This is a genomic window from Candidatus Pseudomonas phytovorans (assembly GCA_029202525.1).
Classification (GTDB): domain Bacteria; phylum Pseudomonadota; class Gammaproteobacteria; order Pseudomonadales; family Pseudomonadaceae; genus Aquipseudomonas; species Aquipseudomonas phytovorans.
This window is the reverse complement of sequence record CP119325.1, coordinates 3,577,153-3,634,823: the sequence shown is the minus strand read 5'-3', so window position 1 is coordinate 3,634,823 and position 57,671 is coordinate 3,577,153. Positions and strand designations below refer to the sequence as shown.

Sequence of the window (57,671 nt, the reverse complement as noted above, 5' to 3'; positions counted from 1 at the left end):
TCCAGGCCACGGGCTTGCAGGCCATGCAACGGCCATTCCGGCCCCAGCGCTTCGGCAAGGCCAATGAAACTGGTGACGCTGTCCCCGGCCCCCGGTACACAGAACAGCGGCGCATGGCCGGGTTGCCCGGTCTGGATGGCAACCTGCCCGGCATAGCCCGGCGTTGCCGCAACCGGGCACCTGGCAAGCGCCTGGGTCAAGGCTTGCGCCACGGTTGCCACGTGAGGCGCCTGCATCAGGCTGCGGTGGTCACCCGGCACCTCCACGATCAGCAGCGGCTGGGTCGGCAGTGCCTCGCGCCAACCTAGCGTCGACAAGTTGTCACTGCCCTGCTCGGCGCGGAACAGGTGCACCGGTATGTTCAAGGGGGCCGGGCGGTAATGCGCCAAGGCATGGCCGTGGGCCAGTTCACGGCTGAAGTAATGCAGCAGTTGCGCATCGCTCATGCTCGCCCACAAGCCATAGAGGAAACCGTGCTCGCGGCAACTGGCCAGCAAACCGGCAAAGTCCGCCTGCGCAGCCTCCAACTGCTGCAAGTGCGCGACTTTGCCGGCAGCCTCCGGCCCCTGCGTGCGCCAGAACGTCGTGCAGTTGAGCAGCAACTGCCGCTCCAGCGCATGGGGCCCCGACCAGCGCGCCTTGCCCTGGTCGGCCAGGCGCGGCACATAGCTGTCGATCAGCCCGAGGAATTCGACCGCCTCATCCGCACCCAACAACTGGTTGGCCATTTCGAACGCCACGACCCCGCCGAATGACCAGCCTGCCAAGCGGTACGGCCCCTGCGGCTGGACCTTGCGCATCTGCTCAACCTGATGGCGTGCCAGGCACTCCAGGGTGTGCGGCTGCGGCTGGCCGGCCGGTACACCGGGCAACCCGTAGATGGCGAAGCCGCCGCCCATTTGTTGGCCCAGTACCGGGAAGTAGAAATCCAGCCCGGTGAACTCGTGCACCAGGAACAGCGGCGTCTGTGCCGTACCCGGGCGTACCGTGACCACCCCCTGCGCATGCTCGGTGTTATCGGCAAGCCGGGCTGCCAGCAGCGCAACGCTGGGCTGTTGGAATACGTCGTTGAGCGCAGCTTGCAAGCCTGCCTTGTTAAGCCGGTCGACCAGGCGAATGGCCGCCAGGGAATGGCCACCGAGCTCGAAGAAGTTGTCATGGCGCCCTACCCGCTCAACGTCCAGCAGTTCTGCCCAGATGGCTGCGAGCAGGCCTTCAGTAGCGCCTTGCGGCGCTTCGAACGGGCGGTCCTGTAGCACACCGGGCTCTGGCAGCGCCTTGCGGTCGAGCTTGCCGTTCGGGCTCAACGGCAGCGTGTCCAGGTGTACGAACAACGCTGGCACCATGAACGCGGGCAAGTGGCTCAGCAACGCTGCGCGCAACGCCTCCAGCGTATGCTGCTGGCCGGTGTAGTAGGCCAGCAATTGCTGTTCGCGGGCGATCACCACCGCCTCGTTGACCCCTGCGATGCCGGTGAGGCACGCCTGGATCTCGCCCAGTTCGATGCGCAGGCCGTGGAGTTTGACCAGGTCGTCATTGCGGCCCAGGTACTCGATGTTGCCGTCGGCCAGGTGGCGGGCCAGGTCGCCGGTGCGGTACAGGCGTGCGCCGGGTACGAACGGGTCGTCGATGAAACGCTCGGCAGTGAGTTCGGCGCGATTCAGGTAGCCGCGGGCGACCTGCACGCCGCCGATGTACAGCTCGCCCGCAACGCCCTGCGGGACCGGTTGTTGCTGGTCGTCGAGGATGTACAGGGTGGTGTTGGCGATGGGTTTGCCGATGGGGGTGTTGTCGGGGGCGCTGGTGCAGTGCCAGGCGCTGACGTCGACGGCGGCTTCGGTTGGGCCGTAGAGGTTGTGCAGTTCGACGGTTGGCAGCTGGTGGTGGAAGCGCCGTACCAGATTGCCCGGCAATGCTTCGCCCGAACAGATCACGCGGACCAATCGTGGGATCGGTGCATTGTTCGAGGCATGCGCCGGCCTTGTGGGAGCGGGCGCGTCGAGGCGTCGAACCGCCGCGAACACCGGCGAAGCCGGTGCCATACACCGTGTTGGATTCTTCGCGGGCGCGCCCGCTCCCACAGGGATCGCGGTAGGGCCAGATGAGAGGAACACATCCAGCATTGACGGCACGAAATGCAGGGTGGTGATGTGCTCGCGGGCAATCACCTCGCGCAGGTACTCGGGGTCGCGGTGCCCGCCCGGCCGCGCCATGACCAGCCTGGCGCCGGTCTGCAATGGCCAGAGGAACTCCCACACCGACACGTCGAAGCTGAACGGGGTCTTTTGCAGTACCACGTCATCGGCATCCAGGCCGTAGGCGTCCTGCATCCACAGCAAGCGGTTGACCACTCCGGCATGCTCGTTCATCACCCCTTTCGGCAGGCCGGTCGAGCCTGAGGTGTAGATCACGTAGGCCAGATGCCGCGGGGTCAACCCCGCCACAAGCGGATTGCTGCCAGGCAGATCACTCCAGGTCGGCTGGTCCAGATCAACCAGCAGGCCGGTTTCCGGCACATGCCGGGTAGCCGCATGTACCAGCACCGCCACTGGCGCGCTGTCGCTCAGCATGTGCCGTACGCGCTCTGCCGGGTAATCCGGGTCGACCGGCACATAAGCGCCTCCGGCCTTGAGGATGGCCAGCAACCCAACCACCATCGACAACCCGCGTTCGACGCAGATCGCTACCCGATCGTCGGGTTTAACCCCCAGACCGATCAAATGATGTGCAAGGCGGTTGGCCTGTTCGTTGAGCTGGCGGTAAGTCAGCTCGCCCTCTTCGGCCCGCACTGCCACGGCATCCGGCGTGCGCACAACCTGCGCTTCGATCATGCCGTGCAGGGTCTGCTCAAGGTCGTAGTCAACCTCGGTATCGTTGAAATCCAGCAGCAAGCGCTTGCGTTCATGCGCATCGGGCAGCGCGGTATGCCCCGGAACAGCCCGGTCGCCGCTCGCAAAAGCCCACAGCACTTGCTCGAAGTAGCCGGCAAAGCGCTCGATGGTCGCCCGGTCGAACAGCGCTGTGGCATAGACGATGCCACCGACAAAACCCTCGTCGCGCTCGCCCAAGCTCAGGCTGAGGTCGAACTTGGCGATGGTGGCCGGGCCGCCCAGTGCAGTCACCGCCAGGTCCGCCAGTTGCAGCGCCTGGTGCCCAGGGTTGCCGTCCCAGTCCAGTGACACCTGGTACAGCGGTGTGTGCGCCAGGCTGCGCCGTGGGCGCAGCAGCTCGACCACCTGCTCGAACGGCAGGTCCTGGTGCGCCTGCCCCGCCAGCACCACCGCCTTGGCCCGGGCCAGCAACGTTGCCACATCCGGCGCACCCGACACATCCAGGCGCAGTGCCAGGGAGTTGACGAACATGCCGATCAGCCCGTCTACCTCCGCCTGCTGGCGGTTGGCGACCGGTGAGCCGATCACCACCTCGTCCTGGCCGGCCAGGCGGGCCAGCAACACCGCCCAGGCAGCCATGAACAGCATGTACGGGGTTGCGCCATGGCGCCGGCACACCGCCTTGAGTTCGCTACTCAAGCGCGGGTCCAGGCACAGTGCGACACTGTCGCCGGCGTACTGCTGGCGCTCCGGCCGCGGCCGGTCCCAAGGCAGGCTCAGCAGTGCCGGTGCATCGCGCAGTTGTGCGGCCCAGTAGTCAGCCTGCTGTTGCAAGGCCGCGCCACTCAACCAGCGCTGTTGCCACAAGGCGTAGTCGAGGTACTGCACCGGCAAGGCGGGCAGCGGGTCAGGCTGGTGGGTGCTGAAGGCCTGGTAGAGTTCACCCAGTTCCCCGACCAGCACGCCCAGCGACCAACCGTCGGCCACCAGGTGGTGCAAGGTCAGCAACAGCACGTGGTGGTCCTGGGCCAGTTGCAGCACCCGCCCGCGTATCGGCAGGTCGCGGGCCAAGGCAAAGGCCCGGCCGGCTTCTTCACGCAGCAATACTTCCAGCGCCGGCGGGTCCAGCCCCGGGCAGCCCTGCCAAACCAGGCTGAAGCTGCGGCTGTCAGGTGCCAGTTGCACATGCGGCTCGCCGTCCTGCTCGACAAAATGGCTGCGCAGGCTTTCGTGCCGTTCGATCAGCCGGTGTAGCGCCTGCTCCAGCGCCGCACGCTGCAGCGGGCCGTGCAGGCGCAAGGTGATGGGGATGTGATAGGCCGCGCTGGCCTCTTGCAACTGGGCCAGGAACCATAAGCGCTGCTGGGCGAACGACAGCGGCAGCCGGCCTTCGCGTGGCATGGGCGTAATGGCTGGCAACGCCTGGCCCTCGCGCACCAGGCAAGCGGCGACGGCGGCCAGCGTGTCGTCGGCGAACAGGTCGGCCAGGGCCAGCTCATGGCCCAGGCGTTGGCGCACCTGGGCCAGCATGCGCATGGCCAGCAGCGAATGGCCACCCAGTTCGAAGAAGCGGTCGTGGCGGCCGATCGGCTGCATGTCGAGCAACTCCCCCCACAGCGCCGCCAAGGCTTGCTCGCGCTCGCCTTCAGGCGCCTCGAACGCGGCCACGGCAAAGCCTTGCGCGCCCGGAGCAGGCAGGGCCTGGCGATCGACCTTGCCGTTGCGGTTCAGCGGCATCCGCGCCAGCGCGACGAAGGCCGATGGCACCATGTACTCCGGCAACCGGCCGCGCAGGTAGCTGCGCAGCTGCAGGGCATCCAGTGTAGCGTCCTTGCGGGTGTACCAAGCCACCAGGCGCAAGGGCCCAGGCTCATCGGCAATGGCCATCACCAGCACATCGCCGATACCCGGGGCCTGGGCCAACTGTTGCTCGATCTCGCCCAGTTCTATGCGGAAGCCGCGGATCTTCACCTGGTCGTCATTGCGCCCCAGGCACTCCAGCTGGCCATCGCCGCGCCAGCGCACCAGGTCGCCCGTGCGGTAAAGCCGGGCGCCGGGCTGAGTGCTGAAGGGGTCGTCGATGAAGCGCTGAGCCGTCAGTTCGGCACGGTTAAGGTAGCCCAAGGCTACGCCGTCGCCGCCAATGTACAGCTCCCCGACCACACCCTGCGGTACCAGCCGTTGCCAGGCATCCAGCACATACACCTGAGTATTGCCGATAGGCCGGCCAATGGGCACCTGGGCGGCATCGTCTGCCAAGTCGCGGACCTCGCAGGTAACCGCGAAGGTGGTGGTTTCGGTTGGCCCGTAGCCATTCAGCAAACGCAACCCCGGCGCCCGTTGCAGCAAGGCCCGGAAGGCTGCCGGTTCGGCTCGCTCGCCACCGCTGATCAGCACGCGCAGCGTGGCCAGTGCATCGGGTACATGTTGCACGTATTGGTTGAAAAGCGCGGTGGTCAGGAACAGCACGCTGACCCCCTGCGCCACCAGCGCCGCGGCAAAACGCGGTGGATCGATCAGCGTGGCGTGGTCGATCACGCGCACCTGGCCACCGTTGAGCAGTGCGCCCCAGACTTCGAAGGTACTGGCGTCAAATGCGGGGTTGGAGACAAAACCGACACGGTCGCTGTCCAACAGTTCGGCATAGCCGTTGTTCAACACCAGGCGCGCGATCCCCCGGTGCGGCACGCACACGCCCTTGGGCTTGCCGGTCGTACCGGAGGTGTACATCACATACGCGGCGCTGGCGGCATCCTGCGCCAATGCCGGGTTATGCACGGGGTGGCAGTCGAGCGCCAGGCCATCGAGCTCGATGCGCTGCGCTGGCAAGTCAGCCACAACCTCGCTGGAGGTCAGCAGCAACGCCGCCTGGCAGTCCTCGAGCATGAACGCCTGGCGCTCAGCGGGGGCATGGATATCCAGCGGTACATAGGCGGCGGCGCACTTCAGCACGGCCAGTTGCGCCACCAGCAGCGTCAGCGAGCGCGGCAGCAGGATGGCCACGTTGGCCCCCGGCAGTACCCCGCTGGCGATCAGGTAGTGAGCCAGGCGGTTGGCGCGCTCGTTCAGCTCGCCATAACAGAGCGCCTGGTCGCCCTGCACCGCAGCCACCGCCAGCGGGTGACGGGCGACGCGCTGCTCGAACAGGCCGTGCACGGCCGCGTCTCGCGGATACGGGTACTGGGTGGCGTTGCAGGTGTGCAGCAAGCCCTGGCGCTCCACTGCATCGACCAGCGCCACCTGCGCCAGCACCTGCTGGTCGTCATCAGTCATGGCCCACAACAGGCACTCGAAATAACCCAGGTAGCGCTGCAGGGTGGCCGCGTCGAACAGCGCAGTGGCGTAATCCAGGCTGCCGGCCAAAGTGTCGCCACGTTCGCCCAGGTTGAGCGTGAGGTCGAACTTGGCCACTGTCGCGGCCTGCGCCACGGCCTCCAGCTGCAAGCCCTGCAAGTGCAACGCCGCGCCCTCGGTGGCCTGCCAGTTCAGGGAGGTCTGGAACAGCGGTGTATGCCCAAGGCTGCGTGTCGGGCGGAGCATTTCCACCACGTGCTCGAACGGCAGGTCCTGGTGGGCCTGGGCTTCCAGCACTCGGCTGCGCACCTGTTGCAGCAGCGCTTGGGCGGTGGGCGCCGCACTGCTGTCGATACGCATGGCCAGGGTGTTGACGAACAGCCCGGCCAAGGGCTCCAGCTCGGCCCGGCCGCGCCCCGCCACCGGGCAACCGACCACCACTTCGGGCTGGCCTGCCAGGCGGCTGAGCAAGGCTGCCCAGGCAGCGAGCACGGTCATGTACAGCGTTACCCCGTGGCGCTGGGCCATGGTCCGCAATGCGGCAGTCAGGCGCGGTTCAAGCTGCAGCGGCAGGCTGGCGCCGGCAAAGTCCTGGCGTACCGGACGTTGACGGTCAACAGGCAGTTTTAGCAGCTCGGGTGCACCTTCCAACATCTGCTGCCAATAGGCAGCCTGGTGTTGTAACTGCTCACCGGCCAGCCAGCGGCGCTGCCAGACGGCGTAGTCGCCGTACTGGATAGCCAGCGCCGGCAACGGGTCATCACTGCCGTTGCACAAGGCTGCGTATTGGGCGCTCAGCTCGTGGGTCAGCACGCCCAGCGACCAGCCGTCGGCGACGATATGATGAACGGTCAGGGCCAGCACATGCTGTTGCGCACCCAGGCGCAGCAGGTTGGCCCGCAGCAGCGGCCCGTGGGCCAGGTCGAACGGTGCCGCAGCCAAATCGCGCAGGCGGCCCGGCACGGCCTCGGCGGTTATGTCCTCACAGTGAAACCAGTCGAGGCCAGGGGTGGCGGCAATCACCACCTCGGCACTGTCATCACGCGGGATGAAGCGGCTGCGCAAGGTCTGGTGGCGCTCGATGATGCGCAGGAGCGCGCCCTCCAGCGCATCGGCATCCAGCGACCCGCGCAGGCCCAGGGCCAACGGCACGTTGTAGGCCTGGTTACCGCCCTCCATCTGCGCCAGGAACCACAGCCGCTGCTGGGCGAACGACATCGGCAATGCCTGCTCGTGCGCTACCGGCAGAATCTCCGGCAGCGCGCTGCGCCCGGCAGTGCCGAGCAGCTCGGCAACGGCAGCGAGCTGCGGGTTGGCAAACAGCTGCGCCAGGCTCAGCTCCACGCCCAGGCGCAGGCGCACCTGCGAAACCATGCGCATGGCCAGCAGTGAGTGGCCGCCCAACGTGAAGAAATCGTCACTGCGCCCTACCCGCTCGACCTGCAGCAGTTCCGCCCAGAGCTGCGCGAGGGCTTGCTCCAACTCGCCTTCCGGCGCCTCAAAGGCCTGCTCGAACAGTGCTGCACGCCCAGGCCTTGGCAGTGCCCGGCGGTCGAGCTTGCCATTGGCCGTGAGTGGCAGTGCCGGCAGCTCGACAAAGGCTACCGGCACCATATACGCCGGCAAATGCGCCTGCATCTGCGTGCGCAGGCCTTCCGGGGTAAGTGGCTGAACGTCGGCCTTGGCCGTGAAGTAGGCCACCAGTTGCGGCTGCCCGGGCTGGTCCTCACGCGCGATCACCACCGCTTCGTCGATACCGGCCAGGGTCGCCAGGCGGTTTTCGATTTCGCCCAGTTCGATACGCACGCCACGGATCTTCACCTGGTCGTCATTACGGCCCAGGTAGTCGAGCGTGCCATCGGCCAGCCAGCGCACCAGGTCACCGCTACGGTACATGCGCCCGGCCGCCACGAACGGGTCATCGAGGAAGCGTTCGGCAGTCAGGTGCGAGCGGTTCAGGTAGCCACGGGCAACCCCGGCACCGCCGATGTAAAGCTCGCCAGGTACGCCCAGCGGTACCGGTTGCAGGTGCGCATCGAGTACATACAGCCGCGCGTTGTCCACCGGCTTGCCGATATGCAGCACACCACCCGCCTGCAACGCCCCGGAGCTGGCCACCACGGTGGTTTCGGTCGGTCCGTAGTTGTTGACCACGGCAAAGCGCTGGGTGCGGTTGAACTGGCGCAGGCGATCGCCACCAATCAGCAGGGTGCGCAAGGTCGGGTGTTCCAGTTGGTGGTTGAAGGCATATTCAGCCACCGGGGTGGGCAGGAAGCTCACGTCCAGCGGCTGTGCCTGCCACCAGGCGAGCATGGCGTCGAGGTCGTCGTGGCCCTCGGTGGCGGGTGCCAGGTGCAGCGTGGCCCCGGCGCACAAGGCCGGCCACACTTCCCAGGCCATTGCGTCGAAGCCGAAGCCGGCCAGGCTCGAGGTGTGCCGGCCCTGGCAAAGGTCGAAGGCACGGCAGTGCCAGTCGACCAGGTTGCTGACGCTGCGGTGCTCGACCATCACGCCTTTGGGCTGGCCGGTCGAACCGGAGGTGTAGATCACATAGGCCAGGTGGTTCGCGGCAAGCCCTTGAACGGTCGGGTTGCCGTCGACGGCAGGCCAGCTCGGCTGATCCAGCAACAGCAGGGGTACATCCACATGCTCAAGGCGATGGCGTAGCGCCTGTTGTGTCAGCACCACCACCGGGCTGCTGTCTTCCAGCAGGTAGCCAACGCGCTCGTCCGGGTGCGCCGGGTCCACCGGTACATAGCCGGCGCCGGCCTTGAGCACGGCCAGCAAGCCCACCAGCGTTTCCAGGCTGCGCCGGGCCACCACGGCAACCCGGTCGTCCGGGCGCACACCAAGGTCTATCAAGTGATGGGCCAAGGCATTGGCCTGGCGGTTGAGGTCGGCATAGCTCAGCTGCGCGCCGTCACTGGTCGCGGCAATGGCTTCTGGGGCGCTGGCGGCTTGCTGCTCGAAACGCTGGTGCAGGGTGAGGTGCTGCTCGTAGGGGGCAGCGCAGGCGTTGAAGCCTTCCAGCAGTTCTTGGCGCTCAGCGGCGGGGAGCATGCCCAGCCGGTTCACGGCCACTTGCGGGGTTTGCAGCAGGCCTTGCAGGGCCTGTTGCAGGTAGGCGCAGACCCGCTCGGCCGGCACTTCGGCGCTGGCCAGCAGGGTCAGGCGGAAGGCCTCGCCCAGGTCGTCCACGCTCAAGGTCAGCGGGTAGTTGGTGGCCTCGGCCGACTCGACAATGTCGATGCCGGCCAATGCGGCCCGACGTGGTTGGGCACTGCCCGGTGCGCTGTGGCGGTAGTTGAGCAAGGCATTGAACAGCGGCGCCGGCGCAGCCACGCCACTGCAGCGCTGGGCCAGGGCCAGAGGCGCATGTTCATGGCGCATCAGAGCGCTCAGGCGCTGATGGGTGGCGCGTACGGCACTGCCCAGGTCGGCGCTGCCCAGGTCCACCCGCAGTGGCAAGGTGTTGATGAAGATGCCCAGCGCCCGGTCAGTGGCTTCTGCGCCCAGCAGGCGGCCCATCAGCACGGTGCCGAATACCACCTGCTCACGCCCGGTCAGGCCGCCCAGCACCCGCCCCCAAGCGAGGTGAAAAAGGCTGGCAACACTCACCCCAAGGCTGCGGGCCTGGCCACGCAGCCCTTGGCACAGGGCCGGTGGCAGCTCGAGTTGGTGCTCGTTGTGTGCCTCACCGGCGCCCTGTACGTCCCGCAGCCCGTAGGCCAGGGTGGCTTCGTCGATATCGCCGAGCATGTCGCGGAAGAACGCTTCGTGCCCGGCCTCGCTGATACCCAGCACCGCTTGTGCCACATAGTTGCGAAACGGCACCGGTGCGCCCAGTTGCGCCTGCTCGCCACTGAGGAACGCAATCAGCTCGTGGCGCACCACATCCAGCGCGCTGTGGTCCATGGCGATATGGTGGAACTGCAAGGTGGCGGCGAGGCTGCCGTCGGCCTGCGGCGCTTCGCGCAGCAGGCGCATCAGCGGTGCCTGGGTCAGGTCGAGCCAGGCGCGCCCCGAGGCATCGGCAGGCAGGGTCAGTACCGCCAGCTCGGCCTGGCGCCATACCACCTGCACCGGCGCTTCCAGCCCCTGCCAGTGCACCGAGGTGCGCAGGATGTCGTGGCGGGCGATTACCCCGCGCAAAGCGTCGGCGAACGCCTGCAGGCGCGCTTTGCTGGCGAACACGAAGCGCGCCTGCATCACATAAGGGTCATGGTCGGTGGCACTGGCGTGGTGGAACAGCATGCCTTGCTGCAAGGGCGCCAGTGGGTAGATGTCCTGCACATTGGCCGCGCCGCCGGGGATTGCGCCGACGATGCTGTCCAGGCTGGCCTGGTCCAGCGTGACCAGGTTGAGCATGTGCGGGGTGATGTGCGTGCAGCCTGGCGGGATCAGGTTGCCCGGCACCTGCACCGCGCCCTGCTTCACCGCCACGTATTCGCCACGCTCGATCATGCCGACCAGGGTGGGTTTATGCGCGCGCAATTGCGCCACCAGGGTGGTGTCGGTCAGTGCCTGGCGGTTGCCCTGGACCACCAGCTGGCCATCCTTGAGTACCAGTTGCACATTGTGGGCGGTCAGTGTTGCCAATAATTGGTTGATGCTCACAGGACGATCTCCATGCTGTCTGTGATGGCTGCGTAGCCGGCCAGGGTCGGTTGGTCGAACAGGGCGCGCACATCGGCCTCCAGGCCTTGCTCGCGCAGCCGCGACGTCAGTGTCACTGCCAGCAGCGAGTGGCCGCCCAGTTCGAAGAAGTTATCGTGGCGCCCTACCCGCTCCACGCCCAGTAGCTCGCACCACAGTGCAGCCAGCAGGGTTTCGGTTTCGCCTTCGGGGGTTGCATAAGGGCGCTCCTCGATGGCACCGGGTTCCGGCAAGGCCTTGCGGTCGAGCTTGCCGTTGGGGCTCAGCGGCAGCGCTTCGAGGTGCATGAACTGCGCCGGGACCATGAATTCCGGCAGATGCGCGAGCAGCGACGTGCGTAGGGTGTCGATGGTTAGCGCTTGGCCGGTGTAATACGCGATCAGCCGCTGGTCGTGGGCGAGCACGACGGCCTCCTTGATACCGTCGATGGCAGTGAGGCCGGCCTGGATCTCGCCCAGTTCGATGCGCAGGCCACGGAGCTTGACCTGGTCGTCGTTGCGACCGAGGTACTCGATGTTGCCGTCGGCCAGGTGGCGGGCCAGATCGCCGGTGCGGTACAGGCGTGCGCCGGGTACGAACGGGTCGTCGATGAAACGCTCGGCAGTGAGCTCGGCGCGGTTCAGGTAGCCGCGGGCGACCTGCACGCCGCCGATGTACAGCTCGCCGGCAACGCCCTGCGGGACCGGTTGTTGCTGGTCGTCGAGGATGTACAGGGTGGTGTTGGCGATGGGTTTGCCGATGGGAGTGTTGTCGGAGGCGCTGGTGCAGTGCCAGGCGCTGACGTCGACGGCGGCTTCGGTTGGGCCGTAGAGGTTGTGCAGTTCGGCGGTTGGCAGTTGGTCGTGGAAGCGCCGTACCAGATTGCCCGGCAATGCTTCGCCCGAACAGATCACGCGGACCATTTTCGCAAACGGTACATTTTCTGAGGTGTATGCCGTCCCTGTGGGGTCAGATGACAGGAACACATCCAGCATCGAGGGCACGAAATGCAGGGTGGTGATGTGCTCGCGGGCAATCACCTCGCGCAGGTACTCGGGGTCGCGGTGCCCGCCTGGGCGCGCCATGACCAGCCGTGCGCCGGTCTGCAATGGCCAGAGGAACTCCCACACCGACACGTCGAAGCTGAACGGGGTCTTTTGCAGCACCACGTCATCGGCATCCAGGCCGTACGCGTCCTGCATCCACAGCAAGCGGTTGACCACCCCGGCATGCTCGTTCATCACGCCTTTCGGCAGGCCGGTCGAGCCTGAGGTGTAGATCACGTAGGCCAGATGCCGCGGGGTTAGCCCCGCCACAAGCGGATTGCTGCCAGGCAGATCGCCCCAGGCCGGCTGGTCCAGATCAATCAGCAGGCCGGCTTCCGGTACATGCCGGGTAGCCGCATGCACCAGCACCGCGACTGGCGCGCTGTCGCTCAGCATGTGCCGTACGCGCTCTGCCGGGTAATCCGGGTCGACCGGCACATAAGCGCCACCGGCCTTGAGAATGGCCAGCAGGCCAACCACCATCGACAGCCCGCGTTCGACGCAGATCGCCACCCGATCATCGGGTTTAACCCCCAGCGCAATCAGATGATGCGCCAGGCGGTTGGCCTGTTCGTTGAGCTGGCGGTAACTCAGCTCGCCCTCTTCGGCCCGCACTGCCACGGCATCCGGCGTGCGCATGACCTGCGCTTCGATCATACCGTGCAGGGTCTGCTCAAGGTTGTAGTCAACCGCCGTGTCGTTGTAATCGTGCAACACGCGCTGGCGCTCCTCGGCCGGCAACACGGGCAGGCGCTGCACCGGTAGCTCCGGCTCGTGCTCCAGGGCCTCGACCATGCCTCGCAACACCTGGTCCATCTGCCCGCAGATGCGCGCCGCCCCCACTTCGAGCGGTGTCATGGCTACCAGCCGGAAGCCCTGCCCGGTGTCGTCCACGTTCAGGCCCAGCGGGTAGTTGCTGCGTTCCTGGCTTTCCAGGCTGTTGATACCCGCAGTCGCCTGTTTCTGGCTGGCGGTGGCCTGGCTGCTGTGGCGGTAGTTGAGCATCGCGCTGAACAATGGCTGCGGCGCCGTCACACCGCTGCAGCGCTGGGCCAGGGCCAGCGAGGCATGCTCGTGGGCCAGCAGCGCACTGAGCGACTGGTGGGTGGCATGGGCACCTTCGCGCAGGCTGACGCCGGCAAGTTCGATGCGCAGTGGCAGGGTGTTGATGAACATGCCCAGCGCGCGCTCGGCACCCTCGCCGCCCTGCAGGCGGCCCAGCAGTACCGTACCGAACACCACCCGCGGCTGGCCGCTCGCGGCGCCCAGCAAGCGCGCCCAGGCCAGGTGGAACAGGCTGGCGACGCTGATGCCCAGGTGACGCGCCTGCGCACGCAGGCGTTGCGCCAGGGCTTCATCCAGCCACAGCTGCGCTTCTTCGATGTCGCGGCCATTGCCTTGCACATCGCTGAGGCCGAACGGCAAGGTCGGCTCGTCGATATCGGCCAGTTGCTCGCGGAAGAACGCCTCGTGCTCGTCCTGGCTGATGCCCAGGCGGGCCTGGGCCACGTAGTTACGGTAAGGCACCGGGGCATGGGCCGGTTCGGTGCTGCCCTGCAGGTAGCCGATCAGTTCCTCGGCGACCACTTCCATGGCGGTGTGGTCGAGGACGATGTGGTGGAACTGCAGGGTGGCTTCGATCGGGCCGTCCGAGTCGGTGTGGAGCAGGCGGATCAGCGGGGCCTGGCTCAGGTTGAATGCGGCGGTGGATTCTTCGCGGGTGAACCCGCTCCCACAGGGGGCCGTGGCAAGCGGAGGGACGTTGCGCAGGACCACCTGCACGGGTTGTGGCAGGCCTTCCCAGAGGATGGCGGTGCGCAGCACGTCGTGGCGGGCGACGACTTTGTCCAGTGCTGCGGCGAAACGGGCCAGGTGCTCGCGGCTGGCGAAGGCGAAGCGCGATTGCAGGACATAGGGATCGTGCCCGGCCGCACTCAGGTGGTGATAGAGAATGCCCTCTTGCAACGGCGCCAGTGGGTAGATGTCCTGCACATTGGCAGCACCACCCGGCACCTGGGCGGCGATGCGCTCGATGGCGGCCTGTTCCAGCGCCACCAGCGGCAGCATGGCGGGGGTGATCTGGTTACAGCCAGCGGGGATCAGGTTGTCGGGTACCTGCACCTCGCGCACCTGGCCCAGGGTGGCGGCCAGCGCGGCGATGCTCGGTTGGCCGAACAGCGTGCGCACATCCACCTGCAAGCCTTGCCGGCGCAGGCGTGCAGTCAGGTTGACCGCCAGCAGCGAGTGGCCGCCCAGTTCGAAGAAGTTGTCGTGACGGCCCACGCGCTCGACCTGCAACATGTCGGCCCACACCAACGCCAGTGCGGTTTCGACTGCGCCTTGTGGTGCCTGGTAAGCCTGCCTGGCCAGCTGGGCCGGGTCTGGGTCTGGCAAGGCCTTGCGGTCAAGCTTGCCGTGGCGGGTCAGCGGCAACCCATCCAGGGGGGTGAACGCCAGCGGTACCAGGTGCACAGGCAAACGTGCCTGCATGGCCTGGCGCAAGGCGTCCGGCGCGACCGGCTCGCGTTCGGTGAACCAAGCCAGCAGGCGCTCGCCACGCACCAGCACCACGGCATCGGCAACGCCTGGCTGGGCAGCCAACACGCTTTCGATCTCGCCCAGCTCTACACGTACGCCGCGGATCTTCACCTGATCGTCGTTGCGGCCCAGGTAGTCCAGGGTGCCATCGGCATTCCAGCGCACCAGGTCGCCGCTGCGGTACATCCGCGCATCGGCCTCGGTGCTGAACGGGTCGGCCAGGAAGCGCTCTGCGCTCAGTGCGTCACGCTTCAGGTAGCCGCGGGCCACGCCGGCACCGCCGATGTACAGTTCGCCTGTCGCGCCCACCGGCACCGGCTGGCGCTGCTCGTCGAGCACGTACACGCGGGTGTTGGCGATCGGCTTGCCGATGTGCAGCAGGCCGCCTGAGGTCAGGCGCCCGGAGCTGGCCACTACGGTTGTTTCGGTGGGCCCATAGTTGTTGACCACGTCAAAGCCTGGGTCGTGCTCGAACTGGCGCAGGCGGTCACCACCGACCAGCAGCGTGCGCAAGGTCGGGTGCTGGCGTTCCCGGCGCAGTGCCTGCTCGGCGACGGGGGTCGGCAGGAAGCTGACCGCCAGCGGTTGCTCCAGCCACCAGTCCAGCAGTTCGTCGACGTGTTCACCGGCAACCTGCAGCGGTGGCAAATGCAGCACCGCCCCGGCACACAGCGCCGGCCAGACTTCCCAGGCCAGCGCGTCGAAGCCGAACCCGGCCACGCTGCTGGTATGGCTGCCTGCGCCGACCGCAAAGGCCTCGCAGTGCCAGTGCACCAGGTTGGCCAGGGTCGCATGCTCGACCATTACCCCTTTGGGCTGGCCGGTCGAGCCGGAGGTGTAGACCACGTAGGCCAGTTGCCGATGGCCCAGCCCAGGTACCTGCGGGTTGCTGTCGGCTGCGCCTTGCCAGGCATCCTGGTCCAGCACCACACGGGCGGTTTCGCCGACCAGCGCCTGCGTTGCAGACTCGACCAGCACTAGCGCGGATGCGCTGTCGTCCAGCAGATAGGCGATGCGCTGCGCCGGGTAGGCCGGGTCGATCGGCACATAGGCCGCACCGGCCTTGAGCACCGCCAGCAGGGCAACCTGGCGTTCCAGGCTGCGCGGCAGGCACAGTGCGACGCGGTCACCCACCTGCACGCCCCGTGCAATCAGATAGTGGGCCAGGCGGTTGGCGCTGCGGTTCAGCTCGCCGTAGCTCAGCACCCGGCCAGCCTGTACCAGGGCAGCGGCCTGCGGCATACGCGCCGCCTGGGTTTCGACCAGAGCGTGCACGGTCTGCCCGGTCGGGTAGCTACGCTGGGTGGCATTGAAGGTTTCCAGCAATTGCTGGCGTGCGGCCTGGCCAAGGATCGGCAGCGTGCTGACCGCCACATCTGCTGCCTGCTCCAGTGCCTGGGCCAACGCCTGGAGCGCCTGGTTCATCCAGCCTGCCACACGTTCGGCGCCCACGCCTTGCTGGGCCAGTACGCTCAAGGCAAAGCCTTCGCCCAGGTCATCGACGCTCAGGGTAAGCGGATAGTTACTGCGTTCCTCCCCGCCCAGCAGGCGTACGCCTTGGGCGCCGACAGCGGTGCCGCCAGCACTGCTGTGGCGGTAGTTGAACAAGGCGCTGAACAGCGGCGAGGACGCCGCCACGCCGCTGCAGCGTTGGGCCAGGGCCAGCGAGGCATGCTCGTGGGCCAGCAGCGCCGACAGCCGTCGGTGGGTCAGGCGCACTGCCTGCTGAACCGGCGTCGACAGGTCGATGCGCAGGGGCAAGGTATTGATGAACACGCCCAGCGCCCGGTCCGCCCCTTCACCGCCTTGCAGGCGGCCCATCAGCACCGTGCCGAATACCACGTCGCTGCGATTGGCCAGCACGCCCAGCACCCGCGCCCAGGCCAGGTGCGCCAGGCTGGCGGCACTGACGCCCAGTTGCCGGGCCTGATCGCGCAGGCTGCGGGCCAGCGTGGCACTCAGGGCCAGGTGTGCCTCTTCGATGGCATGCCCTTCGCCTTGCACATCGGCCAGGCCGAACGGCAGGGTCGGTTCGTCGAGGTCGCCCAGCATCTCGCGGAAGAACGCTTCATGGCCGGCATCGTCAGCCGTCAGGCGCGCCTGGGCCACGTAGGTGCGGTACGGCACCGGCGCGGGCAACTGCTCGCCCTGCCCCGCCATCAGCGCCTGCATTTCGCCGGCGATCACCTCCATGGCGGTATGGTCCAGGGCCAGGTGGTGGAACTGCAGGATCGCCACCACCCGCTGGTTGGCCGGGTCGGCCGCATGCACCAGGCGCAGCAGCGGTGCGCAGGCCAGGTCCAGGCGCTGGTGGCGGGCGTCGAAACGTGCCTGCAACGCATCGATCACAGCCACGTCGCCAAGCCCCTCGACCGCGGTGACGCTCATGCACGCCTTGCGCCACACCACTTGTACCGCTTGCTCGAGGCCTTCGCTGACCACGGCGGTGCGCAGGATGTCATGGCGGTCGATCACCTGCTGCAAGGCACCGGCCCAGCGCTGCAGGTCGGCCAGGCTGTCGAACGCCAGGCGCGACTGCAACAGGTAGGGGTCGCCCTGCTCTGCACTGAGGTGGTGGTAAAGGATGCCTTCCTGCAGCGGTGCCAGCGGGTAGATTTCCTGCACGTTCGCCGCGCCACCCGGCACGCAGGCAACAATACGGTCGATGCTGGCCTGGTCCAGTTCGATCAGGCTGAGCATGTCCGGGGTGATAACCTGGGCATCTACAGGCACCCGGTTGGCCGGGACCTGTACCTCACGGCCAGTACCGACTGCCGCGGCCAGTGCCGCCAACGTCGGTTGGGCGAACAGCACACGCACGTCGGCACCCAGGCCGGCCTTGCGCATGTGCTCGACCAGGGTCACGGCCAGCAGCGAGTGGCCGCCCAGTTCGAAGAAGTGGTCGTGGCGCCCGACCTGCTCAACCTTCAGGACCTCTGCCCAGATAGCGGCCAGGGCAACCTCCACTTCACCTTGCGGCGCCTCGAAGGCACGGCTGACCAGCGCATCGCCGCCCGGTTGCGGCAGTGCGCGGCGGTCGAGCTTGCCGTTGGCGGTCAATGGCAGCTCGGCCAGGCACACATAGGCAGCCGGCAGCATGTAGTCCGGCAGTTGGCCCTGCAGTCGGGCGTGCAGTTCGGCCACTACCGGCGCCGCCGTGTGTGCGCTGAAATAGGCCACCAGGCGTGTGTCGCCCGGGGTGTCTTCACGCAGCACCACGGCGCTGTCGCGAATGCCGTCGCACTGGCCGAGGCACGCCTCGATTTCCCCCAGCTCGATACGGAAGCCGCGCAGCTTGACCTGCTGGTCGGCACGGCCCAGGTAACGCAGCGTGCCGTCGGCCTGCCAACTGACCAGGTCACCGCTGCGGTACATGCGTGCCCCTGGCTGGCGGCTGAACGGGTCGTCGAGGAAGCGTTCGGCGCTGAGTGCGGGCTGGCCAAGGTAACCCAGGGCCACGCCATCGCCACCGATGTACAGCTCACCAACGGCGCCTACCGGCAGCGGTTGCCGGTGGGCATCGAGCACATAGCAACGGCCATTGCCGATCGGTTTGCCAATCGGGATGCTGCCCTGGCCGACGCTGGTTATTGCATGAGTGGTGCTGAAGGTAGTGGCCTCGGTCGGGCCGTAGCCATTAAGCAAGTGCTGGGGCGCGCCGTCGCGCAATACCTGGGCGATCACCGCAGGGTCCAGCACATCACCGCCCACCATCAGGTAGCGCAGTTTGGCGAAGGCTGGCAGCAAGGCTTCGGCAAACTGGTGGAACAGGCCTGCGGTCAGCCACAGCACGCTCACGCCCCGCTCCAGCAACTCGTCACGCAAGGCCTCGCGGGCCAACACCTGCTGCTGGTCGATGACCACCACGCGGGCGCCATTGAGCAGGGGCGCCCATACCTCGAGGGTACTGGCGTCAAATGCCGGGTTGGAGGCGAAGGCCACGCGGTCCTCATGGGTGAACTCGGCGAAACCGTTGTTGATCACCAGGCGCACGATCGCCCGGTGCGGCACCTGCACGCCTTTCGGGGTGCCGGTGGAGCCCGAGGTGTACATGATGTAGGCCGCGCTTTCGGCATTCACCGCAAGGCCCGGCGCGTGGCTTGGGCTGGCGGCCAGGTCGCAGCGGTCCAGCTCTACCCGCAGGGCCTGGCCTGTTTGCGCCTGGTTGGCGTGTGTCAGCAGTACCCGCGCCTGGCTGTCGTTGATCATGAATGCCTGGCGTTCGGCCGGGGCATTGCTATCCAGCGGTACGAACACTGCCGCGCATTTGCTGACGGCCAATTGCGCAGCCAGCAAATCGAAGCTGCGCGGCAACAGCAGCGCAACCCGGTCACCGGGGCACACGCCCAGGCCCAGCAGGTGGTGCGCCAAGCGGTTGGCATGCTGCTCCAGTTGCTGGTAGGTCCACTGGTGCTGGCCATGCACCACGGCAGTCGCCTGCGGCGTAAGGGCAGCATGGGTACCGAACAGCTGGTGCAGTGCATGGTCCCGCGGGTAATCCCGGCGGGTGGCATTGAAGCCTTGCAGCACCCTTTCGCGCTCGGTGGGCGCCAGTTGGCTCAGTGCATGCAACGGCGTGGCCGGTGCCCGTTGCAGCGCATCGGCCAGTTGTTCCAGGGCCGTCGCGAGCAGGCGGCACACCTGGCCGCCGTCCACCTGTGCCAGCGCCTGCACGGTCAGGACAAAACCATCACCCAGGTCGTCGACATTGACCACCAGCGGGTAGTTGCTGCGCTCATGGGCGGCCACCTGTTCGATGCCTTGCCAGGCGTGGCGCAGTTCTACCTTGGCCGGGGCGCTGTGGCGGTAGTTGAGCAGGCTGGTGAACAGCGCCTGGGTAGCCGGTACGCCGCTGCAACGCTGGGCCAGGGCCAGCGATGCCTGTTCGTGGGCCAGCAGCCGCGCCAGGCGCTGGTGGGTCAGGCGTACGCCATCGGCGGCCGCTGCCGCACTGACGCTTACGCGCAATGGCAAGGTGTTGATGAACATCCCCAACGCCCGCTCGGCACCCTCGCCGCCCTGCAGGCGACCCAGCAATACCGTACCGAACACCACCTCTTCGCGCCCGGACAGCTGCGCCAGTACCTGCGCCCAGGCCTGGTGCACCAGGCTGGCAACACTCACGCCCAGATGCCGGGCCTGCTCGCGCAAGCGTACAGACAGTGCGCCATCCAGCGCCCTACGGCTGTCGTACACCTCGCCGGCATCGCCTTGCACATCGTGCAGGCCGAAGACGACAGTGGGTTCGTCAATGTCCCCCAGCAGTTCGCGGAACAGTGCTTCGTCGGCCTGGGTGTCGGCGCCCAGGCGGGCCTGGGCCACGTAGTTGCGGTAAGGCACGCTGGCCTCGACGAGCGGTTGGTCTTGCAGCACGGTGGTGATTTCGGCCACCAGCTGCTCAACCGCGGCGTGGTCAAGGATGATGTGGTGGATCAGCAATGTGGCTTGCAGGCCACTGCCGGTCTGTTCGGGCAGCAGCCGCACTAACGGTGCCTGGTTCAGGTTGATGGCGGTGCGGGTCTGTTCGCAGCCCAAAGCGGTAGCGACCGATGGCGTATTGCGCCAGACCACTTGCACCGGTTCGTCAAGGGTTTGCCAGTGGATGCTGGTGCGCAGGATGTCGTGGCGGGCAATAACCTGGTCGAGCGCGGCGGCAAAGGCGTCCAGCTCGGCCTGGCCAGGGAAGGCAAAGCGCGCCTGCAACACGTATGGGTCGGCGCCCTCGCTGGCCAGGTGGTGGTAAAGAATGCCCTGTTGCAGCGGCGCCAGGCCGTAGATGTCCTGGATGTTCTCGGTACCGCCGGGCACCTGCGCGACCAGGGTGTCGATGGCAGCCTGCGAAAGCTCGGCCAGCGGTAGCATGGCCGGGGTGATGTATGAGGTGCCTGGGACAATGCGGTTGGCCGGCACCGCCACCCGGGTTTCAGCGCCCAGTGCTGCCGCCAGCGCGGCCAGGGTCGGTTGGCCGAACAGCACGCGGATATCGGCATGCAAGCCTTGTTCACGCAGGCGTGCAGTGAGGGTGACGGCCAGCAGTGAATGGCCGCCCAGTTCGAAGAAGTTGTCGTGGCGCCCTATCCGCTCCACGCCCAGCAGTTCCGTCCAGATGGCTGCGAGCAGGCGTTCGGTAGCGCCTTGCGGGGCTTCGAACGGGCGGTCCTGCAGCACACCGGGTTCTGGCAGCGCCTTGCGGTCGAGCTTGCCGTTGGGGCTCAGTGGCAGCGCTTCGAGGTGCATGAACTGCGCCGGGACCATGAATTCCGGCAGATGCGCGAGCAGCGACGTGCGTAGGGTGTCGATGGTTAGCGCTTGGCCGGTGTAATACGCGATCAGCCGCTGGTCGTGGGCGAGCACGACGGCCTCCTTGATACCGTCGATGGCAGTGAGGCCGGCCTGGATCTCGCCCAGTTCGATGCGCAGGCCACGGAGCTTGACCTGGTCGTCGTTGCGACCGAGGTACTCGATGTTGCCGTCGGCCAGGTGGCGGGCCAGATCGCCGGTGCGGTACAGGCGTGCGCCGGGTACGAACGGGTCGTCGATGAAACGCTCGGCAGTGAGCTCGGCGCGGTTCAGGTAGCCGCGGGCGACCTGCACGCCGCCGATGTACAGCTCGCCGGCAACGCCCTGCGGGACCGGTTGTTGCTGGTCGTCGAGGATGTACAGGGTGGTGTTGGCGATGGGTTTGCCGATGGGAGTGTTGTCGGAGGCGCTGGTGCAGTGCCAGGCGCTGACGTCGACGGCGGCTTCGGTTGGGCCGTAGAGGTTGTGCAGTTCGGCGGTTGGCAGTTGGTCGTGGAAGCGCCGTACCAGATTCCCCGGCAACGCCTCGCCCGAGCAGATCACGCGGACCAATCGTGGGATCGGTGCATTGTTCGGGGCATGCGCCGGCCTTGTGGGAGCGGGCGCGTCGAGGCGTCGAACCGCCGCGAACACCGGCGAAGCCGGTGCCATACACCGTGTTGGATTCTTCGCGGGCGCGCCCGCTCCCACAGTGATCGTGGTGGGGCCGGAGGACAGGAACACATCCAGCATCGAGGGCACGAAATGCAGGGTGGTGACGTTTTCTCGGGCAATCACTTCACGCAGGTACTCGGGGTCACGGTGCCCGCCTGGGCGAGCCATGACCAGCCTGGCGCCGGTCTGCAATGGCCAGAGGAATTCCCAGACCGACACGTCGAAGCTGAACGGGGTCTTTTGCAGCACCACGTCATCGGCATCCAGGCCGTAGGCGTCCTGCATCCACAGCAAGCGGTTGACCACCCCGGCATGCTCGTTCATCACGCCTTTGGGCAGGCCGGTCGAGCCTGAGGTGTAGATCACGTAGGCCAGATGCCGCGGGGTCAGCCCCGCCACAAGCGTATTCCTGCCAGGCAGATCGCCCCACACCGGCTGGTCCAGATCAACCAGCACGCCGGCTTCCGGCACATGCCGCGTAGCCGCATGCACCAGCACCGCCACCGGCGCGCTGTCGCTCAGCATGTGCCGTACACGCTCTGCCGGGTAATCCGGGTCGACCGGCACATAAGCGCCACCGGCCTTGAGGATGGCCAGCAGGCCAACCACCATCGACAGCCCGCGTTCGACGCAGATCGCCACCCGATCATCCGGTTTAACGCCCAACCCGATTAAATGATGCGCCAGGCGGTTGGCCTGTGCGTTGAGCTGCCGGTAGGTCAGCTCGCCCTCTTCGGCCCGCACTGCCACGGCATCCGGCGTGCGCACAACCTGCGCTTCGATCATGCCGTGCAGGGTCTGCTCAAGGTTGTAGTCAACCGCCGTGTCGTTGAACGCCACCAGCACGCGCTGGCGCTCCTCGCCCTGCAACACGGGCAGGCACTGCAACGGCAGCTCCGGCTCGTGCTCCAGGGCTTCCACCATACCTCGCAACACTTGCTCCATCTGCCCGCAGATGCGCGCCGCGCCAACTGCGGCAGAGGTCATGGCGACCAGGCGGAAGCCTTCACCCAGGTCATCCACGTTCAGGCTCAACGGGTAGTTGGTACGCTCCTGCCCTTCCAGTACTTCAATGCCTTCCCAGCCTTGGCGCTGGGTGGCATCAGGCTCGGCACCATGGCGGTAGTTGAGCATGGCGCTGAACAGCGGCAACGGTGCGGCCACGCCACTGCAGCGCTGGGCCAGGGCCAGCGAGGCATGCTCGTGGGCCAGCAGCGCGCTGAGCCGCTGGTGCACGGCCCGGGCGGCGCTGCGCAGGCCGATATCGGCCAGGTCGACGCGCAGGGGCAAGGTGTTGATGAACATGCCCAGCGCGCGCTCGGCACCCTCGCCGCCCTGCAGGCGGCCCAGCAGGACGGTGCCGAACACCACGCTGTGCCTGCCGCTGGCAGCCGCCAGCAAGCGCGCCCAGGCCAGGTGGAACAGGCTGGCAACACTGATGCCCAGTTGCCGGGCCTGTTGCCGCAGGCGTGCTGCAAGCTCGGCCGAGAGTGGCAACTTGGCCTCCTGCATGTCGCGGCCGTCGCCTTGCACGTCACCAAGGCCGAACGGCAGGGTCGGCTCGTCGATATCGGCCAGTTGCGCGCGGAAGAATGCCTCGTGTTCGGCCTGGCTGATGCCCAGACGGGCCTGGGCCACGTAATTGCGGTATGGCACTGGGGCATGGCTTGGGGCCATGGCGCCTTGCAGGTGGGCGGTCAGCTCTTCGCCGACCACTTCAAGGGCGGTGTGGTCGAGGACGATGTGGTGGAACTGCAGGGTGGCTTCGATCGGGCCGTCCGAGTCGGTGTAGAGCAGGCGGATCAGCGGGGCCTGGCTCAGGTTGAATGCGGCAGTGGATTCTTCGCGAGTGAACCCGCTCCCACAGGGGGCCGTGGCAAGCGGTGGGACGTTGCGCAGGACAACCTGGACGGGTTGCGGCAGGCCTTCCCAGACGATGGCGGTGCGCAGCACGTCATGGCGGGCGATGACTTTGTCCAGCGCACTGGCGAAGGCCTGCAGGCGCTCGCGACTGGCGAAGCGCAGCCTGGAATACAGTACGTAAGGGTCGTGCTCGGCGCTCAGGTGGTGATAGAGGATGCCTTCCTGCAGCGGCGCCAGCGGGTAGATGTCCTGCACGTTGGCGGCGCCGCCGGGTACTTGGGCAACGATGCGGTCGATGGCAGGCTGGTCCAGGTCGATCAGGCTAAGCAGCTGCGGGGTGATCTGCGTGCACCTTGGCGGAATGCGGTTTTCCGGGACATCCACCTGCTGGTCGGCGCCCAGCGTGGTGGCCAGGGCCGCAATGGTCGGCTGGCCGAACAGGGTGCGTACGTCGACCTGCAGGCCCTCCAGGCGCAAGCGTGCGGTCAGGCTTACGGCCAGCAGGGAATGGCCACCGAGCTCGAAGAAGTTGTCGTGCCGACCGATCTGTTCAACCCCCAGCAAGTCGCTCCACAGCCGGGCCAGCAAGGTTTCGGTGGTGCCCACGGGGGCTTCGTAGGGGCGCCCGTGCAGGGCCGCATCCGCTGCTGGCAGCGCCTTGCGGTCGAGCTTGCCGTTAGGGGTCAGCGGCAACTGCTCCAGGTGAATGTACAGGGCCGGCACCATGTAGTCCGGCAGTTGTGCTTGCACTGCCTGGCGCAGGTTGTCCGCAGGCTGCGCGGTACCTGTGTAGTAGGCGACCAGCCGCGCGCCATCGACCGCGAGCACGACAGCTTCGCGCACCCCCGCCACGCGGCTCAGGCTGGCTTCGATTTCACCCGGTTCGATACGCAGGCCACGCAGTTTGATCTGCTGGTCGGTACGGCCAAGGAACATCAGGTTGCCGTCCCGGTCCAGGCGCACCAGGTCGCCACTGCGGTACAGGCGCTCACCGGTGACGAAAGGGCTGGCAATGAAGCGGTCGGCCTGCTGCTCCGGCAGGCCCAGGTAGCCGCGGGTCACACCCGCGCCACCGATGTGCAGCTGCCCGGCCACGCCCCACGGTACAAGCTGGTCGTCACCGTCGAGCACGTACAGCCGGGTATTGTCGATAGCCCGACCGATTGGCAAGGCGCCCTGTGGCGGCGCGGTATCGGGTTGCAGCGTCCATACGCTGCAATCCACCGTGGTCTCGGTGGGGCCGTAGACGTTATGCAGGCGTACCTGCGGCAAACGCTTGCGCACCTGGGCCGCCAGGACGCTGCTGAGCTCGCCACCGCCACAGACGATGTCGGTCAGGCTGCTGCAGTGGCTGCTCTCGTGCTGCTCGATGAACTGCTGCAGCAAGGCTGGCACGAACTGCACCATCCCCACCTGCTGCGCCTGGATCAGTTGCGCCAGGTAGGCCGGGTCGCGCTGGCCGTCCGGGCGGGCCAGCACCAGGCGCAAACCGCTGCACAGCGGCCAGAACAGCTCCCAGACCGAAGCGTCGAAACTGACCGGGGTCTTGTGCAGCACGCCACCCTCGCCCGCTGTCGGACACAGGCGCCGGCTCCAGTGCACCAGGTTGACCACGTTGCGGTGCTCGACCATCACACCCTTGGGCACGCCGGTAGAGCCGGAGGTATAGATCAGATAGGCCAGGTGCCTGGCGTCAAGCCCGGCAATACGCGGGTTGCTGATCGGTTGCTGCTGCCAGCAAGGTTGGTCCAGGTCGACCCGTGGCAGCCGGGCGGCTGCGGCTGCTTCACGGGTGGCGCCATGCACCAGCACGGCCAGCGGTGCGCTGTCGGCCAGCATGTGGCGGATGCGCTCGGCCGGGTAGCCGGGGTCGACCGGTACGTAGGCAGCACCGGCCTTGAGGATGGCCAGCAGGCCGATCACCATGTTCAGCCCACGCTCGATGCAAATCGCCACCCTTTCATCGGGGCCGGCACCAAGGCCGATCAGGTGGTGCGCCAGGCGGTTGGCCTGTTCGTCAAGCTGGCGGTAACTCAGTTGCCCCTCTTCGGCCACCAGTGCGATGGCATCGGGTGCACGACGCACCTGCGCCTCGAACAGGCGGTGCAGTGGCTGCTCAAGGTCATGGGGCTGGGGTGCAGGCTGCGTCAGCAGCTGTTGGCGCTCGGCCTGGGTCAGCACCAAAAGTTGCTGCACCGGCAAACCGGGCTGGTGTTCGAGTGCGTCCAGCAAGCCGACCAGCACCTGCTGCAATTGCTCGCACAGGCGCTGGGCCCCCACCTGCGCCGTGACCTGCGCGCTGATGCGCAGCCCGTCGCCCAGCTCATCGACGTTGACGCTGATCGGGTAACTGCCATGCCCGCGCGGGGGCAACACCTCGATGCCCTCCAGGGCTTGCTCACGCGCCTGCTGCTCGCTGGCCGTGGCGCCATGGCGATAGTTGAGCATGGCGCTGAACAGCGGTGCCGGCGAGGCTACGCCGCTGCAACGCTGGGCCAATGCCAGCGAGGCGTGCTCATGCACCAGCAGCGCCGCCAGCCGTTGATGGGCCTGGCGCACCGCTGCACGTACATCCAGCCCTTGCAGGTCCAGGCGCAGTGGCAGGGTGTTGATGAACATGCCCAGGCCCCGGTCGGCACCGGCGCCACCTTGCAGGCGCCCCAGCAGGACGGTGCCGAACACCACGCTGGACTTGCCGCTGGTGGCCGCCACCAGGCGTGCCCAGGCCAGGTGCAGCAGGCTTGCGGTGCTTACGCCCAGTTGCCGGGCCTGACGATGCAGGCATTGGTACTGGGCGTGCGGCAACATCACACTGGCCAGTTCGAACTGGCTGGCCTGGCCCTGCAGGTCGCAGAGGCCATAGGGCAAGGTCGCTTCGTCGATGTCGCCGAGTTGCGCGCGGAAGAACGCTTCGTGTTCCGCATCGCTGATGGCCAGGCGGGCCTGGGCGACATAGTTGCGGTATGGCACCGGCGCCTGAGTGGGCTGCAGGCCGTGCAGGTGGTCGCGGATTTCGGCCAGCACCACTTTCATGGCGGTGTGGTCGAGGACGATGTGGTGGAACTGCAGGGTGGCTTCGATGGGGCCGCCCGATTCGCTGTAGCGCAGGCGAATCAAGGGGGCTTGGCTCAGGTCGAGGACGGCAGTGGATTCTTCGCGGGTGAACCCGCTCCCACACGAGCCTGTGGCAACCGCAGGGACTGTTCGCAAGACCACCTGGACGGGTTGCGCCAAGCCGTCCCAGAGGATGGCGGTGCGCAGCACATCGTGGCGGGCAATGACCTTGTCCAGCGCGCCGGCAAAGGCTTGCAGGCGTGCCTGGCTGTCGAAGACGACGGGCCATTGCAGCAGGTAGGGGTCTGCCCCGGTAGCGCTCAGGTGATGGTAGAGAATTCCCTCCTGCAACGGCGCCAACGGGTAGATGTCCTGCACATTGGCGGCACCGCCAGGTACGCTTGCGACAATGCGATCGACCGACGCTTGATCCAGTGCCAGCAGTGGCAGCATGTCAGCGGTTATCCGTGTGCAAGCGCTCGGAATACGGTTTTCCGGCACGGCCACCTGCCGGCCTTGCCCCATGGCAGCAGCCAGGGAGGCTACCGTCGGCTGGCCGAACAGCACGCGAACATCCGTTGGCAGGCCTTGTTGGCGCAAGCGCTCGATCAGGCTGACTGCCAGCAGCGAGTGGCCGCCCAGTTCGAAGAAGTTATCGTGGCGCCCTACCCGGTCGACACCCAGTACGTCGGCCCAGGCTGCCGCCATGGCAGCTTCTGTCTCGCCCACAGGGGCTTCATAGCCGTGCCCAACCAGATCGGTGGTGTCCGGCTCGGGCAGCGCGCGGCGGTCGAGCTTGCCATGGCTGGTAAGCGGCAGTTCATCCAGGCGGATCAACGCTTGCGGCAACATATGCGCCGGCAGGCAGGCTTGCAGCGCTTGGCGCAGGCCTTCGACCGCCACGGGTGCGGTTGCGGTGAACCAGGCCAGCAGGCGCTCACCGCGTACCAGCACCACGGCATCGCCGATGCCGGCCTGGGCCGCCAGCGCCGCCTCGATCTCGCCCAGTTCCACGCGCACACCGCGGACCTTCACCTGGTCGTCGTTGCGGCCCAGGTAATCCAGCGTGCCGTCGGCGTTCCAGCGTACCAGGTCGCCACTGCGGTACATGCGCGCGCCCGGTAGGCGGCTGAACGGGTCGGTCAGAAAACGCTCTTGCGTCAGTTCGGGGCGATTGAAGTAGCCACGCGCTACCTGCGCGCCGCCAATGTACAGCTCGCCGGTAACCCCCACCGGCACCGGCTGACGGCGCTCATCCAGCACATACACGCGGGTGTTGGCGATGGGTTTGCCGATGTGCAGCGCCGCGCCCGGGTGCAATACGCCCGAGGTGGCCACCACCGTGGTTTCGGTCGGGCCGTAGTTGTTGACCAGGGCAAAGCCCGGGTCGCGGTCGAACTGGCGCAGGCGGTCGCCCCCCACCAGCAAGGTGTGCAAGGTGGGGTGCTGCCGTGGGCGACGCAATGCCTGCTCGGCAACCGGCGTGGGCAGGAAGCTGACCGCCAATGGCTGTGCCAGCCACCAGTCCAGCAGTTCCTCGACATGCTCGTTGCCAATGTGCGTGGGCGGCAGGTGCAGCGTGGCCCCGGCACACAAGGCCGGCCATACCTCCCAGGCCATGGCGTCGAAGCCGAAGCCGGCCACGCTGGAGGTACGTACGCCGGCCTTAAGGGCAAAGGCCTGGCAATGCCAGTGCACCAGATTGGCCAGGGTATGGTGTTCGACCATTACGCCTTTGGGCTGGCCAGTGGAGCCGGAGGTGTACACCAGATAGGCCAACTGGTGGGCATCCAGGCCGGCAACCTGTGGGTTGTCGGTGCGGCTGTGGAAGGCTTCTGTCGAATTGAGGTCGAGCCGCGGGACAGCGGCCGGCAGCCCGGTGATGTGCCTGTCTGCCAAGACCAGCCGCGGGGCACTGTCGGCCAGCAGGTAGGCAATGCGCTCGGCCGGGTACGCCGGGTCTACCGGTACGTAGGCCGCACCGGCCTTGAGCACGGCCAGCAGGCCGACGATGCGTTCACAGTGGCGGCCCAGGCACAGCGCAACGCGGTCACCACGCTGCACGCCATCGGCGATCAGGCGGTGCGCCAGCTGGTTGGCGCGCCGGTTCAGCTCGCCATAGCTGAGCGCCTGCTCACCCTGGCTGACCGCGCTGACATCCGGTGTAGTGGCTGCCTGGGTTTCAAACAAGGCGTGCACCGTGTGCCCCTGCGGGTAGGCTTGCGCGGTGGCGTTGAAGCTGCCGAACAGCTGCTGATGGGCCGTTTCATCAAGGATCGGCAGGCTGTCCAGCGTAGTGGCCGGGCTTTGTTCCAGCGCCTGGACCAGTTGCGCGACGGCGTTGGCCATCCACCCTGCCACCCGTGCGGCACCGATGCCGGGTACGGCCAGCACGCTAAAGGTAAAACCGCTACCCAGGTCGTTGACGCTAAGGGTCAGTGGGTAGTTGCTGCGCTCTTCGCCGCCCAGCAGGCGCACGCCCTCCCAGATGCCCTCGCCTTCGCGCGGCGCATCGTCGGCGCTGTGCCGATAATTGAGCAAGGCGCTGAACAGCGGTGCTGAAGCAGGCACGCCGCTGCAGCGCTGGGCCAGGGCCAGCGGCGCGTGTTCGTGGGCCAGCAGCGCCGACAGGCCGCGATGTGCCGCGCGTACGGCGGCGTGCACCTGCGCAGTGGTGTCGACCCGCAGCGGCAAGGTATTGATGAACATGCCCAGGGCCCGATCGGCACCCTCGCCACCTTGCAGGCGGCCCATCAGTACGGTGCCGAATACCACGTCGTTGCGGTTGGCCAGCACACCGAGCACCCGTGCCCAGGCCAGGTGCATCAGGCTGGCGGCACTGACGCCCAGTTGCCGGGCCTGGCCGCGCAAACGCCGGGCCAGCGGGTCGTCCAGCGCTTGCGTTGCACTCTGGATATCACGGCCATCGCCTTGCACGTCGGCATGGCCCAGCGGCAAGGTTGGCTCATCGACGTCAGCCAGCATGTCGCGGAAGAACGCTTCATGCCCACCCTGATCTCCCAGGCAGGCCTGGGCCACATAGTTGCGGTACGGCACGGCGGGCGGCAGGGTGTGCCCCTGGCCGAACAGCAGCGCGCGCATCTCGCGGGCGACCACGTCCATGGCGGTATGGTCGAGGGTAAGGTGATGGAACAGCAACACCGCTACCACCTGCTGGTTGGTCGGGTCGAGGCTGTAATACAACCGGGTCAGCGGCGCCTGGCCCAGGTCGATACGGTGGTGGCGAGCGTCGAAGCGCGCGTGCAGCTGATCGATGCGTGCCACACCGGCCTGTTCGGGCAAGTCGTCGACTTCGCAGACGCACAGTGCTGCCTGGCGCCACACCACTTGCAGCGGCTGCGTCAGACCCTGCCAGTGCACGGCCGTGCGCAGGATATCGTGACGGTCGATCACCTGTTGCAAGGCCCCGGCCCAGGCCAGCAAGCGCTCGACGCTGTCGAAGGCCAGGCGGGTCTGCAGCAGGTACGGGTCGCCCTGTTCGGCGCTCAGGTGGTGGTACAGCACCCCTTGTTGCAACGGTGCCAGCGGGTAGATTTCCTGCACGTTGGCGGCACCGCCCGGCACGCTGGCGACAACCTGGTCGATGGCCGCCTGGTCCAGCTGCACCAGGCTGAGCATGCCCGGGGTGATGTGCTCAACACCCAGCGGCACGCGGTTGGCCGGTACTTCGACTTCCTGGCCCGCCCCCACCACAGCGGCCAGCGCCACCAGGGTCGGCTGGGCAAACAGCACCCGCACATCGATCACCAGCCCTGCCTTGCGCAGGCGTTCGACCAGGGTCACGGCCAGCAGTGAATGGCCGCCGAGTTCGAAGAAGTTGTCATGCCGCCCTACCCGCTCGACACCCAGCACCTCGGCCCACACCTGCGCCATGGCGGTTTCGGTAGCGCCTTGCGGTGCCTCGTAGTGCTGGCCGAACAGTTCGCCGGTGGCCGGGTCCGGTAGCGCGCGGCGGTCGAGCTTGCCGTGGCTGGTCAGCGGCAGTTCGCCCAGGCGGGTGAACGCCTGCGGCAGCATGTGCGCAGGCAGGCTGGCCTGTAGCGCCTCGCGCAGGGCCTGTGGGTCAAGCGGCGTGGTTTCGGTGTACCAGGCCAGCAAGCGTTCGCCGCGCACCAGCACCACGGCAGCGTCGATGCCGGGTTGCGACGTGAGGGTGGCTTCGATTTCACCCAGCTCCACCCGCACGCCACGGATCTTCACCTGGTCATCGTTGCGCCCCAGGTAATCGAGGGTACCATCGCTGTTCCAGCGCACCAGGTCACCGCTGCGGTACATGCGGGCGTTGGCCTGGGTGCTGAACGGGTCGGGCAGGAAGCGTTCATCGGTCAGCGCCGGGCGGTTGAAGTAGCCCCGCGCCACCTGCGCCCCGCCGATGTACAGCTCCCCGGTCACCCCGACCGGAACGGGTTGCAGGCCTTCGTCCAGCACGTAGACCCGGGTATTGGCAATCGGCCGGCCGATATGCAGGGCACCGCCGGGGGTGATTGGCCCCGAGGTGGCCACTACCGTGGTTTCGGTCGGCCCGTAGTTGTTGATCAGAGCGAAGCCTGGGTCGCGGTCGAACTGGCGCAAGCGGTCGCCACCGACCAGCAAGGTGCGCAACGTCGGGTGCTGATGTTCACGGCGCAGCGCCTGCTCGGCCACCGGGGTGGGCAGGAAGCTCACCGTCAGCGGCTGTTGCAGCCACCAGTCGAGCAGCTCGTCGACATGTTCATTACCGATGTGCGCCGGCGGCAGGTGCAAGGTGCCCCCGGCGCTGAGGCTGGGCCACACCTCCCAGGCCATGGCGTCGAAACCGAAACCGGCAACACTGGAGGCATGCGTGGCACTGCCCACGGCAAAGGCCTGGCAGTGCCAGTGCACCAGGTTGGCCAAGGTGTGGTGTTCGACCATTACGCCTTTGGGCTGCCCGGTGGACCCGGAGGTGTACACCAGGTAGGCCAGTTGTTGCGCATCCAGCCCGGGTACCTGCGGGTTGCTGTCATCCGCGGCGTAGGCAGCGGCCTGGTCCAGGTCCAGTCGCGGGATGCCGTCTGGCAAGCTGTCGATGGCGGTTTCCGCCAGCAGCAGCGTCGGCGCGCAGTCATTGAGCAGGTAGGCAATGCGTTCGGCCGGGTAACCTGGGTCAACCGGTACATAGGCGGCACCGGCCTTGAGCACACCCAGCAGGCCAACCAGCCGCCGGGCGTTACGCGGCAGGCACAGGGCAACCCGGTCACCCAGCTGCACGCCCCGTGCGCGCAATTGATGGGCCAGTTGGTTCGCCTGGCGATTCAGCTCGCCATAGCTCAGCGCCTGGCCACCCTGCTGCACTGCCAGCATGTCAGGTGCGCGAGCGGCCTGGGCCTCGAACAGCGCATGCACGGTTTGGCCTTGCGGGAAATGCCGGGCACTGTCGTTGAACTGCTGCAGCACCTGCTGGCGCTCGACCACTGGCAGCACTGCCAGCGCCTGCAACGGCGTGGTGGGTGCCTGCTCCAGGGCATTCACCAGGCTGTCCAACACCTGTTCGAATTGCGCGCACAAGCGCGGTGCTTGCCATTCGGGCAGGCATTGCACGGTCAGGCGCAGGTCGTCACCGAGGTCGTCGACGCTGACGGTGAGCGGGTAATCGGTACGCTCTTCGGCGCCGACGATATCGATGCCGGGGGCCACCGGGATGATGTCGGCGGCATCCCCGGCGTCACTGTGGCGGTAGTTGAGCATGCTGTTGAACAGCGGCGCCGGCGCTGCAACGCCGCTGCATCGCTGGGCCAGGGCCAGCGATGCCTGCTCGTGGCCGAGCAAGGCGCTGAGCCGGCGATGGGTGGCCAGCAGCCCGTCGCGCACACTGTGCTGACCCAGGTCGATGCGCAGCGGCAAGGTATTGATGAACATGCCCAGCGCCTGCTCACCGCCGTCACCGGTGGTCATGCGCCCTAGCAGCACGCTGCCGAACACCACGGCCTGGCGCGCCGAGAGCTGCCCGACCAGCCGGGCGAAGCCCAGGTGCAGCACACTGGCCGGGCTGACCCCGAGTTGCCGGGCCTGGTTGCGCAAACGCTGGCTGAGCGCCGGCGCCAGGGTCAGGCGTGCCTGCTGCAGGGGTTGCTCGACCTTGCCCTGCTGGCCGAAGGCAAGCGTGGGCTCATCGATATCGGCCAGCATCTCTTCGAAGAAACGCTCATGGGCCTGTTCGTCGAGGGCCTGGCGGGCTGCCGCCAGCACGTTGCGAAACGGCATGGGTGCCGGCAGCTGCGCCGCTGTGCCGGCAAGGTGTGCCTGGATCTCGCGGCGCACGATGTCCAGCGCGGTGTGGTCCATGATCACGTGGTGGAACATCAACAGCGCAACCCACTCATCGCCCTCGCCCTGAGCGTGCATCAGTTGCATCAGTGGGGCCTGACGCAGGTCGAGGCGGTAGTGGCGCGGGTCGAAGCGCTGGCACAGGCCGGCCAGTGCGCTGCTGCCGGTCAGCGGCAGGGCCTCGCGCACCAGTGCCGCTTCACGCCAGACCACTTGTACGGGGGTATCCAGGTATTCCCAGTGCAGAGCGGTACGCAGGATGTCGTGGCGCTGGATGACCCATTGCAGTGCCTGGGCAAAGGCCTCCAGGTGGGCCTTGCTGGCAAAGCGAAGTTGCACCTGCGACAGGTAAGGGTCACCGTCGGTGGCGGACAGATGATGGTAGAGCATGCCCTGCTGCAACGGCGCCAGCGGGTAGATATCCTGAACATTGGCTGCACCGCCCGGTACGCTGTCGACGATGCGGTCGATGGCGGCCTGGTCCAGCGCTACCAGCGGCAGCATGTCGGGGGTGATGCGAAAGGCCGGGCTGAGCCAGTCGTCATCCTGTTGGGCAAGCATCTCCAGCAAGGCCGGCTTGTGCCGTGACAGCGCCTCCCACAAAGGGTCGTCCAGGGTTTCTTCGTCACCGAGGACGATCAGGTCCTGGTCTTCACGCTGGAGTCGGATTGCACGGGTGGAAAGAGCAGCCATCAGTTCGCTGAAGTGCATCGGTAAGCATCCTGCTTTGCCTGGAAATAGGGATGGTGGACACGCTAATGGATCGTGACCGGGCGGTCTGACATGGGAAGTGGGGACAATTCGGACCTGCGTGGTGTATGGCACGGGGGCAGCCGGTGCCATACAACGCGCTGCCTGTTTCGCGGGTCAGAGGCGTCGGCGCTTGCCCAGGCTGGGAATGGTGGTTGGCGGCACTACCACGGCAACCTGCTCGCGCTGGGTACTGGCCGCCAGCCCCGCCAGTGTCGGCTGGCTGAACAGGGTCCTGGCATCCACGTGCAACCCGGCTTGGCGCATGCGTGCCACCAGGCTGACCGCAAGCAACGAATGCCCGCCCAACTCGAAGAAGTTGTCGTCACGGCCTACCTGCTCGATCTTCAGCACCTCGGTCCAGATCCCGGCCAGCGCTGTTTCAAGCTCGCCCTGCGGTGCCTGGTACTCACGGCTGATCACAGCCTCCGCACCTGGTGCCGGCAGGGCCTTGCGGTCGACCTTGCCATTGGTGCTCAACGGCAACGCCGCCAGCCCCACGAACGCCTGCGGCACCATGTACTCGGGCATGCGCGCCAACAGGTGGCTGCGCAACGCCTCCAGCGCCGGCGCCTGCTGGCCATCGCTGCAGGTGAAATATGCCACCAGGCGCTCGTCACGCATCAGCACCACCGCCTGCCCCACAGCCGGGTGTGTAGCCAGCAACGCTTCGATTTCGCCCAGTTCCACCCGCACACCGCGCAACTTGACCTGGAAGTCGTTACGGCCGATGAAGTCCAGATCGCCGTCGGCGCGATAGCGCACCAGGTCACCGGTGCGGTACAGGCGGTCGCCCTCGACAAACGGGCTGGCAATGAAACGCTCGGCCTGCAGTTGTGGCAACCCCAGATAACCACGTGCCACACCGACACCACCGATGTGCAACTGCCCGACCGCACCCAACGGCACCGGCCGGTCATGGGCATCAAGCACATACAGCCGGGTATTGGCGATCGGCCGGCCGATCGGCGGCGCCTGCGTGGGTAGCGGTGCATGCGCTTGCAAGGTCCAGGCGGTGCTGTCGACGGTGGCTTCGGTAGGGCCGTAGACATTGTGCAGGCGCACGTTGGGCAAGTGTTTTCGCACGCTATGCACCAGGGCCAGGGTGAGCTCACCGCCACCACAGAAAATGTCGGTCAGGCTGGTGCAACGCTCAACACCCGGTTGTTCGAGAAACTGATGCAGCAGCGCCGGCACGAACTTGACGATACTGACCTGCTGCGTCTGGATCAGCTGCACCATGTACGCCGGGTCGCGATGGCCATCGGGCCGTGCCAGCACCAGACGCAAACCGGCGGTCAACGGCCAGAACAACTCCCACACCGAGCCATCGAAGGTGAATGGAGCCCGTTGCAGCAAGGCGTCACCCGGGCGCGGCGGGCAGATTTGCGAACCCCAGTGCATCAGGTTGCACAGCCCACGGTGCTCGACCATCACGCCCTTGGGCGTACCCGTGGAACCCGAGGTGTACATCACATAGGCCAGTTGTAATGGCCCCAGCCCCGCCACCTGTGGGTTATCGGGCGGGTTGGCCTGCCAGCCGATGTCGTCGAGGTCGAGCCAGCGACATGGCAATGCGGCGAACAGGCCCTGGGTGGCGCCGTGCACCAGCACCAATGTCGGGGTGCAGTCCTGCAGCATGAAGCGCAGGCGCTCTTGCGGGTAGCCAGGGTCCAACGGCACATAGGCGCCACCGGCCTTGAGCACGCCCAGCAAGGCGACCATCAGCGCAACGCTGCGCTCGACACACACGGCCACCCGGCTGTCAGGGCCGACCCCTTGGGCAATCAGCTGATGGGCCAGGCGGTTGGCCTGGGCGTTGAGGGTTTCATAGTCAAGGCTGTCGTCGCCTGCCTGCAAGGCAACGGCCTTGGGCGTGCGCCGGGCCTGGGCCTCGAATAACGCGGGCAGGGTCTGCCAGGTCGGGCTGTGGTTGTCTTCAGTGCGATTGAACTCCTGTAACAATCGCTGCAGCTCGCCGTCCGGCACTGTGCGCATGGCCTGCAGGCCTGCACTGCTGCGGCTGGCGAGTGCATCGCCCAATTGCTGCAAGGCGTTGAGCAAATAGTCCATGACCCGTTGCGCACTGATCGCACGTGGGGCGCGAATGGCCAGTTGCAGCGTATCCGCCTGTTCATCCACGGTCAGCACCAGCCCGTAGCTGTGTACCTCGCTGGCCTCGGCCAGTTCCACACCTGGCAGCACCTGGCCGAACGGCAAGCTACCCTGGCGGTAGTTGACCAGGCTGTCGAACAACGCGCTGCCTGCTGGCAAGCCACTGCAGCGCTGGGCCAGCAGCAGCGGCGCATCTTCATGCGCCAGCAGCGCTGCCAGCCCGGCGTGGGTTTCACTCAGCGCCTGGCCCGCCGAACGCTGTGCCAGGGTGACACGCAGCGGCAAGCTGTTGATGAACATGCCCATGGCCCGACCGGCCCCCGGGCCGGCCATGCTGCGCCCCAGCAGCACGGTACCGAGCACCACCTCGTCGCGCCCGCCCAAGGTGCCCAACACCTGTGCCCAAGCCAGGTGCAGCAGGCTGGCCAGGCTGGCGCCCTGTTGCCGCACTTGCTGGCGTAGCGCAACGACCCGCTCGCGGGCCAGGCAGTGGTCGTGGCGCTCCAGCTGCTGCTCATCAACCGTTGTGCCCCCGTACCCGGTGATCGGCGCTTGCGGTTCGATACCGGCAAGCTGCTTGCTGAAGAAGGCCGCGTGGCCTGCCTGGCGTTCGGCCTGGGTGCTGGCAGCGACATAGTCGCGGTAGGCCACTGGCTTGGGCAAGCGCTCGCCTTGCCCGGCCATGAAGGCTTCCAGCTCGCCCAGCAGCACCTGCAGCGATACGGCGTCGTTGACCAGGTGATGGAAACGTAACAGGCCCAGCCAACGGCCCTGCCCGGCATCTTCGCTGCACACCAGTGCCATCATCGGCGCATGGCGCAGGTCCAGCGGCCGCTGCTGCGGGTCGAAATGGCTGCGCACCTGCCCGGCAGGGCCGTGCCAGTGCTCAACCGGCAACCTCGCCTGGCGCCAGACCACCTGCTGCGGGTGTTCCAGCCCCTCCCAGCAAAGGCTGGTACGCAGGATGTCGTGGCGCTCGATCACCTGCTGCAAGGCAGCGATAAAGGCTTGCAGCTGCTCGTGACTACCGAAGGTAAACAAGGCCTGCTGCTGGTAGGGGTCGCGGGCATCGGTGACATGGTGATACAGCAGCCCCTGCTGCAGGGGTGCCAGTGGGTAGATTTCCTGCACGTTGCCAGCACCACCTGGCACCGTGGCGACAATGCGGTCAATGGCAGGCTGGTCCAGTTCAGTGAGCGCGAGCATGCCTGGGGTAATGTGCTGGCAACCCGGCAGCACCCGGTTTTCCGGCACCACCGGGCTATCGACCTGCGTCACGCTGGCCGCCAGGCTGGCCAGGGTCGACTGGCCGAACAGCACCTGTATGTCAGCCTGCAAGCCTTGCTGACGCAGGCGCTCGACCAGTTGCACGGCCAACAGTGAGTGGCCGCCCAGTTCGAAGAAATGGTCCTGGCGCCCTACCCGCTCAACCCGCAGCAACTCGCACCATAGCTGCGCCAGCTGCTGCTCGACCAGCCCCTGGGGCGCTTCATGCTCACGGCGCACCTTGGCGCTCTCGTCGGCCTGCGGCAAGGCGCGGCGATCCAGCTTGCCATTGGCGGTCAGCGGCCAGCGCTCAAGGCGTACATAGGCACCCGGCAGCAACGCAACCGGCAGGCGTTCGCGCAAGTGCTCGTGCAATGCACGCGTGGCCACCAGCGGGTCACCGATGAACCAGGCCTGCAACTGGCCGTCGCGCAGCATCACCACGCATTCGCGCACGGCCGCATGGCTGACCAGGGCAGCCTCGATTTCGGCCAGCTCAACCCGTACACCGCGGATCTTCACCTGGTCGTCGTTACGCCCGAGGTATTCAAGGGTACCGTCGGGCAGCCAGCGCACCAGGTCACCGGTGCGGTACATGCGTGCCCCCGCTTGCGGGTTGAACGGGTCGTGCAGAAAACGCTCGGCCGTCATCTGCGGCCGGTTCAGGTAGCCGCGGGCAACGCCCTTGCCACCCACATACAGTTCACCCACCGCACCGGGTGGCAGCAACTGGCGCTGCTCATCGAGCACGTACAGGCGGGTGTTGGCCACCGGGCCGCCGATATGCAGCGGCCCACCCGCCACGACCTGGCCGGAGGTGGCGACCACCGTGGTTTCGGTAGGGCCATAATTGTTGATCACCCGGTAGCGGCGCTCGCGGGCCAGGCGGCGCAGGCGGTCACCGCCAACCAGCAGGGTTTGCAGGGTTGGGTGCAGCTCGCCTTGGGCAAACGCGTGCTCGGCCACCGGGGTTGGCAGGAAGCTGACATCCAGCGGCTGCGCCCGCCACCAGGCGAGCAAGGCGTCGATGTCTTCGGTGCCATCGCGCACCGGCGCCAGGTGCAGGGTTGCACCGCTGCACAGGGCGGGCCAGACCTCCCAGGCCATGGCATCGAAACCGAAACCGGCCAGGCTCGACTGCTGCCGCCCGGGGCCCAGGTCGAAGCTGCTGCAGTGCCAGTCAACCAGGTTGGCCAGCATGTGCTGCTCGACCATCACGCCTTTGGGCAAGCCAGTGGAGCCGGAGGTATAGATGACATAGGCCAGGTCGCTTGGCGATTGCGGGGCAAACCGGAACGCTGCGGCTGGCGTGGCGGCCCAGTTGAAACGATCCAGCTCGACCTGCCTCAGACCATGGGCCGGCAAGCGTTCGGTCAGCCGGGAAAGGGTCAGCAGCACGTCAGGCGCGCTGTCTTCCAGCAGATAGGCCAACCGCTCGCGCGGATGAGCCGGGTCAATCGGCACATAAGCGGCGCCAGCCTTGAGTACGGCCAACAGCCCCACCAGTGTGTCCAGCCCGCGCTGGGCGATCAGCGCAACCCGCCGTTCAGGCCGCACGCCCAGGCCTGCCAGGTGTTGCGCCAGTAATTCTGCACGCCGCTCAAGTTCGCCATATGTCAGCGCCTGGCCGTTGTGCAGCGCAGCCACTGCCGCTGGCCGGGCCTTGGCCTGGGCCTGGATGCGCTGCTGGATCAGGCCCGCATCAGCCACTGGCATTTGCGTGGCATGCCACTGTTCAAGTGCGGCATGCTCACTGCCGGTCAGCAGGTCGAATTGGCCAGGCAGCGCCTGCGGCTGCTGCAGCCCTTGCTCCAGCACATGCAGCAGGCGCCCGGCCAGCGCCCGGGCTTCATCATCGGTAAACCAGGCCCGGTTGTGCACCACGTGCAGCGTCGCCGCGTCACTGTGGCTGTTGCACCGCAGGTGGATACTCAACGGCGTCGGTTCGTGGCCATTGCAGATCATCACGGTGTGGCCAGGCGCGTCAGCAATCTGCAACGCGTTGCTGTCTTCTTCGAACGAGACCATCAGTTCGAACAACTGCGCCCGCTCTTCACGCAGCACGCCGAGGCTGCGGTTGAGTTCACTGAGGGCAAAGCGCTGATGGCGATAATCCTGTTTCAACGCATCGCGAATGCCCTCCACCAGCGCGGCAAACGAGCACTCGCGGGCAAAGCCCATGCGCAGCGCACTCACCTGGGTGAACAACCCCAAGGTTGCCTTGAAGCGGGCGTTGCCGCGGTTGCGCACGGGCAGCCCGACCACCCATTCGTCACGTTGCCAGGTGCGCGTCACGCAAACATGCAACGCAGCCAGCAGCACATGCAGCGGCGACGCTTGCAGCCCGGCAGCAAAGCGGCGCATGCGTGCCAGCAACTGGCTGTCGAACGCTTGCACCTGTGCGCCACTGGGCGAGCCATTCGCCGGCGCAGTGCGCTCGCGCCGGGCCGACAGGGCGTCGGGCAACTGCTGGTAGCTGGCCAGCCAGTAGTCACGGTCGCGTGCATGCCGCGTGGACACCTGATACTGGGCATCATCTGCAATGAAGGCCTGGTAAGAGGCTGCCCCGCGCGGCAGGGGCAGGCCTTGCTGCTGCAACTGGTAGTAGTCGGCGAGCTGCTTGAACCACTGGTCTACCCCCCAGCCATCGAGAATCAGATGATGGGCCTGCACCGCCAGCAGGTGACGTTGGTCGGCAACGCGGATCAACGTTGCGCCCCATAACGGACTGGCGTCCAGGCTGTAAGGCGTACGCATTTGTGCTTCCAGCAAGGCCAGTGCAGCGGCGAACGGCTCGCTTGCCTGACGCAGGTCGTGCCAGGCGAGTGGCACGGCCATGTACGCGGCAAAATACTGGCGGGCAAGGCCGCCTTCGGTGACCAGGACCGTGCGTAGGCCATCATGCTCGGCCACCAGGTGCTGCAGCGCCTGCTGCAACTGCCCGACATCCACCCTGCCCTGCAACTCCACATACGCGCCAATGTTGTACAGCGGCGAGTCGCCATGGCTGATCTGGTCCAGCCAGATGTCACGTTGGGCAACGGTCAGGGCAAAGGTTTCGACGGCGGGCATGATTCGGCAGGTCCTTCTGGTTGATCATCCGCGGATTCAAGCATCGCCGCCTGCAGCTGTATGGCCCGTTAATCCCGGACAACCGCACCCCGCAGGGCGGGCTGCTGAAAAACGTGTAGGAAATTTGCCACTGCGCGCCATCCACGATGGCCTACGGCACACGGTGTACGTCGCGATCAGCCGACATTCGCCGTGCTTCTGGCGTCAAATAGCCGGCCAAGCGCGAATCTGCCCTAAACCCTGCCCCGCCCGGCAGCCACCCGCTGCGGCAGATCGGTGGCATTTTCTGTCCCGGTTTTCCATTACAGACGCCAGCCCGGTAGCGGGCTTGAATACCCCCACCCTCCCGCCATGCCACACGGAGCACTCGACAGCGAGACCACCCGCCGCAATACCCTGAACCGAGGAAGACAAGGAAATGATGCAGACCGACAGCCGCGAATACCGCCCCGACCCACAGCTGTACCTGCAATTGGGGGAACTGATCGCCAGCACCGGCGCTGCAGGCTTTGCCGACCAGATGTTACGCCTGGTCGAAGCACAAGTGCCTGTCCAACGGCTCGAACTCAGCGAATGGACCCTCGACCTGCAGCGGGCCAATGTCAGCCATATCGCGGTGCTGGGCAGTGCCGGGCTGCAACCCGCCCACGCTGCCATCAACAACCTGCGCCAACCGCTGTTGCAACGCATCATGCAGATGAAAGACCCGCTGCTGATCGAGCTCAAGGCGCCTCAGGGCGCCCCTCATCCACACCAGAATGCCCACCAGTGCCACGTGGTGTCGTGCAGTGGCAGCAAACGCTGGGTGATCAGTTTTCATCGTTTGCCAAGCCAGCGCACGTTCTCCCTGAGTGAACTGTCGCAGCTCAAGAGTTTGTCCGACACCCTGCTGCCGCTGGTGGAGCACCACGGTCAACTGCTTGAACAGGGCGCGATGCGTCGCGCCGGGTCGCCTCTGGTCGACCTTGAGGCAGGCTCGCTGCGCCATTCGTTTGGTGAGCGGCTGGTGCAGGAGGCGGTACGCCTGTCGACCCGCGAACAGGAGGTGTGCCTGGGCCTGCTGACCGGCGGAACGGTGCCAGAGATGGCCCAGCGGCTGAATGTGAAGAACAGCTCGGTGGAAACCTACCTCAAGCGTGCCACTGCCAAACTGGGGGTCAGTGGCCGCCATGGCCTGGCGAAATGGATGGCCGGTGCCTGACTGCGAGAACCTGCAATGCCCCGACATGTGTTGACCTTGTGCGCCGTACTTTTGTGCGGCTGTACGCTTACCCCTGATTATCGGCAACCTGAGCCTTCCGTGGCGGCACACTTCCCGCAGGGGGCAGCCTATGCCGGCAACGTGTCACCCACCCTGGCGGCCGAGGACTGGAAGCAGGTATTCCGTGACCCGGTACTGCGCCAGTTGATCGGCAATGCCCTGGCCAACAACCGCGATTTGCGCACAGCCGCGCTCAACGTCGCAGCCTATCAGGCGCAGTACCGGATCCAGCGCGCCGACCTGCTACCCAAGGTAACGGCCAATGGCCAAGGCCAGCGCCAGTACTTGCCAAGGGGCATCACCGGCACCGGCCAGGGGGTGATCAGTTCCAGCTATGCCGCGACCCTGGGGGTGAGTGCCTACGAGCTAGACCTGTTTGGCCGGGTGCGCAGCCTCAGCGACCAGACCCTGCTTACCTACCTGGCCAGTGACCAGGCCCGGCGCAGTACCCGCCTGAGCCTGGTGGCGAGTGTCGCCAGCGTGTACCTGACCTGGCGTGCCGACCAGGAATTACTGACCCTGGCCAACGAAACCCTGGTGGCCGATGAGCGCAGCCTGCGCCTGACCATCAACCAGCGTCGTGCCGGCACGGTATCGGCACTGGACCAGATCCAGGCGCGTACCAGTGTCGACAGTACCCGGGCGGCGGTGGCCCGTTACAAGCGCCTGGTGGCGCAAGACCTCAACCAGCTGACGCTGCTGGTGGGCGCCCCGGTGGCCGCTGACCTGGCCGCCCTGCCCCTGGCAACCGAGCAGATTGCCGGGCTGCCGGCCGGGTTGCCATCGGACTTGCTGCAACGCCGGCCCGACATACTCCAGGTCGAATACCAGCTGCGCGCGGCCAATGCCAATATCGGCGCAGCGCGGGCGGCGTTCTTCCCCAGCATCAGCCTGACCGCCAATGCCGGCAGCACCAGCCCCGAGCTCAACGGCCTGTTGGATGGTGGCTCTGGCAGCTGGCTGTTCCAGCCGCAGATCAGCCTGCCGATCTTTACCGCCGGCAGCTTGCGGGCAAGCCTGGACTACGCGCGCCTGCAAGAAGACATACAGGTGGCGCAGTACCAGAAAACCATCCAGGGTGCTTTCCAGGAGGTAGCCGACGGGCTGGCCGCACGGGCGACCTATCAGCGCCAGTTGCAGGCGCAGCGCGACCTGGTGGCGTCCAGCCAGCGTTACTACGACCTGGCCGAGCACCGTTACCGGATCGGCGTGGACAGCAGCCTTGCCTTCCTCGATGCGCAGCGCTCGTTGTTCAGCGCCCAGCAGGGGCTGATCAACGACCGCCTGGCGCAGTTGGTAGCAGAGGTGAAGCTGTATACGGCGTTGGGTGGGGGGTGGAGCGAGAGCGATTGAATTCGATGCGGCCGCTCCCGCAAAAATGCTTACAGGCTTGTCAGATGCTCATACAGGATGGTCGCACCGACCAGCATCAACACAATGCCACCAATGATCTCGGCCCGCTTGCCCACCACCGAGCCCAACGCCCGTCCGAGCATGGTGCCGATAGTAACCATAGTCATGGTCGCCAGGCCGATTGCCGCAGCCGCTACCCAGATGTTCACATCAACAAACGCCAAGCCAATGCCTACCGCCAGGGCATCGATACTGGTCGCGAACGCTGTTACCGCCAGAATCCAGAACGAGTGCTGGCTTTGTTTTTCTTCCTCTTCTTCATCCGGCTTCAGGCCGGCATACACCATGTGCGCACCCAGCAACAGCAGCAGGATGAACGCAATCCAATGGTCCCAATCCTCGACGTATTGGCTGGCCGCCTGGCCCAACAGCCAGCCGATGATCGGGGTGATGGCTTCGATGACGCCAAAGATAAGGCCGGTGCGCAGGGCTTCGACAAAGCGTGGTTTATTCAGGCTGGAGCCTTTGCCGATGGCAGCCGCAAAGGCATCCGTAGACATGGCAAAGGCAAGGAAAACGAGAGAAATGGGGTTCAACGATCAGGCTCCGCCGGGCAACGAGTCAACGACAGCTATCTGCAGGCCCGGCTTGGCCACAGAAAGGTCGTTGGTCTCGCCAATCCGGGTGGATGCACAGGCCATGGCAGGTTGCCAAATGTGTTGACCAGTGCGCCTTCGCAGGGGCGCGAAGGCAGGCTACTCCCCAAAGAGTGGGGGCATGATACCAGTGCCAGGTGAAAAAAGCGTGAATGGTTTTATCGGGTGCACATGGGTCTAGACTGAACAGAACCAGTTAACCGGGGGGCTGCCACACGTGGAGGTGTGAGATGAGCCAGTTCAAGCGCTTGTTTGTCATGCTCGGCCCGCAGATGCGCCATACGCCAGCGCTGCAACGCGCAGCGGCACTGGCGGAGTCCAGCGGTGCACTGCTGGATATCAATGTGTTCGTCGACGATGTCGACACCTTTGGCTTGATGAGCGATGGCCGCGAGCGTGAGCGGCTGCTCAGTGACAACCGCCAGTGGCTGGCGGATGAGGCCGAACAACTGGGCAATGCTGGCCTGGATGTGTCCACCGAACTGTTGTTGACCCGCGACCCGCTGGGCAGCGCGCTGGAGCGGGTCGAACGGCAAGGCTGCGACCTGCTGGTCAAGGACGTGCAGCACGAACCGGTGCTCAAACGCCTGCTGGTCACGCCACTGGATTGGCAGTTGCTCAAAGACAGCCCGGTTGCCGTGCATCTGGTCAGCGACATCCGCCTGCCCCTGCCCCGGCAAATTGCTGCGGCCGTGGACCTCAACAGCCACGGTGCTGGCGAGCACCTGGATGAGCAGGTGATTCACTGCGCCCGTGCCCTGGCCCTGCAGTGCAACGCCGAGCTGCACTTGTTGCATGTGTGCGACGCGGCCAAGACCCATATTGCTGACTTCGGTGCCGGCACGGTGACCATGCCCGGTTTCGATGGCAGTGTGCGGAATGCGCAGCGGGCAGCGTTCAACCGCCTGGGTGACCATCACCAGATCCCGCTGGAACGCCGGCACTTTCTGGAAGGCGCAGCCATCAGGGCCATTGCCCAGTTTGTCGGCCACAGCCGGGCGGATGTGATAGTGATGGGCAGCCACCGGCATGACGCCATGCAGACCTACCTGGGTGGCACCACCGCGCATGTGCTGGAACACCCGCTGTGCAATGTGCTGGCGATCAAGGCCATTCGCTGAGAGCCGGTTAACCTGGACAGGCCACTTCGCGGGCAACGTGAATCCCCTGTGGGAGCGGGCGTGCCCGCGAAGAATCCAGCACCGATCGACCTGCTTGGTATCTGGTACACCAGTGCCAGCTAAAAAGAATGCATTTGATAATGATTCGTAGTAATTTCGCGGCGCTTGCCCACCTTCCCTTCAGCGCCCTACTCCAGGATCGTACCGTCGATGCGTCGCACGTTCGTTTCGCTTTGTGTGCTTCATGCTGTCTCCCCGCTGGCCTTTGCCGAGCCTGAACCGCTCAGCGAACCCGCGCAGATCGAACTCCAGGCCCTCAGCATCACCGGCAGCGCCGACAGTGAGCGCGCCGATGGCCCGGTCCAGGGTTACAAGGCCACCCGCTCGGCCAGTGCCACCCGCACCGACACGGCGCTGCACGAAACGCCGCAATCGGTCAGCGTGGTGCCCAAGGATGTGCTGCAAGACACCGGCGCCACGCGCCTGCAGGACGGCCTGGACTACGCCGGCGGTGTTGGCCGCGCCAACAACTTCGGCGGCCAGGGCCTGACGACCTTCACCGTGCGCGGTTTCACTACCGGCGAGTTCTATCGCAACGGCTTCCCGATCAACCGCGGCTACCCCAATGCCCCGGACGCCAATACCGTCGAGCGCCTTGAAGTGATCCGTGGCCCGGCTACCAGCCTGTACGGCCGTGGCGACCCCGGTGGTACGTTCAACGTGGTCAGCAAGCAGCCTCTGCCAGAATCCAAGGTCACCCTGGGCAGCCAGTTCGATGACCAGGGCATGCACCGCGCCACGCTGGACGCCACTGGCCCGCTCAACAGCGACGGCTCGCTGGCCTATCGCCTGAATGTGCTGGGTGAAGGCGGTGAAAGTTTCCGTGATGACGTCGACAGCGAGCGCTACGACGTTGCGCCAGTGATCAGCTGGCAGGTCAACGACGCCACGAAGGTCATCTTCGAAGGCGATTTCATGCGAAACAACCACCCGCTGGACCGTGGCCTGACCCACCTGCCCGGGCAGCGAGGCACAGCCTCGCGCGACACCAACATCTGGGAGAAAGGCAGCGACAACCTGCTGCACAACGACAACAACATGGCCCAGCTACGGTTCGAGCACCTGCTCAACGACAACTGGACCTTGGGCGGTGGCATGCAGTGGCTGGATGGCTCGCTCAAGGGCAATGCGGTCGAAGCCAACGCTTTGCAGGCTGATGGCCGCACGCTGGGGCGCAACTTCAACTATCGCAAGCTGGAATGGACCGATCGCGACTACCAGCTCAACCTGACCGGCCACTTCGACACCGGTGGCTTCGCCCACACGCTGCTGACCGGTATCGAATACGAAGACTACGATTACAACTCGATCATCCAGCGCTCCGCAGCCGGTGCCGGCGCTTACCCGATCGATCTCTTCGATCCGGTGCTGGGCCAGCCGCGCCCAGCCCTGACACGTACTACCACCTGGGACAAAGAAAATCTCAAGACCTGGGCCGCGTTCGTGCAAGATCAGGTAGCGCTGACCGAGCGCCTCAAGGTTCTGGCCGGTGTGCGTTTCGAGCGCTTTGAGCACGACTACGTCAACAAACTCAACGCAGCGGGTAACTTCAACAAGGGCGAGAACGGCGTAACGCCACGGTTCGGCCTGCTGTATGACCTGACCGACACCGTGGCGGTCTATGCCAACACCGCTCGCTCGTTCAAGCCCAATAGCGGCGCGCCTGCTGGTGCCACAGGGCGTGGTTTCGACCCCGAGAAGGGCAAATCTTACGAACTGGGTGTGAAATGGGAAGCGCTGGATCGCCAGTTGAGTGTCGACGCGGCGATTTACCACATCGTCAAGGAAAACGTACTGACACGCGACCCGGCGGACCCCAACTACAGCGTCGCTGCGGGTGAGGTGCGCAGCCGCGGCCTGGACATCAACATCGCTGGCAATATCACGCCAGAGTGGCGAGTGATTGGCGGCTACGCCTATGTCGATGCCGAAGTGACCAAGGACAACCGGTTGCCCTCCGGCACCCGCCTGGCCAACATTCCGCGCAACAGTTTCAGCCTGCTCAACACCTACGAGTTCCAGGACGGCTTCGCAAAAGGGCTGGGGCTGGGGGTGGGGGTAAAATACGTGGATGACCGCAATGGCCAGACCGAGGCGGTCACCTACAACATGGACCAGTACACCGTGGTTGACCTGCTGAGCTTCTACCAGCTCAATGAGCACGTACGCCTGAACCTGGACCTGAAAAACGTGTTCAACAAGGAATATGACGAAGGTGCTTTCAACACTTACGCCTACCCGGGGGCACCGCGGACGGTGCAGGCTGGGGTTTCCTATACATTCTGAATGGCTGGGGCCGCTGTGCGGCCCCCTCCTTTAGAAACCTTTGCTGTAGAACAGCGAGTAGGACTCAATCCCGTCATTCGGCTGCTTGATCCCCGCATTGGAATAATGCATCGCGCGAATCCCGACTTTCTGTTCCCCAGGCAGCTTCAGACCGAAACCAATGCGGTCTTCGAAGTTGACCGCCGACCCCAAACGCTGGTCACCCACCTCGGTCCTGGAGAACGCCGCCAGGCCAATACCGGCCTCGATGTACGGCGTGTAGGTGAAGCCGCTGAATTCATAAGTGAACACCGGGCTGAATGACAGCGAATGCGCACCACTGGCGTCACCGCCCTCCCAGTAGGTGTAGGCGGCATCCCAATAACCGCTCACATAGCCGGTACTGCTTTCCAGCCACTTCTTGTCCCAGTCGAACGACAGGCCGATACGGTAGGTCATGTCGCCTTGACTGGTGGCGCCAACGGCGCCGGATACCTGCGCGGCCTGGGCCAGGTTGGCCCCTGCAAAGGCCAGCACTGCAGCGGCCAGCGAAGCTGCGAGACGGGTTTTCATCAACGACTCTCCTGATGGTCTACACGGCAAGCGGGGGCTTTTGCCCCTCGATTTTATGCGGTGACCGGTACATCCAGACCGGTCACACGAAGTAACGCTTTTTTGATTATTGTCCAGATAAACAGAAAGTCGAAACTACATTGCCATTATTCTGGCTAATTCAGTCGTTTACATTTCAATCATGCGCTTGCGTGGCCTTCCTCAAGTAATTTCACGAACATGCTCAAACTGCGTGACACCGTGCCTCGGCGCCACACCAGCCAGGTTTTCAGATACCGGAAGTCCTCCGCCATCGGCCAGGCACTGACCGTGCTGCATCCGGGCATATTGTCGAGCATGCTACGCGGCATCATGGCCAGGCCGGCACCAGCGCTGACGCATGCCAACATGCCGTGATAAGACTCCATCTCGTGGATCTTTCCCGGCACTGCCTGGTCCTTGACGAACCAGTTTTCAAAGTGGTGCCGATACGAACAGTTGGCGCGAAAGGCGTAGATGCTTTCACCGTTCACATCCTGGGCGCGGGTAACAGGTGCGTGGTTGAGCGGCGCGATGACCATCATCTCTTCCTCGAACACCGGCATGCCTTCCAGTGTCGGGTGCAGCACCGGGCCGTCGACGAACGCGGCCACCAGGCGGCCAGACAGCACGCCTTCAAGCATGGTCCCCGAAGGCCCGGTAGACAGGTCCAGGTCGACCTTGGGGTAGCGCTGGTTGTACGCCGCAAGCAAGGCCGGGATGCGCACCGCTGCCGTGCTTTCCAGCGAACCGAGAGCGAAGGTGCCCTGTGGGTCTTCGCCTGCCACCGCCAGGCGCGCCTCGTGTACAAGGTCGAGGATGCGCCGGGTGTATTCGAGAAAATTCCAGCCCGCAGGCGACAGGCGCAAGCGGCTCTTTTCGCGAATGAACAGTTCCACGCCCAGGTCCTCCTCCAGCTGCTTGATGCGCGTGGTCAGGTTCGACGGCACCCGATGGATGTGCTGCGCGGCCGCGCTGATGCTGCCCTGCTCTGCCACGGCCTTGAAGATTTCCAGTTGCACCAGGTCCACAGCCTTTCTCCAAACGTGAATGTTTCGCTCATTATTATTCAGTTTTCATTAAAGCCATAGCCCACTAGTCTGGCGTCACTGATTAACAACAACGAGAGTGTCCCGCCATGAGCGCGATCAGCAGCCTGACCCACGCCATCTCCCTCGACCCGTACAGCGGCGAGCAGATCGGCGCCTACCCGTTCGACACCGACGCCGCACTGGAAGCGGCGCTGCAACGTGCCAAGGCCGGCTATCGCCAGTGGCGCCAAGTGTCGCTGGGTCAGCGCAGCGAGTACCTGCTGGCCCTGGCCAGCACGCTCGAAGCCAAGGCTGAAGCCTTTGCCCAGATGATCAGCCGCGAAATCGGCAAGCCGATTGCCCAGGCCCGTGGCGAAGTCAGCAAGTGCGTCGGCCTGTGCCGCTGGTACGCCGAACACGGCCCCGCCATGCTTGCGCCAGAACCGACCCAGGTTGAGAAGGCCCGCATCGAGTACCGTCCACTCGGCCCGATCCTGGCCGTGATGCCGTGGAACTTCCCTGTCTGGCAGGTATTGCGCGGCGCTGTGCCGGCGATTCTGGCCGGTAATACCTACGTGCTCAAGCACGCGCCGAACGTGATGGGCAGCGCCTATCTCCTGGGCGAGCTGTTCAAGGACGCCGGCCTGCCGGAGGGCGTGTTCGAAGTGCTGAACGTGACCCCGGACGGCGTCACCCGCGCCATCAACGACCCGCGTATCGCCGCCGTGACCCTGACCGGCAGCGTACGTGCCGGCATGGCGATTGGCGCCCAGGCCGGCGCCGCGCTGAAGAAGTGCGTGCTGGAGCTGGGTGGTTCCGACCCGTTCATCGTGTTGGCTGACGCCGACCTGGATGCCGCCGTCAAGGCTGCAGTCATCGGCCGCTACCAGAACACCGGGCAGGTTTGCGCTGCGGCCAAGCGCCTGATCGTCGAAGAAAGCATTGTCGAGGCATTCACGCGCAAGTTCGTGGAAGCCACCCGCGAGCTGACAGTTGGTAACCCACTGGAAGACGGCACCTACATCGGCCCGATGGCCCGTTACGACCTGCGCGACGAGCTGGACGGCCAGGTGCAGGCGACCCTCGCCGAAGGCGCCACCCTGCTGCTGGGCGGCAACAAGGTCGAAGGTGTGGCCAACTTCTACGCGCCGACCGTTTTCGCCAACGTCACTCCGGAAATGACCGCATTCAAGCAGGAGCTGTTTGGGCCAGTGGCCGCGATCATCACTGCACGTGATGCCGACCATGCCGTGGAGCTGGCCAACGACAGCGAATTTGGCCTGGCCGCGACCATCTATACCGCCGACTATGCGCTGGCCGAGCGCATGACCACCGCACTGGATACCGGTGGCGTGTTCATCAACGGCTACTGCGCTTCCGACCCCCGCGTGGCGTTTGGCGGCGTGAAGAAGAGCGGCTTCGGGCGTGAGCTGTCGCACTTCGGTGTGCGCGAGTTCACCAATGCCCAGACCGTGTGGCTGGACCGTAACTGATTGATAATTTGGGGCCGCAGAGCGGCCCCAAAGGCTCAATCCCGAATCTGGTCCTTGACCCAGTCCAGCATCCCTCCCGGCACGATCAGCTCATGGCGCGCCCGCGAACACGCGGTGTACAGCCCCGCCAGCATCCGCGCCCGTTCGTTGCGATTGCCCGTCACCTGCGGCGCCACCATCAGCTCCGGCGACACCATCACCCGGGCGAATTCCATGTTCTTCACATCCCGCACCCGGCCCAGGAACAACTTGGGCGCCTTGTCCCAGCGGTAACGGCTCTTGGCTTTGGCAAAGTGCTCCGCCGTATAGCCCTTACGCAGCATGTTGGCCACGGCAACGAACGCCTTGTCATCGCCCTTGTCCTGCTCCAGCGCCTGCCAGCTGGCATAGCGGAACAACATCGGGTGACGCGGCCGCGTGCCGTAACGGTACAGCTCGATACAATCCTCGACGAACAGTTCGAAGTCTTTGCGTGCGCTTTTCAGCAATACGAACGGCACACCCTGATGCGTCAGGCGCTGGAACCAGCCAAACAGGCCCCATTCGTCATCGACGATCAGCGCTGTTGGCTGTTCCGGCACCGTCACCGTATCGAAGAAACTGACCCGGGTGTAATGCTCGGCGTTGCCACTGAAGGCCGCCTGGATCGACGCCGGATGTGCCTGGATCAGCGGGTTGAGCACGGTGTCCATCGCTGGCCCGGCCCGCAGGGAATGGTCGATGCAGCGCTGGCGGATGAAGCTTCCATGGTGCGGGCTGAGGCCATTGAGGTTCTGCAGTTCGTCGCCCAGGGCAATGATCGACTGTGGGCTGCGGTCGAGCACAGCCAACATCGGTGCCGACAGTTCGTGGGCTTCATCGACAATTACGTGGGTATAGCGGCTGTCGATCACATAACCGCTCAGCGACAACAGTTTGACCCGGTGGTAGTCGCGCACCGGTAGCTGGATTTCCCGTGCCGAAGGCCGAATCAGCTCCTGCCAATACAGGCGCGCCTTTTCCAGCAGCACCTCCTGGTCCAGCGGGCTGGTGCCAGGCCCCGCCCATGGCAGGTGGTGCAGCTGAAGCTGGGTATCGCCACTGTGGCAGAACGTACGCACAGCCCGGATGCACAGGGCAACCACGTCGCGCGCCGCCAGTGGGCCGATGTCGGGAACAGCCAGCCAGCGCACCACCTGCGCGTCCTGCGGACGCCACGACAGCTTGGTGCGGTACGGGTCGCGCAAACGCCAGCCATTGCTGGTGAGGTCGCGGTTGAGCAGCTCGTCAGCCAACTGGCCGAAAGTCAGCGCGGTGTAGGCTGAAGCGTCCTTGACCCGCGCCTGCAGGGCGCGTAACTGGCCTTCGGTCAAAGCCAGCAACAATGTGCGCTGCGGGTCCAGCAGGCGGGCGAACTGGTGGATCAGAAAGGTCTTGCCGGTGCCGGCGAAGCCTTGCACCGCCACGGACTCGTCGATACCACCGAGGAATTCACGCAACAGGCGGTTCTGCTGGTCGCTAAGCATCAGGTCGCTGGCCAGAGACGGCAGGTATACCGGATGCAGCGGTGTAGCCCGCTGGCGGTAGGTGTCGGCGAACTGGAAATTCCACTGGCCTTCGCCATCCAGCAGCTCGTTCGCCTGGTACTCGACCTCGGCCGACAACAGTGCAATGCCATTTTCGCCCAGCATGCCCAGGCCCATGGCGAACGCTTCGTGATCGAAGTGTTGCGCCACCTGGCCCTGAAAGCGCCCGGGTGCAGCACTTTCGACCTCGTTGGCGATGCGCACGATTTCGGCGAAGCGGCGTTCTTGCGCATCGGCCGAGGCGGTGGCGGGCTGGCGCGGCAGGTTTTGCACGAACAGCACGGCGGCGGCTTCGAGGACGCTGGCAGTGGTGAAGAAGTCGGTGTTGGGCTCGCTGGCGAGGCGGTCGGCCTGGTCGCTGGGCAAAGGCAGGTAGAACATCGGCACCTCGGGTGGAATCAGGCCGGCACGATAGCAACTTTCGGCGTGAGATGTTGGGCTCAACCCCTGCTGCGCCTTAATGTCTCGCTGGGAAACTCCTTGAACAACTGCCGATAACTCTCTGAAAACCTTCCCAAATGCCAGAACGACCAGCGCATCGCTACCTCGGCCACGGTCACGTCGCCACCCTGCAACAAGTCACGCCGCGCACCGTTCAGCCTGCGCAACCTCAGCCAGTGCGCCGGCGGCATGCCGGTAAACGCCTTAAACGCTTGCTGCAACTGGCGCAGGGATACCCCGGCAACATCCGCCAGCTCCATCAGGTTCAACGTCTCCTCGGGGCAATCCGCTGCCCACTCGCTGACCCGGCGCATGATCGCCCGCTCTTCATCCCGCCGCCCCAAGGCTCCGCCCTGCAGGCGCTGGCTGGCGTTATCGAGAATGAACAGGCAATCCTCCAGCAGTTGCTCCGCCAGGGCCTGCCCCTGCAACGGGCAATCGGCCTGCCCGAGGCGGGTCAGCGTGGCGCTCAGCCAACTGCCAAACAGCGCGTTCTGCCCGCTGCCCAGCGGCACCATGAACAAGCCTTCGAGGCGTTGCGGGTCCAGCCCATGGCGGGCCAGGAACGCCTGGTCGAACACCACTGCAACTTCCTGGTAGTTCTCCGGGGTTATCCAGATATTGCGGCTTTGCTCGTTCAGCAAGTACAGGCTGTTTTCGCTGCGGTCGAAGCAGAACGCCAGTGAACCGCTCGGTGCACGGAAAAACTGCTCCACACGGGTATTCAACCGCTCTTCGTACACCTCCACACCCTCCAGCCCCAGCCAACGCAGCTCACCGCTGAAGTGCCCCGGCGACATCTGCCGGTACTGCTGCTGCCAGCCAGGGGTGGCGCGCACCTGCTCAGAGACATCGGTGGTGTGAAAGGCCTGGACTTGCAGCGCATTGGGCGTTGTCACGCGAGATCCTAGTTGCACTCTTTTGGTGCATTGCTTTGCGAAGAAAACGGATAGATCAGCCCGTGGGGCTGCGACCAAGATAGCCTCCAGTGCGTCACCTGGGAAGTGCAACACCTTGCTGCGGCTTTCGCCAAACGCGTTGCTCCCACACTAAAACCCAACCAAGAGGTCTGTATGAACGCCCCCTTCGATCAGCTGTACACCTGGCTGAAAGAACACCGCATCACCGAAGTCGAATGCGTGATCAGCGACCTGACCGGCATTGCCCGCGGCAAGATCGCGCCCACCGCCAAGTTCCTCCACGAGCGGGGTATGCGCTTGCCCGAGAGCGTGTTGCTGCAGACGGTCACCGGCGACTACGTTGACGATGACATCTACTACAACCTTCTCGATGCCGCCGACATCGACATGGTCTGCCGCCCAGACCCCTCCGCCGTGTACCAGATCCCGTGGGCGATCGAGCCGACCGCGATCGTGATCCACGATACCTTCGACAAGCAAGGCAACCCCATCGAGCTGTCGCCGCGCAACGTGTTGAAGAAGGTGCTCAAGCTTTACGCCGACAAAGGCTGGCAGCCAATCGTGGCGCCCGAGATGGAGTTCTACCTGACCAAGCGCTGCGAAGACCCGGACTTGCCACTGCAGGTGCCACTGGGCCGTTCCGGGCGCGCCGAAAGCGGCCGCCAGTCGTTCTCGATTGACGCTGCCAACGAATTCGACCCGCTGTTCGAGGACGTTTACGACTGGTGCGAGATCCAGGGTCTGGACCTGGATACGCTGATTCACGAAGACGGCCCGGCGCAGATGGAAATCAACTTCCGCCACGGCGACGCGCTGGACCTGGCCGACCAGATCACCGTGTTCAAGCGCACCATGCGCGAAGCGGCGCTCAAGCACAACGTGGCCGCCACGTTCATGGCCAAACCGATCACCGACGAGCCAGGCAGTGCCATGCACCTGCACCAGAGCGTGGTCGACATCGCCACGGGCAAGCCGATCTTCGCCAATGAAGACGGCAGCATGAGCCAGCTGTTCCTGCACCACATCGGCGGTTTGCAGAAGTACATCCCCAAACTGCTGCCGATGTTCGCGCCCAACGTCAACTCGTTCCGCCGCTTCCTGCCAGACACCTCGGCGCCGGTGAACGTCGAGTGGGGTGAAGAAAACCGCACCGCCGGCCTGCGCGTGCCCACCTCCAGCCCAGAGGCAATGCGCGTGGAAAACCGCCTGCCGGGCGCCGATGCCAACCCGTACCTGGCCATCGCTGCCAGCTTGCTGTGCGGCTACCTGGGCATGGTCGAGAAACTGGACCCCAGCGCGCCCGTACAAGGCCGTGCCTACGAACGGCGCAACCTGCGCCTGCCAATCACCATCGAAGACGCCCTGCAGCACATGGAAGACTGCGAGACCGTGCAGCAGTACCTGGGCAAACAGTTCGTCCAGGGCTATGTGGCCGTCAAACGTGCCGAGCATGAGAACTACAAGCGGGTCATCAGTTCCTGGGAGCGTGAGTTCCTGATGATGAGCGTCTGACCCAAACGGGGGCGCTTTGCGCCCCCGCACCCCGAACTCAAAGAACAAGACCAACGAGGTGTCCCCATGCGTCATCTGCAAGCCCTGATCCCCGCTGCATTCACCCTGCTGTTCGCCACCACTACCCACGCCACTCCTTCGGTGAGCGTGTACAACTGGACCGACTACATCGGTGACACCACCCTGGCCGACTTCCAGGCCAGCAGCGGCATCAAGGTGGTCTATGACGTGTTCGACTCCAACGAAACCCTGGAAGGCAAGCTGTTGGCCGGGCGCACCGGCTATGACGTGGTGGTACCCTCCAACCACTTCCTTGCCCGCCAGGCCCAGGCTGGCGCCTTTCTGCCACTGGACCGCAGCAAGCTGCCGAACTGGCAACACCTGGACCCCAAGCTGCTCAAACAGCTTGAACAGAACGACCCCGGCAACCAGTACGCGGTGCCCTATCTGTGGGGCACCAACGGCATCGGCTACAACGTAGAGAAGGTCAAGGCGGCACTGGGCGTTGACCATATCGATTCATGGGCGGTGCTGTTCGAGCCCGAAAACCTGAAAAAGCTCAAGCAGTGCGGCGTCGCCTTCATGGACTCGCCCGACGAACTGTTCCCGGCGATCCTCAACTACCTGGGCCTGGACCCGCGCAGCGAAAAACCGGCCGACTACGCCAAGGCCGAAGCCCGCTTGCTGGAATTGCGCCCCTACATCACCTACTTCCATTCATCCAAATACGTGTCCGACCTGGCCAATGGCGATGTCTGCGTGGCCTTCGGCTACTCCGGAGACGTGTTCCAGGCCGCCAACCGCGCCGTGGAGGCGAAGAACGGCGTGAAAGTCGCCTACAGCATCCCCAAGGAAGGCAGCAACCTCTGGTTCGATCTGCTGGCCATCCCCAAGGACGCCAGCAACCCCGACCAGGCCCTGGCCTTCATCAATTACCTGCTCGACCCGAAAGTGATCGCCAAAGTCAGTGCCACGGTCGGCTATGCCAACGCCAACCCGGACGCCAAGGCCTACATGGATGCATCACTGGTGCATAACCCCGAGATCTATCCACCCCAGGACGTGCTGGACAAGCTGTACATCTCCAGCACCCCGAGCCCGCAGATCATGCGTGTCATGACCCGCTCCTGGAGCAAGATCAAGTCCAACCGCTGAGCCGAGAACGCCCATGTCTTTCGATTCCCGACACACTCCTTCGTACTACGCTGCCACGGCACGCAACGCAGCGCCCTACCCTAGCCTGGACGGCGAACTGACAGCCGATGTGTGCGTGGTCGGCGGCGGGTTGACCGGTGTCAACACTGCCCTGGAACTGGCTGAGCGCGGCTTGTCGGTGGTGCTGCTTGAGGGCCGGCGCATTGGCTGGGGCGCCAGCGGGCGCAATGGCGGCCAACTGATTCGCGGCATTGGCCATGACGTCAGCGGCTTTACCCGGCATGTCGGCCAGGAAGGCGTGCACTACCTGAAGCAGGCCGGGATCGATTCGGTGGCGCTGGTGGCCAGCCGCATCGCCCAGTACGGCATCGCTTGCGACCTACGCTGGGGGTTCTGTGAACTGGCCAACACACCCGACCAGTTCGCCACATTCAAGCACGAGCAGGATGACCTGGCAGCACTTGGCTATCGCCCTGAAACCCGCCTGGTAGGCCCTGGGCAATTGCATGAAATCGTCGCCAGCGACCAGTACGCCGGCGGCCTGGTAGATATGGGCTCGGGCCATCTGCACCCACTCGACCTGGTCCAGGGCGAAGCCCGTGCCGCCCATGGCCTGGGTGTACGCATCTTTGAGCAAAGCCCCGTGCTGCGTATCGAGCACGGCCCCCGCGTAACCTTGCACACGGCCCAAGGCAAAGTGCGGGCAAGTAGCCTGGTGCTGGGTTGCAACGCTCACCTCGATGAGCTGGAGCCACGGCTGAGCGGCAAGGTGCTACCGGCCGGCAGCTACGTGGTGGCCACCGAGCCATTGCCCGAGGCACTGGCTACTGCCCTGATCCCGCAGAACATGGCGCTGTGCGACCAAAAAGTTGGCCTGGATTACTATCGACTCACAGCGGACCGCCGTCTGCTGTTCGGCGGCGCCTGCCACTACTCCGGCCGCGACCCCAAGGACATCGCAGCCTACATGCGGCCCAAGGTGCTGAAGGTGTTCCCGCAACTGGCCAACGTGCGCATCGATTACCAGTGGGGCGGCATGATCGGCATCACCGCCAACCGCTTCCCCCAGGTCGGGCGCCTGAGCCAGCACCCGAACGTCTATTACGCCCAGGGCTATTCCGGGCACGGGCTGAACGTGACGCACTGGACGGCGAAACTGCTGGCCGAAAGCATCGCCCTCGGCCACAGCCAAGGCCTGGATGTGTTCAGCGCCGTGCCCCACCTGACTTTCCCAGGCGGCAAGGCGCTGCGCTCGCCGCTGCTGGCCTTGGGTATGCTGTGGTATCGATTACGAGAAGCGCTCGGTTGACAGCCTGCGGGCGGGCACGCTGCCTCTAGAAGCGAGCAAGCCCGCGATGCGCAAGATACCTGAGAAGAAGAACCTGACTCATTGTTTTGATGAAGCTGCTTGAAATTAGAATTACTTTAAAGAAGAACCTGCAATCCTTTGTTTTTGATCACATTCAATAGCTTCAAGGCTGGTCCTGAAGGGCTTGTTTCGCCCTGTTCCCACTTGCGTACGGTCGAAGCGCTGGTGTGCAGATGCATCGCAAATACCGGCTGACTGAAATTGAGTCTCTCACGCAAACGGCGTATGTCCAGAGCACTGAAATCTCGGACCGGCGCCGGGCACAACGCTTCGTAATCACGAAGCGTAAGCTTGCCTATCGCGCCGGCGTCATGAAGGGCGACAAGGTCCTCACGTAACGATTCAACCAGTTTGCTGCTCACAATCTACCTCCATCAACACACCTGCTTGCAACGCCCGACAGAGCGCTACCGGTGATAAATCCAGAAACACCTTACCCGCGAATCGCAGCGCTTTCTGCTCTTCATGCGTAATATTTGCCTTGTCGCTTTTAGCAAAGCCATGCAAGAAAACACATCGATCACCTATACGAACAGAGAGCAGGGTTCGATAACCGCTGCGCTTACCCGCACAATGCGCCGCCACACGCTTCTTGAACAATTCACCGCCCAGGCTTGCATCGACCAAGCCTCGGCACATTTCCTCTACTGCCTTGCAGAGCATCGCGTCACTCAGCCTGTGAGCAGCCTGCCAACGCGCAAAATCCTTGCGCTTGAAGATCTCCATAACCACATCCTAACCATACCCGTAACGGGCATATTTTTCCAAGAGTGGCTGCAGATGAAAAGCCAGTGAGATCCCAGGCCTCTGTAGGATTTTTCAACTATGCAACGCTCGCTACTCTCGAATCAGCAGTCCGAATTGAACCCGCCCACTGGCCAACTGTCATGCACCTGCTAGCGTTGTTCTGGCCGACTTCTCATGGATGCGCCTTCATCATGAAATCACTGCCTCGCATTACCCTGTTGTGCGCCGCATTGCTTGCCGTGACCGCCTGCTCCAGCAATCGCGTGGACCCCAAGGATTATTCCGGCTTCCTCAAGGATTACAGCCGGTTGCAGGAAGCCAAGAGCCCGTCCGGTGACCCGGTGATGCGCTGGATCGACCCCAAGGTCAATATCAACCAGTACAGCCAGGTGTTCATCGAGCCCAGC

Annotated in this window: 19 protein-coding genes (2 of these 19 only partly in view); 9 read left to right on the top strand and 10 right to left on the bottom strand. The window is 65.3% G+C overall.

Annotated elements, in window-relative coordinates; all coding sequences use genetic code 11:
• From P0Y58_16005 to P0Y58_15995, 3 genes are all read right to left on the bottom strand, one after another.
• Positions 1 to 10,742: the 5' portion of an amino acid adenylation domain-containing protein gene (locus P0Y58_16005; protein ID WEK28412.1), read on the bottom strand. 697 nt of this gene lie to the left of the window's left edge; only the first 10,742 of its 11,439 coding nucleotides appear in the window; the start codon lies at positions 10,740 to 10,742; its stop codon lies beyond the left edge, outside the window.
• Entirely contained in the window at positions 10,739 to 33,232 is a 22,494-nt protein-coding gene (locus tag P0Y58_16000) for a non-ribosomal peptide synthase/polyketide synthase (protein ID WEK28411.1), read from the bottom strand. Before P0Y58_16000 ends, P0Y58_16005 begins: the two co-directional genes overlap by 4 nt.
• A gap of 156 nt (positions 33,233 to 33,388) precedes the next feature.
• Complete coding sequence (locus P0Y58_15995) at positions 33,389 to 39,724, bottom strand: amino acid adenylation domain-containing protein (protein WEK28410.1); 6,336 nt, start codon at positions 39,722 to 39,724, stop codon at positions 33,389 to 33,391.
• 418 nt (positions 39,725 to 40,142) lie between these two features.
• On the opposite strand from P0Y58_15995, the gene P0Y58_15990 reads away from it, so the two are divergent.
• Together P0Y58_15990 and P0Y58_15985 are read left to right on the top strand one after the other, a co-directional pair.
• Positions 40,143 to 40,925 (top strand): helix-turn-helix transcriptional regulator, encoded by a 783-nt coding sequence (locus P0Y58_15990; protein ID WEK28409.1) that lies wholly within the window; start codon positions 40,143 to 40,145, stop codon positions 40,923 to 40,925.
• Between the two features lie 15 nt (positions 40,926 to 40,940).
• Positions 40,941 to 42,338 (top strand): efflux transporter outer membrane subunit, encoded by a 1,398-nt coding sequence (locus tag P0Y58_15985; protein WEK28408.1) that lies wholly within the window; start codon positions 40,941 to 40,943, stop codon positions 42,336 to 42,338.
• A 29-nt stretch (positions 42,339 to 42,367) separates the two neighbouring features.
• On the opposite strand, the gene mntP is transcribed toward P0Y58_15985, so the two are convergent.
• Positions 42,368 to 42,934, bottom strand: a complete 567-nt coding sequence (gene mntP / locus P0Y58_15980) for a manganese efflux pump MntP (protein ID WEK28407.1) — start codon at positions 42,932 to 42,934, stop codon at positions 42,368 to 42,370.
• A 290-nt stretch (positions 42,935 to 43,224) separates the two neighbouring features.
• Between mntP and P0Y58_15975 the strand changes: the two genes are divergently transcribed.
• Entirely contained in the window at positions 43,225 to 44,115 is an 891-nt protein-coding gene (locus P0Y58_15975) for a universal stress protein (GenBank protein ID WEK28406.1), read from the top strand.
• Positions 44,116 to 44,325: 210 nt separating this feature from the next.
• Positions 44,326 to 46,461 carry a TonB-dependent siderophore receptor gene (locus P0Y58_15970; protein WEK28405.1) on the top strand — a complete coding sequence of 712 codons (2,136 nt, stop codon included), beginning with the start codon at positions 44,326 to 44,328 and terminating at the stop codon, positions 46,459 to 46,461.
• Between the two features lie 30 nt (positions 46,462 to 46,491).
• Here the strand turns inward: P0Y58_15970 and P0Y58_15965 are convergent, their stop codons facing one another.
• Together P0Y58_15965 and P0Y58_15960 are read right to left on the bottom strand one after the other, a co-directional pair.
• Positions 46,492 to 47,013, bottom strand: coding sequence for an acyloxyacyl hydrolase (locus P0Y58_15965; GenBank protein ID WEK28404.1), 522 nt, complete (start codon positions 47,011 to 47,013; stop codon positions 46,492 to 46,494).
• Between the two features lie 179 nt (positions 47,014 to 47,192).
• On the bottom strand, positions 47,193 to 48,062 hold the full coding sequence (locus P0Y58_15960; protein WEK28403.1) for a LysR family transcriptional regulator: 870 nt from the start codon (positions 48,060 to 48,062) through the stop codon (positions 47,193 to 47,195).
• Positions 48,063 to 48,169: 107 nt separating this feature from the next.
• On the opposite strand from P0Y58_15960, the gene P0Y58_15955 reads away from it, so the two are divergent.
• Positions 48,170 to 49,555, top strand: coding sequence for an aldehyde dehydrogenase family protein (locus tag P0Y58_15955; protein ID WEK28402.1), 1,386 nt, complete (start codon positions 48,170 to 48,172; stop codon positions 49,553 to 49,555).
• Positions 49,556 to 49,590: 35 nt separating this feature from the next.
• On the opposite strand, the gene P0Y58_15950 is transcribed toward P0Y58_15955, so the two are convergent.
• Positions 49,591 to 51,501 carry an AAA family ATPase gene (locus tag P0Y58_15950; protein ID WEK33341.1) on the bottom strand — a complete coding sequence of 637 codons (1,911 nt, stop codon included), beginning with the start codon at positions 51,499 to 51,501 and terminating at the stop codon, positions 49,591 to 49,593.
• Positions 51,502 to 51,560: 59 nt separating this feature from the next.
• Positions 51,561 to 52,460: a helix-turn-helix domain-containing protein gene (locus P0Y58_15945; GenBank protein ID WEK28401.1), complete on the bottom strand. Its 900-nt coding sequence runs from the start codon at positions 52,458 to 52,460 to the stop codon at positions 51,561 to 51,563.
• Positions 52,461 to 52,634: 174 nt separating this feature from the next.
• On the opposite strand from P0Y58_15945, the gene P0Y58_15940 reads away from it, so the two are divergent.
• From P0Y58_15940 to P0Y58_15930, 3 genes are all read left to right on the top strand, one after another.
• On the top strand, positions 52,635 to 53,993 hold the full coding sequence (locus P0Y58_15940) for a glutamine synthetase family protein (protein WEK28400.1): 1,359 nt from the start codon (positions 52,635 to 52,637) through the stop codon (positions 53,991 to 53,993).
• 66 nt (positions 53,994 to 54,059) lie between these two features.
• Complete coding sequence (locus P0Y58_15935; GenBank protein WEK28399.1) at positions 54,060 to 55,148, top strand: polyamine ABC transporter substrate-binding protein; 1,089 nt, start codon at positions 54,060 to 54,062, stop codon at positions 55,146 to 55,148.
• A gap of 13 nt (positions 55,149 to 55,161) precedes the next feature.
• Entirely contained in the window at positions 55,162 to 56,457 is a 1,296-nt protein-coding gene (locus P0Y58_15930) for an FAD-binding oxidoreductase (GenBank protein WEK28398.1), read from the top strand.
• 116 nt (positions 56,458 to 56,573) lie between these two features.
• On the opposite strand, the gene P0Y58_15925 is transcribed toward P0Y58_15930, so the two are convergent.
• Both P0Y58_15925 and P0Y58_15920 read right to left on the bottom strand, forming a co-directional pair.
• A complete protein-coding gene (locus P0Y58_15925; GenBank protein WEK28397.1) occupies positions 56,574 to 56,879 on the bottom strand; it encodes a DNA-binding transcriptional regulator in 306 nt (101 codons plus the stop codon).
• Entirely contained in the window at positions 56,860 to 57,243 is a 384-nt protein-coding gene (locus P0Y58_15920; protein ID WEK28396.1) for a type II toxin-antitoxin system RelE/ParE family toxin, read from the bottom strand. Before P0Y58_15920 ends, P0Y58_15925 begins: the two co-directional genes overlap by 20 nt.
• Before the next feature lie 212 nt (positions 57,244 to 57,455).
• Between P0Y58_15920 and P0Y58_15915 the strand changes: the two genes are divergently transcribed.
• On the top strand, positions 57,456 to 57,671 hold the start of the coding sequence (locus tag P0Y58_15915) for a DUF3313 domain-containing protein (protein WEK28395.1). 462 nt of this gene lie beyond the right edge of the window; the window shows 216 of its 678 coding nt (coding positions 1–216); its start codon is at positions 57,456 to 57,458; its stop codon lies beyond the right edge, outside the window.

Excerpts from the sequence above, each read along its gene's own strand:
- P0Y58_16000 (WEK28411.1), bottom strand. The coding sequence starts at position 33,232 with ATGCACTTCAGCGAACTGATGGCTGCTCTTTCCACCCGTGCAATCCGA.
- P0Y58_15995 (WEK28410.1), bottom strand. The coding sequence starts at position 39,724 with ATGCCCGCCGTCGAAACCTTTGCCCTGACCGTTGCCCAACGTGACATC.
- P0Y58_15990 (WEK28409.1), top strand. The coding sequence starts at position 40,143 with ATGATGCAGACCGACAGCCGCGAATACCGCCCCGACCCACAGCTGTAC.
- P0Y58_15985 (WEK28408.1), top strand. The coding sequence starts at position 40,941 with ATGCCCCGACATGTGTTGACCTTGTGCGCCGTACTTTTGTGCGGCTGT.
- P0Y58_15975 (WEK28406.1), top strand. The coding sequence starts at position 43,225 with ATGAGCCAGTTCAAGCGCTTGTTTGTCATGCTCGGCCCGCAGATGCGC.
- P0Y58_15970 (WEK28405.1), top strand. The coding sequence starts at position 44,326 with ATGCGTCGCACGTTCGTTTCGCTTTGTGTGCTTCATGCTGTCTCCCCG.
- P0Y58_15965 (WEK28404.1), bottom strand. The coding sequence starts at position 47,013 with ATGAAAACCCGTCTCGCAGCTTCGCTGGCCGCTGCAGTGCTGGCCTTT.
- P0Y58_15955 (WEK28402.1), top strand. The coding sequence starts at position 48,170 with ATGAGCGCGATCAGCAGCCTGACCCACGCCATCTCCCTCGACCCGTAC.
- P0Y58_15950 (WEK33341.1), bottom strand. The coding sequence starts at position 51,501 with ATGTTCTACCTGCCTTTGCCCAGCGACCAGGCCGACCGCCTCGCCAGC.
- P0Y58_15940 (WEK28400.1), top strand. The coding sequence starts at position 52,635 with ATGAACGCCCCCTTCGATCAGCTGTACACCTGGCTGAAAGAACACCGC.
- P0Y58_15935 (WEK28399.1), top strand. The coding sequence starts at position 54,060 with ATGCGTCATCTGCAAGCCCTGATCCCCGCTGCATTCACCCTGCTGTTC.
- P0Y58_15930 (WEK28398.1), top strand. The coding sequence starts at position 55,162 with ATGTCTTTCGATTCCCGACACACTCCTTCGTACTACGCTGCCACGGCA.
- P0Y58_15920 (WEK28396.1), bottom strand. The coding sequence starts at position 57,243 with ATGGAGATCTTCAAGCGCAAGGATTTTGCGCGTTGGCAGGCTGCTCAC.